The 48300-nt window shown below is 72.3% G+C and carries 33 protein-coding genes and 1 rRNA gene; 16 read left to right on the top strand and 18 right to left on the bottom strand.

The window, feature by feature from the left end; translation table 11 throughout:
• Positions 1-93 (top strand): 5S ribosomal RNA (rrf, locus tag ABZX40_RS23645); the annotation flags it as partial.
• A 99-nt stretch (positions 94-192) separates the two neighbouring features.
• Here rrf and ABZX40_RS23640 read toward each other — a convergent pair.
• From ABZX40_RS23640 to ABZX40_RS23620, 5 genes are read right to left on the bottom strand one after another with little or no spacing between them, the layout of a single operon-like run.
• Entirely contained in the window at positions 193-1488 is a 1296-nt protein-coding gene (locus tag ABZX40_RS23640) for a DUF58 domain-containing protein (protein ID WP_355751284.1), read from the bottom strand.
• Positions 1488-2477: a MoxR family ATPase gene (locus tag ABZX40_RS23635; protein ID WP_355751289.1), complete on the bottom strand. Its 990-nt coding sequence runs from the start codon at positions 2475-2477 to the stop codon at positions 1488-1490. Before ABZX40_RS23635 ends, ABZX40_RS23640 begins: the two co-directional genes overlap by 1 nt.
• Entirely contained in the window at positions 2477-3670 is a 1194-nt protein-coding gene (locus ABZX40_RS23630) for a DUF4350 domain-containing protein (protein ID WP_355751283.1), read from the bottom strand. Before ABZX40_RS23630 ends, ABZX40_RS23635 begins: the two co-directional genes overlap by 1 nt.
• The gene (locus tag ABZX40_RS23625) at positions 3667-4404 is read right to left on the bottom strand and encodes a DUF4129 domain-containing protein (protein ID WP_355751286.1); all 738 of its coding nucleotides are present in this window, start codon (positions 4402-4404) and stop codon (positions 3667-3669) included. Before ABZX40_RS23625 ends, ABZX40_RS23630 begins: the two co-directional genes overlap by 4 nt.
• A 28-nt stretch (positions 4405-4432) precedes the next feature.
• On the bottom strand, positions 4433-5962 hold the full coding sequence (locus ABZX40_RS23620; RefSeq protein WP_355751280.1) for a hypothetical protein: 1530 nt from the start codon (positions 5960-5962) through the stop codon (positions 4433-4435).
• Positions 5963-6102: 140 nt separating this feature from the next.
• Here ABZX40_RS23620 and mtnA point away from each other — a divergent pair, with 140 nt between their 5' ends.
• The 7 genes from mtnA (at position 6103) to ABZX40_RS23585 (ending at position 15490) form a co-directional block, all read left to right on the top strand.
• Positions 6103-7284, top strand: coding sequence for an S-methyl-5-thioribose-1-phosphate isomerase (mtnA, locus tag ABZX40_RS23615; RefSeq protein ID WP_355751277.1), 1182 nt, complete (start codon positions 6103-6105; stop codon positions 7282-7284).
• 300 nt (positions 7285-7584) lie between these two features.
• Positions 7585-8274: a two-component system response regulator MtrA gene (mtrA, locus tag ABZX40_RS23610; RefSeq protein WP_187283109.1), complete on the top strand. Its 690-nt coding sequence runs from the start codon at positions 7585-7587 to the stop codon at positions 8272-8274.
• Position 8275: 1 nt separating this feature from the next.
• Complete coding sequence (gene mtrB / locus ABZX40_RS23605; RefSeq protein ID WP_355751274.1) at positions 8276-10456, top strand: MtrAB system histidine kinase MtrB; 2181 nt, start codon at positions 8276-8278, stop codon at positions 10454-10456.
• A 187-nt stretch (positions 10457-10643) separates the two neighbouring features.
• Positions 10644-12443, top strand: a complete 1800-nt coding sequence (locus ABZX40_RS23600) for an LpqB family beta-propeller domain-containing protein (RefSeq protein WP_355751271.1) — start codon at positions 10644-10646, stop codon at positions 12441-12443.
• Between the two features lie 193 nt (positions 12444-12636).
• A complete protein-coding gene (locus tag ABZX40_RS23595; protein ID WP_356162651.1) occupies positions 12637-13524 on the top strand; it encodes a ComF family protein in 888 nt (295 codons plus the stop codon).
• Positions 13525-13790: 266 nt separating this feature from the next.
• A complete protein-coding gene (gene raiA / locus ABZX40_RS23590; protein WP_355738389.1) occupies positions 13791-14537 on the top strand; it encodes a ribosome-associated translation inhibitor RaiA in 747 nt (248 codons plus the stop codon).
• A 203-nt stretch (positions 14538-14740) separates the two neighbouring features.
• Positions 14741-15490, top strand: coding sequence for a response regulator transcription factor (locus ABZX40_RS23585; protein ID WP_355738392.1), 750 nt, complete (start codon positions 14741-14743; stop codon positions 15488-15490).
• Positions 15491-15531: 41 nt separating this feature from the next.
• Here ABZX40_RS23585 and ABZX40_RS23580 read toward each other — a convergent pair whose 3' ends face one another.
• A complete protein-coding gene (locus ABZX40_RS23580) occupies positions 15532-16704 on the bottom strand; it encodes a crosslink repair DNA glycosylase YcaQ family protein (protein ID WP_355738395.1) in 1173 nt (390 codons plus the stop codon).
• A 70-nt stretch (positions 16705-16774) separates the two neighbouring features.
• Entirely contained in the window at positions 16775-17347 is a 573-nt protein-coding gene (locus ABZX40_RS23575) for a GNAT family N-acetyltransferase (protein WP_355738397.1), read from the bottom strand.
• A gap of 341 nt (positions 17348-17688) precedes the next feature.
• Between ABZX40_RS23575 and secA the strand changes: the two genes are divergently transcribed.
• On the top strand, positions 17689-20499 hold the full coding sequence (gene secA / locus ABZX40_RS23570; RefSeq protein ID WP_355738400.1) for a preprotein translocase subunit SecA: 2811 nt from the start codon (positions 17689-17691) through the stop codon (positions 20497-20499).
• A 253-nt stretch (positions 20500-20752) separates the two neighbouring features.
• Here secA and ABZX40_RS23565 read toward each other — a convergent pair whose 3' ends face one another.
• Positions 20753-21370, bottom strand: a complete 618-nt coding sequence (locus ABZX40_RS23565) for an Rv3235 family protein (RefSeq protein ID WP_355738403.1) — start codon at positions 21368-21370, stop codon at positions 20753-20755.
• 337 nt (positions 21371-21707) lie between these two features.
• Between ABZX40_RS23565 and ABZX40_RS23560 the strand changes: the two genes are divergently transcribed.
• Together ABZX40_RS23560 and ABZX40_RS23555 are read left to right on the top strand one after the other, a co-directional pair.
• Entirely contained in the window at positions 21708-22247 is a 540-nt protein-coding gene (locus ABZX40_RS23560) for a hypothetical protein (protein WP_355738406.1), read from the top strand.
• 73 nt (positions 22248-22320) lie between these two features.
• The gene (locus ABZX40_RS23555) at positions 22321-22989 is read left to right on the top strand and encodes an HAD hydrolase-like protein (RefSeq protein ID WP_355738408.1); all 669 of its coding nucleotides are present in this window, start codon (positions 22321-22323) and stop codon (positions 22987-22989) included.
• 176 nt (positions 22990-23165) lie between these two features.
• On the opposite strand, the gene ABZX40_RS23550 is transcribed toward ABZX40_RS23555, so the two are convergent.
• Entirely contained in the window at positions 23166-23744 is a 579-nt protein-coding gene (locus tag ABZX40_RS23550) for a DJ-1/PfpI family protein (protein ID WP_355738411.1), read from the bottom strand.
• Positions 23745-24464: 720 nt separating this feature from the next.
• On the opposite strand from ABZX40_RS23550, the gene ABZX40_RS23545 reads away from it, so the two are divergent.
• Positions 24465-29390 (top strand): NAD-glutamate dehydrogenase, encoded by a 4926-nt coding sequence (locus tag ABZX40_RS23545; protein ID WP_355738414.1) that lies wholly within the window; start codon positions 24465-24467, stop codon positions 29388-29390.
• 157 nt (positions 29391-29547) lie between these two features.
• On the opposite strand, the gene ABZX40_RS23540 is transcribed toward ABZX40_RS23545, so the two are convergent.
• Both ABZX40_RS23540 and ABZX40_RS23535 read right to left on the bottom strand, forming a co-directional pair.
• The gene (locus ABZX40_RS23540) at positions 29548-30537 is read right to left on the bottom strand and encodes an ABC transporter ATP-binding protein (protein ID WP_355738831.1); all 990 of its coding nucleotides are present in this window, start codon (positions 30535-30537) and stop codon (positions 29548-29550) included.
• Between the two features lie 76 nt (positions 30538-30613).
• Positions 30614-31579 (bottom strand): ABC transporter permease, encoded by a 966-nt coding sequence (locus ABZX40_RS23535; RefSeq protein ID WP_355738417.1) that lies wholly within the window; start codon positions 31577-31579, stop codon positions 30614-30616.
• Positions 31580-31987: 408 nt separating this feature from the next.
• On the opposite strand from ABZX40_RS23535, the gene ABZX40_RS23530 reads away from it, so the two are divergent.
• The gene (locus ABZX40_RS23530; RefSeq protein WP_355738420.1) at positions 31988-32638 is read left to right on the top strand and encodes a TetR/AcrR family transcriptional regulator; all 651 of its coding nucleotides are present in this window, start codon (positions 31988-31990) and stop codon (positions 32636-32638) included.
• A 55-nt stretch (positions 32639-32693) separates the two neighbouring features.
• Here the strand turns inward: ABZX40_RS23530 and galE are convergent, their stop codons facing one another.
• Entirely contained in the window at positions 32694-33674 is a 981-nt protein-coding gene (galE, locus tag ABZX40_RS23525) for a UDP-glucose 4-epimerase GalE (RefSeq protein WP_355738422.1), read from the bottom strand.
• A 272-nt stretch (positions 33675-33946) separates the two neighbouring features.
• Positions 33947-34447 carry a MarR family transcriptional regulator gene (locus ABZX40_RS23520; protein WP_355738425.1) on the bottom strand — a complete coding sequence of 167 codons (501 nt, stop codon included), beginning with the start codon at positions 34445-34447 and terminating at the stop codon, positions 33947-33949.
• A 161-nt stretch (positions 34448-34608) separates the two neighbouring features.
• Between ABZX40_RS23520 and ABZX40_RS23515 the strand changes: the two genes are divergently transcribed.
• Positions 34609-35022: an organic hydroperoxide resistance protein gene (locus tag ABZX40_RS23515; RefSeq protein WP_355738428.1), complete on the top strand. Its 414-nt coding sequence runs from the start codon at positions 34609-34611 to the stop codon at positions 35020-35022.
• A 238-nt stretch (positions 35023-35260) separates the two neighbouring features.
• On the opposite strand, the gene ABZX40_RS23510 is transcribed toward ABZX40_RS23515, so the two are convergent.
• From ABZX40_RS23510 to ABZX40_RS23490, 5 genes are all read right to left on the bottom strand, one after another.
• Positions 35261-36814: a hypothetical protein gene (locus ABZX40_RS23510; RefSeq protein WP_355738431.1), complete on the bottom strand. Its 1554-nt coding sequence runs from the start codon at positions 36812-36814 to the stop codon at positions 35261-35263.
• A gap of 346 nt (positions 36815-37160) precedes the next feature.
• Positions 37161-39377 (bottom strand): bifunctional glycosyltransferase family 2 protein/CDP-glycerol:glycerophosphate glycerophosphotransferase, encoded by a 2217-nt coding sequence (locus tag ABZX40_RS23505; protein ID WP_355738434.1) that lies wholly within the window; start codon positions 39375-39377, stop codon positions 37161-37163.
• A 273-nt stretch (positions 39378-39650) separates the two neighbouring features.
• Positions 39651-40169: a carbohydrate ABC transporter permease gene (locus tag ABZX40_RS23500; RefSeq protein WP_355738834.1), complete on the bottom strand. Its 519-nt coding sequence runs from the start codon at positions 40167-40169 to the stop codon at positions 39651-39653.
• On the bottom strand, positions 40170-40331 hold the full coding sequence (locus ABZX40_RS23495) for a hypothetical protein (RefSeq protein WP_355738437.1): 162 nt from the start codon (positions 40329-40331) through the stop codon (positions 40170-40172). It lies immediately after the preceding gene.
• Between the two features lie 153 nt (positions 40332-40484).
• Positions 40485-44048, bottom strand: coding sequence for an FHA domain-containing protein (locus tag ABZX40_RS23490; protein ID WP_355738837.1), 3564 nt, complete (start codon positions 44046-44048; stop codon positions 40485-40487).
• Positions 44049-44838: 790 nt separating this feature from the next.
• Here ABZX40_RS23490 and ABZX40_RS23485 point away from each other — a divergent pair.
• Positions 44839-46572 (top strand): protein kinase, encoded by a 1734-nt coding sequence (locus tag ABZX40_RS23485; RefSeq protein ID WP_355738440.1) that lies wholly within the window; start codon positions 44839-44841, stop codon positions 46570-46572.
• A gap of 338 nt (positions 46573-46910) precedes the next feature.
• Positions 46911-48158, top strand: coding sequence for a serine/threonine-protein kinase (locus ABZX40_RS23480; RefSeq protein ID WP_355738443.1), 1248 nt, complete (start codon positions 46911-46913; stop codon positions 48156-48158).
• Positions 48159-48300: the final 142 nt, after the last annotated feature.

Genomic DNA, 48300 nt, shown 5'->3' with positions numbered 1-48300 from the left:
ACGCCCGGTTACATTCCGAACCCGGAAGCTAAGCCTTACAGCGCCGATGGTACTGCTGGGGGGACCCGGTGGGAGAGTAGGACGCCGCCGAACAAATTTTGAGGGGAAGCCCCGCATCTTCGGATGCGGGGCTTTCTTGCGTTTGGGATTGGTTGGTTGGATTGGGCCCGGTTTTGCCGGGCCCTTTTTCGTTTATAGGCGGCCTGCTGTTTTGAGGGCCAAGTAGGCGTCCGCCAGGGCCGGGGCCAGCTGGTCAGGTGTTGCGTCTACGACCGTGACGCCGTGGCGGCGTAGTTGTTCTGAGGTGCGGTGGCGTTCCGACTGGGCCTGGGCGGCTGCTGCGGCTTCGTAGAGGGCGTCGATGGTGCCGCGGGACTGGGCCATGCCGGCGATGTGGGGGTCGGCTACGGAGGCCACCAGGACCGTGTGGCGCTGGGTGAGTTGGGGGAGGACCGGGAGCAGACCCTCTTCGACGGGGGGCGCGTCGAGTGTCGTCAGAAGGACGATCAGGGAGCGGCGAGGGGCCGTGCGGAGGGCTGTGGCGGTGAGGCCGCGGGCGTCGGTTTCGACGAGTTCGGGTTCGAGGGTGGCCATGGCGTTGACCAGGGACGGGAGGAGGTCGCCGGCCGTGCGGCCCTGGATGAGGGAGCGGATTCGGCGGTCGTAGGCGAGGAGGTCCACCCGGTCGCCCGCGCGGGAGGCGAGGGCGGCCAGGAGCAGGGCGGCGTCCATGGAGGCGTCCAGGCGGGGGGCGTCTCCCACCCGGCCGGCGGAGGTGCGGCCGGTGTCGAGGACCAAGAGGATGTGGCGGTCGCGTTCGGGGCGCCAGGTGCGTACGGCGACCGTGGTCTGGCGGGCGGTGGCGCGCCAGTCGATGGATCGGGTGTCGTCGCCGGGGACGTATTCGCGCAAGCTGTCGAATTCGGTGCCCTCGCCTCGGGTGAGGACGCTGGTGCGGCCGTCGAGTTCGCGGAGGCGGGCCAGTTTTGAGGGGAGGTGCTTGCGGCTGGTGAACGGGGGGAGGACGCGGACCGTCCAGGGGACCTGGTGGGTGCCCTGGCGGGTCAGGAGGCCGAGGGGGCCATAGGAGCGGATGGTGACGCGGTCGGCTTGGTGGTCGCCTCGGCGGGTGGGGCGGAGGCGGATGGTGGTGCGGCGGCGTTCGCCCGGGGGGATGGTGAGGCGGTGGCGGGTGGGTTCCGCCGCGGTGCTCGGGGGCCAGGCGTCGCGGAGCTGGGCGCGCAGGGGGCGGCGGGACGGGTTGGTGACCGTCAGGGTGATGTCCGCGGGTTCGCCGAGGCGGGCGGCGGTGTCGCCGGTGCGGGACAGGCCCAGGCGGCGTACGGGGGCCGCGAGGGCGAAGTCGCAGGCGCAGGCGACGGCCAGGGGGGCGTTGACCGCGAGGAGCCCCGTCCAGCTGGGGTCCCAGAGGCCGACGGGGAGGGAGCCCAGGGCCGCCAGGAGCGCGGCGCGTCCGCTGAGGGCCATCAGCGGGGGACGGGGACGTGGGAGAGGATCGCGTTGATGACGGAGTCGGCCGTCACGCCCTCCATCTCGGCCTCCGCGCGGAGCTGGACGCGGTGGCGGAGGGTGGGCAGGGCGAGGGCCTTGACGTCGTCGGGGATGACGTAGTCGCGGCCGGTGAGCCAGGCCCACGCGCGCGAGGTGGCCAGCAGGGCGGTGGCGCCGCGCGGGGAGACGCCCAGGGTGAGGGACGGCGACTCGCGGGTGGCGCGGCAGATGTCGACGACGTAGGCCGTGATCTCGGGGGAGACGGTGGTCTTGGCGACGGCCGCGCGGGCCGCTTCCAGGGCGGCGGGGCCCGCTACGGGGCGGATGCCGGCGGCCTGGAGGTCGCGGGGGTTGAAGCCCTCGGCGTGGCGGGTGAGGACGTTGATCTCGTCCTGGCGGGAGGGGAGGGGGATGGTGAGCTTGAGGAGGAAACGGTCCAGCTGGGCTTCGGGGAGGGGGTAGGTGCCCTCGTACTCGACCGGGTTCTGGGTGGCGGCCACCAGGAACGGGTCGGGGAGGGGGCGGGGGGTGCCGTCGACCGTGACCTGGCGTTCCTCCATGGCTTCCAGGAGGGAGGACTGGGTCTTGGGGGGTGTGCGGTTGATCTCGTCGGCGAGGAGGAGGTGGGTGAAGACCGGGCCGGGCTGGAAGGAGAACTCGGCGGTGCGGGCGTCGTAGACCAGGGAGCCGGTGACGTCGCTGGGCATGAGGTCGGGGGTGAACTGGACGCGTTTGGTGTCGAGTTCGAGGGATGCGGCCAGCGCGCGGATCAGGAGGGTCTTGGCGACGCCGGGGACGCCTTCGAGCAGGACGTGGCCGCGGCACAGCAGGGCGACGACGAGGCCGGTCACGGCGGGATCCTGGCCGACCACGGCCTTGGCGATCTCGGCGCGCAGGGCTTCGAGAGAGGCGCGGGCGGAGCCCGGGTCCCCGCTCGGCCCGGCGTTGTCAGTGGTCGGGTCCATCATGGACGGCGTACCTCTCTTTCGAGGGCGTCGAGTTGGTCGGCGAGGGTGATCAGGGCCCGGTCGTCGGTGGGCGCGGGGCCGAAGAGGAGGGTGTGCAGGTCCTGGGTGCCGCTCCGGAGGCGGGCGGACAGGGCCGGGAGCAGGGCCTCGGGCGTGTCCGCCCGGGAGACGGGGAGTCCTACCAGGGGGGCGAGGCGGGTGCGGGTCGTGGAGCGGAGAGCGGCTGCCGCGCGGTCGCGGGCGTTCGCCTTGCGGTAGAGGCGGGCGCGGCCTTCGACGGTTTCGGAGGCGCGGATCGCGACGGGGAGTTTCTCCGGTACGAGAGGGCCGAGTCGGCGTGCCCGCCAGAGGGCGGCGAGGGCCGCGGCGATGAAGAGTTGCAGGGTGCCCCAGAGCCAGCCGGAGGGGATCAGGTCGAAGAAGCCGCGTTCGCCGTCCGTGGTGGCGGTGGTGTCGGAGAGGGAGGGGAGGTACCAGGTCAGATGGGGGCGGGAGCCGAGGAGTTGGAGAGCCAGCGAGGCGTTGCCCTGCTGGTCGAGGCGGTCGTTGAACAGGATGTCGGGCGCGCCGAGCAGAACGGTGTCGCCGCCTCCGGAGGGCTGGGGGAGGCGGACGAGGGTGGCCAGGCGCTCGCTGAGGTAGCACTCGTCGGCCTCGGGGTGGGTGGTCGAGTAGCGCAGGCCGCCGGTCTCGGCGGGGCCCGCGCGGTCGGCCTCGGGGAGGGCGCAGCCGGGGTCGAGCGTGGTGTCGAGGCTGATGGCGGGGTCGACGTAGATGCCGGGGGCGAGGCGCTCGACGGAGGAGATGCCGGCGGCGATCAGGACCGTGCGGCCACCGGAGGTGGCGGTGTCCTCGTGGAGGCGGGACTGCTGGGCGGGGGTGAGCAGGTCGGGGTCGGCGACCAGGAGGGTGGTGTCGGGGCCGGTGGCGGCGCCGGCCTCGTCGAGGGTGGTCACCACGCGCGTGGAGACGCCTCGTTCGGCGAGGAGTTCGGCGAGGGCGCGGCTGCCCTGTGCGTCGGTGGAGCGTGGATCGAGGCTGCCGTGCTCGGCGTCGGAGCGGACCAGCGCGATGGCGATGGCGCCCGCGACGAGGAGTACGAGGGCGAGGGCGATGCCCCGGCCGCGGGTCCACAGTTGGCGCGGGGTGGGCGAGGCCGAGGTGGCGGGGAGCGTGGCCTCGGTGGTCATCCGGCGGCTCCCTGGCGGGTGGTGCGGTCCGTGCTGCTGGTGGTGCCGGTGCTCGCACTGGCGCTGGTGAGGTGGGGTTTGGTGCGGTCGAGGTCGTGGTCGAGCGCCGCGATGCGCTCGTACGGTGCCCTGGTGGCCGTACGGCCGCCGTATGTGACGTCGTCGAAGTCGCGGGCGGCGGCGCGGAGTCGGTCGGCGTGGGCGGGCAGGGAGCGGCCCGCTTCGGCGGCGGCCTCGTCGGCGGTGCGGCCGGGGCGGATGTCCAGGAGGGCGCGTTCCTCCAGGGAACGGACGATGGCGCGCATGCGTTCCTGGACGGCCTGGTTCCAGTGGCCCTGGGCGGCGTGGGCCTCGGCGGCGGCGCGGTGGTCGGCGGCGCTGCGGGGGCGGTCGTCGAACAGGGCGGCGGTGGAGACGGGAGGCCGGCGGGGGGTGCCCAGGCGCCACCACAGGGCGGCCAGGAGGGCCACGACGACCAGGATGACGACGACGAGGCCGATGGTGCCGCCGGGGGTGGCGGCCGACGCCGAGTTGAACAGGTCGTCCAGCCACTCCCAGAACCTGTCCAGGGCGCGTTCGAACAGCCCGGGGTCGTCGTTGTGGTACATGCGCTTGGCGAGTTCGCGCTCGGCCGCCTCGCGCGCGGGCGCGCGCGGGACGGTGAGCGGTGGTTCGTCGGCGTCGCGCGGCAGCGTCGGCAGGGCCGAGAGTGCCGACTGCGTGGCCTGGGTCAGGGCAGATCCCCCCGCCGGACTCACCGCATCAGCTCCTGGGGGCGGTGCCGGTGTAGCCCTGGACACCGGCGGCGCGGGCCAGGTCGAGGTCGAGGGCCTCGCGGCGGATGCGCTGGTCGATGTAGAGGAGCACGGTCACGCCGGCCGTGATCGGGAAGGTGATCATGGAGCCGATCACCGAGCCGATGCCGCTGATGACGAGGAACGTCCAGCCCAGGCCGGTGCCGGACTCGACGAACGCGGTGAGGCTGTCGCCGTCGGCCATGGCACCGGCGAGGGCGAACGGGACCACAATGATCATGGCGATGACATTGGCGATGATCACGGCGAGAAGTTGAATACCGAAGATCCGCCACCAGGAGCCGTGTACGAGTTTCGCGGAGCGGCCCATGGCCTTGGTGATGCTCTGCTTCTCCAGCATCAGGGCGGGCGAGGCGAGGGAGAAGCGGACCCACACCCACACCGCGACCACGGCGGCACCGAGGAGCACCAGCAGGGACAGGGCGAAGGCCCCGCCGCCCCCGCCCGACGCGGCGACCAGGACGCTGGGCAGGGTTCCGACGGCGATGATGCCGAGGCCGATCAGCACCAGCAGGAAGATCAGGCCGAACAGCCGCAGCACCTGAGGGCGGGCGTCGCGCCACGCCTCCCCGGTGGTCACGGGCTTGCCGAGCACCGCGCGGCTGGTGACCGTGGTCAGCAGGGCGGTCGCGGCGACGGTGCCGATCAGGGAGATCACGAAGACGACGACGTTCGCGGCCATCGCCTCGCCCAGCGCGCGGGCGAGTTCGCCGACGCTGGCACTGGGGTCGTCGATGGCGGAGGTGTCCAGGAGGTCGTTCAGGAGAAAGCCCTGGAGCAGGACGATGACGATCTCGGTGAGGACCGCGACGGTCAGGGAGATGCCGAGGACCGTGCGCCAGTAGGTGCGCATGGTGGAGACCGCGCCGTCGAGGATCTCGCCGACGCCGAGCGGGCGCAGCGGGATGATGCCGGGCTTCGCGGCGGGCGGAGGGCCGCCCCAGGGGGTGCCCCAGGCGCCGTAGGGCTGGTAGCCGCCGTAGCCGGGGGCGTTGCCCCAGCCGGGGGCGGGGGGGCCTCCAAGGGCGCCGGGGGCGCCGGGGGCGGGTGGGGGAGTGCCGGGCGCGGTGGGGCCGGGCTGAGGGGTGCCGGGGGCGGTGGGGTCGGCGGGCGGGCCGCCTGTGGGGGGTCCCCAGGCGCCGGGAGTGCCCGGAGCACCGGGGGCTCCAGGGGCTCCAGGGGCTCCGGGGGGCGGGCCCCAGCCCTGGACGGTCGGGCCGGGGGGCGGTGGCGGGGCCTGGGTCGGCTGCTGCGCGCCTGCGGGCGCCGACCACTGCGCTGGGGGTGGCTGCTCCTTGGACCACTGCGGACCGGGGCTCTGCGGATCCGCGCCCGGCTGGGCGGCGGGCTGTCCGGGGCCGGGACGGTCGGAGGGCCCGGCCGAGCCGTCCGGGCCGGACGCGCCGGGTTCCCGCCCGTCGGACGGGCCGTCGGACGGGGCGGATCCGGGCGAAGCCCAGCCCGGAGTGTCGTTCATCGTCGCTCCTTCACAGTGCCCGGCCGCTCTCGCGGCGGCGGGTTGGCCAACATCGTGCCATGGGCCCCTTCCCGGGGGACCGGCCGCGGTAGGGGCTGCGCACCTTCAATTGTCCGCGCGGTACGGGGCAGACTGACCGCATGGCTGATCAGTACGCGCAATCCGGCGAGGACAACCGGCCCACCGACAACCGGTCCACCGACATCCCGGCGATCCGCTGGGACGAGCCACCCGAGGGGCCCGTCGTGGTCCTGCTGGACCAGACCAGGCTGCCCGCCGAGGAGGCCGAGCTGGTGTGCACGGACGCGCCCGCGCTGGTCGAGGCGATCCGCACGCTCGCCGTGCGCGGGGCACCGCTCCTCGGGATCGCCGGGGCGTACGGCGTCGCGCTCGCCGCCGCGCGCGGCTTCGACGTGGACGAGGCCGCCGCCGCGCTGGCCGGAGCCCGGCCCACCGCCGTGAACCTGTCCCTGGGCGTGCGGCGGGCCCTGGCCGCGCACCGGGACGCGCTCGCCGCCACCGGAGACCCCGGGCGGGCCGCCACGGCCACCCTGGACGCCGCCCGGCGACTGCACCGGGAGGACGCCGAGGCCAGCCGCCGCATGGCCGCGCACGGGCTCGCGCTGCTCGACGAGCTGCTCCCGGGCGGCGGGCACCGCATCCTCACCCACTGCAACACCGGGTCGCTGGTGTCGGGCGGCGAGGGCACGGCGTTCGCCGTCGCGCTCGCCGCGCACCGCGAGGGGCGGCTGCGGCGGCTGTGGGTGGACGAGACCCGGCCGCTGCTCCAGGGCGCCCGGCTCACCGCGTACGAGGCGGCCCGCAGCGGCATGGCGTACACGCTGCTCACGGACAACGCGGCGGGGTCGCTGTTCTCGGCCGGGGAGGTGGACGCGGTGCTGATAGGCGCCGACCGGATCGCGGCGGACGGCTCGGTGGCGAACAAGGTGGGGAGTTATCCGCTGGCCGTGCTCGCCCGGTACCACCATGTGCCGTTCCTGGTGGTGGCGCCGGTGACGACGGTCGACCCGGACACCGCGGACGGGGCGTCGATCGAGGTCGAGCAGCGGGCCGGGTTCGAGGTGACGGAGATCGCGGCACCGCAGGCGTCGGGGACCGGGGCGGGCGCCGGGGGCGGGGTGCCGCTGGCGCCGCTGGGCACGCAGGCGTACAACCCGGCGTTCGATGTCACACCGCCGGAGCTGATCACGGCGATCGTGACCGAGGAGGGGGTGGTGTCGCCGGTGACGGGGGAGGGGCTGGCGGAGCTGTGCGCGCGGGCCGGGGGCGGGGTGAGGGCGGGGTTGGGTGAGATCCGGTGAGAGGCCGGGTCGGGTGAGAGGCCGGGTTGGGGAGGTCGGGTGAGGGGCGGGGTCGGGGTCGGGTGAGGTGGAGGGCATGGCTTCGCGGTGGTGAATCGGGTGGGGGGTGTTTCTTCAGCGGGGTTTTCGGGGCGGAATCGGCCTGTTCCGGGGGTGAGGGCCGGGGGCGGTGGCCGGGTGCTGGGGTGGGGCTGACCTCGGGGAGCGCGGACAGGGGCAGACAGTGACGGTCGCGTACGGCTATGGTCACGAGGCAGTGACGTGTCTCACCTGCACCTTCGCCACCGTTATGAGAATGGGATGATGTCGTTTATGAAGGGACGAGTCCTTGTCGTCGACGACGACACCGCACTGGCCGAGATGCTCGGCATTGTGCTGCGTGGTGAAGGTTTTGAGCCGTCTTTCGTAGCCGACGGTGACAAGGCGCTGGCCGCGTTCCGGGAGGCCAAGCCCGATCTGGTGCTGCTCGATCTGATGCTGCCGGGGCGGGACGGTATCGAGGTGTGCCGTCTGATCAGGGCGGAGTCCGGGGTGCCGATCGTGATGCTGACGGCCAAGAGCGACACCGTGGATGTGGTGGTCGGCCTTGAGTCCGGGGCCGATGACTACATCGTCAAGCCGTTCAAGCCCAAGGAACTGGTGGCCCGGATCAGGGCGCGGCTGCGGCGGTCCGAGGAGCCCGCGCCGGAGCAGCTCGCCATCGGGGACCTGGTGATCGATGTCGCCGGGCACTCCGTGAAGCGGGACGGGCAGTCCATCGCGCTGACCCCGCTGGAGTTCGATCTGCTGGTCGCGCTGGCCCGCAAGCCCTGGCAGGTCTTCACCCGCGAGGTGCTCCTGGAGCAGGTCTGGGGCTACCGGCACGCCGCCGACACCCGGCTGGTCAATGTGCATGTGCAGCGACTGCGGTCCAAGGTCGAGAAGGACCCCGAGCGCCCCGAGATCGTGGTGACCGTCCGTGGTGTCGGCTACAAGGCCGGGCCGAGCTGACATGTCCGGGGACAGCGCCGCTTCGGCCCCCGGCAGTTCCGGGGCCCGCGCGGGGCGGCCTGTCGGCCGGAAGGCGCCGGGCTCCCGCTGGGGCCGCCTCCTGGCGGGCGGACTCCTCCAGGGCGGGGTCCAGGGCAGCCCCGTCCTGCGGCTGTTCATGCGCTGGGTGCGCCGGCCGCTGCTGCCCGTGATGCGGCTGTGGCGGCGCAACATCCAGCTCAAGGTCGTCGCCACCACCCTGCTGATGTCACTCGGCGTGGTCCTGCTGCTCGGATTCGTCGTCATCGGCCAGGTGCGCAACGGACTGCTCGAAGCCAAGGTGAAGGCGTCCCAGAGCCAGGCCACCGGCGGCTTCGCCGTCGCCAAACAGCGCGCCGACGAGGCCGCCGCCGCACCCGGCGACGACCCCGCCACCGTCGGCGGACGACCCGCGCCGAACGTCATCCCCTGGATGAGCGACCTCGTCTCCTCCCTGTCCAGCGGCGGACAGGGCGCCTTCGACGTCGTCACCCTGCCCGCAGGCGACGACACCGGCAACGGACGCGGCCCGCGCGCCTCCGGCGGCGTCGACCCCAACACGAGCGTCCCCGAGGACCTGCGCGCCCGCGTCAACGCCAGCACCGCCGCCGCACAGAGCTACAGCCGCATCATCTACAGCGGCGTCGACAAGGAAGCCCAGCCCGCCCTGGTCATCGGCAAGGAGGTCGACGACCCCAACGGCGACCCCTACCAGCTGTACTACCTCTTCCCCCTCACCCAGGAGGAGAAGTCCCTCAGCCTGGTCAAGAACACCCTCGCCACCGCCGGGCTCTTCGTGGTCGTCCTGCTCGGCGCCATCGCCTGGCTGGTCGTCCGCCAGGTCGTCACCCCCGTACGCATGGCCGCCGGGATCGCCGAACGGCTCTCCGCCGGACGCCTCCAGGAACGGATGAAGGTCACCGGCGAGGACGACATCGCCCGGCTGGGCGAAGCCTTCAACAAAATGGCGCAGAATCTTCAGCTCAAGATCCAGCAGCTGGAGGATCTGTCGCGGATGCAGCGCCGGTTCGTGTCCGATGTCTCGCACGAACTGCGCACCCCCCTGACCACCGTCCGGATGGCCGCCGACGTCATCCATGAGGCCCGCGTCGACTTCGACCCCATCACCGCGCGGTCCGCGGAACTCCTCGCCGACCAGCTCGACCGCTTCGAGTCACTGCTGGCCGACCTGCTGGAGATCAGCCGCTTCGACGCCGGAGCCGCCGCCCTGGAGGCCGACGCCATAGACCTGCGCGAGGTCGTGCGGCGCGTCGTCAGCGGGGCCGAACCCCTCGCCGAGCGCAAGGGCACCCACATACGCGTCATCGGCGACCAGCAGCCCGTGGTCGCCGAGGCCGACGCGCGGCGCCTGGAGCGGGTGCTGCGCAACCTGGTCGTCAACGCCGTCGAGCACGGCGAGGGCAAAGACGTCGTGGTCAAGCTCGCCTCCGCGGGCGGCGCGGTCGCCGTCGCCGTACGCGACTACGGCGTCGGCCTCAAGCCCGGCGAGGCCACCCGCGTCTTCAACCGCTTCTGGCGCGCCGACCCCGCCCGCGCGCGAACCACCGGCGGCACCGGCCTCGGCCTGTCCATCGCCCTGGAGGACGCCCGGCTGCACGGCGGCTGGCTCCAGGCGTGGGGGGAGCCCGGCGGCGGCTCCCAGTTCCGGCTGACGCTGCCCAGAACCGCGGACGAGCCCCTGCGCGGCTCCCCGATACCCCTGGAACCCAAGGACTCCCGCCGCAACCGCGGCCTCGGCGAGGCCGGGCTCCCGCGGGGCGGCGAGAAGACCGCCACGGTGCCGGTCCAGCCCACCGGCGAGATATCGCCCCTCACCCGCCCGATGGCGGCGCCCACCGCCGACCCGACGGCTCTGCCCGGGAGCGGGGCGCGTGTGGTGCCGCGGCCTGCCGTGCCGTCTGGGGGGCGGGTGCCGGGTGAGGGGGTGGGTGGCGGTTCCGGTTCTGGTTCCGGTTCCGTGTCTTCTGGGTCGGCTTCCGGTTCCGGTTCTACGTCCTCTGGGTCGGCCTCTGTGTCCGGTTCCGGTTCCGGTGCGGAGGGGGCGTGGGGTGGTCCCGCTGGGGAGCGGGCTCGGGAGCGTTCCGAGGGACGGGCGGCCAGCCAGGCGGAGCAGCGGCAAGGGGAGGCGACGCGTGGGCGGTGACCGTGAGGGAGAGCGGCGGTGGGTGAGCGGTGACGGTGAGGGAGAGCGGCGCGTGAGTGGTGGCCGTGACAACCCTGCGCGGGGTGAGGCGGCGCGGCGCGTGGACGCGGAGACTGGATCAGGGCGACGCGCGGGGGGCGTGCGGCGCGCGGTTCCGGGGCTCGTCCCGCGGCAGCGCGCCCCGCGCATGAGGCCCTCGCGTGCGCTGGCGTACGCCGCCGGGAGCGCCGTACTGCTCGCCGGATGTGCCTCCATGCCCGACCAGGGCGATCTGCGCGGCGTCGAGAACACCCCGCGCCAGGACACCCAGGTCCGGGTCTTCGCCGTGCCGCCGCGTGAGGACGCCGCGCCGCCGGACATCGTCCAGGGCTTCCTGGAGGCGCTGACCAGCGACGACCCGCACTACGAGACCGCCAAGCTGTATCTGACGCCCGACGCGGCCCGCGAATGGCGGCCCGAGGCGTCCACCACGGTCCTCGCCGATGGACCCGCCACCACCGCCGACCCCGCGGGCGGACGCGAGGACGCCAACGAACACTCGTTCACCCTGACCGGCCAACGCGTCGCGCGCGTCGACGACCAGCAGTCCTACGCGCCCGCCGACGGCGACTACGCCCGGCAGGTACACCTCACCAAGGACCGCGAGACCGGGCAGTGGCGCATCGACGGACCACCGCCGGGCGTCGTCATGGGCCAGTCCGACTTCCAGCGCAACTACACCTCCGCCGACAAGTACTACTTCGCCTCCGACACCGCCGCCGCGAGCGGCGCGAAGCCCGCCGCCGTCGCCGACCCCGTCTACATCCGGCGCCGGGTCGACCCCATGACCCAGATGGTGAACTCCCTGCTGGCCGGCCCCACCACCTGGCTCGACCAGGTCGTCCGCTCCAGCTTCCCGAGCGGCACGGCCCTGACGAAGGACGCCGCCCTGGCGCCCGACGACCAGAACAAGCTCACCGTCCCCCTCAACGACCGGGCCGCCGACGTCAGCATCACCAAGTGCCACGAGATGGCCGCGCAACTGCTGTTCACCCTGCGCGCCCTGACCCCCGGCATCGACCAGATCGAACTCCGGTCGGGCACCAGCCAGCTGTGCTCGCTCTCCGAGGAGGGCGCCGACGAGGTGGCCGCGCGCGGCTCCGCCGAACAGCCCGGCTACCTCTACTTCCTCGACGGCGACCACCGCCTCGTCCGCCTCCCCAGCAACAGCAAGACCACCACCGCCGAAGCAGTCCCCGGCACCCTCGGCGAAGGGGGTCGCGAACTGCGGTCCGTGGCCGTCTCGCGCGACGAGAACCAGGCGGCCGGCGTCGGTATCGACGGCAAGGGCCTCTTCCTCAGCTCCCTCGACGCCCAGGAACCGCCTCCCGAGCCCCTCGTCATCAGCCGGGGCAAGACCGAGACCGACCGGCTCACCGCGCCCAGCTGGGACATCCACGGCGACCTGTGGATCGCCGACCGCGACCCCAAGAACGCACGGCTCCTCCTCTTCCCGGACGGCGAGGGCGAGCCCGTCCAGGTCGCGACCCCGGGTCTGGACGGCCGTATCGAGTCCGTACGGGTCGCCGCCGACGGGGTGCGCATCGCGCTGGTTGTCGGGAACGACGAAGGCCAGTCGCTGCTCATCGGGCGGATCGAACGGGACTCCAAGCCCGGTGAGACACCGTCCGTGACCGTCCGTGAACTGCGCTCCGCGACACCTCAGTTGTCCGAGATCACCACCATGTCCTGGGCCGGTGACAGCCGCCTCGTGGTGGTCGGACGCGCGGAGGAGGGCGTCCAGCAGATCTCGTACGTCCAGGTCGACGGCTCCACCCCGGAGACCGCCGCCCCCGACGCCCTCACCGGCGTTCAGAACATCGCCGCCACCGAGGACGACCATCTTCCGCTGGTGGCGTACTCCGAGGACGGCATCGTTCGGATGGCCAGCGGGGCGCAGTGGCAAAAGGTGGTCACGGAGGGGTCGTCGCCGGTCTATCCCGGGTGAGGGGGTGTGCGGGCGGGGTGGGTTTGTGTGTGGGGGCGGTGGTTCTGGTTTTGGTTCGGGTTTTCGTTCTGGCGCTGGCTCTGGTGCTGTCGTGGACAGGGGGCAGGCTGTCTGAGCAGCGGGTTTTTAGTTATCCACAGGGGTTGTCCACAGGGGTGGCGTGAGGGGGTTCCCTCTTGGCACAGTGATCTCCATGCGGGGCTGGTGGCGGGACCTGACCGACCTGGTGCTGCCGGCCGAGTGCGGCGGCTGCGGGGTACCACGGGCGGTGCTGTGCGCCCGATGCCGTACGGCGCTCAGTGGGGGCGTGCCGCGCCGGGTGCGGCCGGTGCCGGAGCCGTCCGGGCTGCCGGCCGTGTTCGCGGCGGGACGGTACGCGGACGAGGTACGGGCCGCGCTGCTCGCGCACAAGGAGCGGGGCGCGCTGGGACTGGCGGGGCCGTTGGGGGCGGCGCTGGCGGGGGCGGTGCGGGGGGTGGTGGGAGTGGCGGGGGTGGGTGAGGGGGGTGGGGGTGGGGAGGGGGAGGGGGAGGGGGAGGGGGCCCCAGAACCCCGGTACCCCGCCCCCCGCTACTCCCCCTCTCACCCCCACCCTCACCCCCTCCTCCTAATCCCCCTCCCCTCCTCCCGCCCCACCACCCGCGCCCGCGGTCACGATCCCGCCCGGCGGATCGCGTTCGCGGCGGCCGGGGAGCTGCGGCGGGGCGGGGTGGCGGCGCGGGTGGTGTCGGTGCTGCGGCAGCGGCGGGCGGTGGCGGATCAGGCGGGGCTGGGTCCGGCTGAGCGGTGGGCGAATCTGGCGGGGGCTCTGACGGTGGCGCGGGGGGCGGACGGACTGCTGCTGGATGGCCGGATTGTGCTGGTGGATGACGTGATGACGACGGGTGCGTCGCTGGCGGAGGCGGCTCGGGCGGTGCGTGCCGCGCTGGGCGCAAGGGCCGTTCGGGGTGAAACAGGGGGCATGGCGGCGGGTGTGGGCGGGAAGCGGAATGGGCAGGGAAGGCCGGTAAGGAAAGGAGTCGGAGAGGTGATCTCCGCGGCCGTGGTCGCGGCGCCGCCCGATTCTTTCGAAATGAAGTAGGAACTGTCCGCGAAGTCGCATCGTTGCAGGTAGTGAGAGGGTCAATTCTCTGGAACGGGGGTACGCGGCAGTAGAGGGTGACGACATCCGTCCGGGCGAGATATGTTCGGTTGTGAGAGAAAGCCGCTGGCCGTACCTCGCGAATCCGAATGCCGTGCTGCGGGTTTTCTGCAATGACCCGGGGCCGGCGGGCTGGAGATCCCGCCCATGGGGGAGGAGGAGGTGGACGTCACCGAGTCCGAGGTTCCGGGGCCTCCCGGGACCTGGTGCACAAGGGAGATGCTCCGCCACCGAAGCGGGGCGATCCGGGAACGGAGTTCTGCGTGGACATCGTCGTCAAGGGCCGCAAGACCGAGGTGCCCGAGCGGTTCCGCAAGCACGTGGCCGAGAAGCTGAAGCTGGAGAAGATCCAGAAGCTCGACGGCAAGGTGATCAGCCTCGACGTCGAGGTGTCCAAGGAGCCCAACCCCCGACAGGCCGACCGCAGTGACCGGGTGGAGATCACGCTCCGCTCCCGCGGTCCGGTGATCCGGGCGGAGGCCGCGGCCAGCGACCCGTACGCCGCGCTGGACCTCGCGGCGGAGAAGCTGGATGCCCGGCTGCGCAGGGAGCACGACAAGCGCCACACGCGCCGGGGTGTCCGCAGGCTGACGGCGGCGGAGGTTCCCGACCATGTTCCGGGAGCCGCGACGCTCAATGGCAATGACCGCACCTTCGAGGCCGACGAGCCCGAGGTGCCCACGAAGAAGTTCGGCTCGCTCGAAGTGCAGGGCGACGGCCCCCTCGTGGTCCGCGAGAAGACCCACGTCGCTTCCCCGATGACCCTTGACCAGGCTCTCTACGAGATGGAGCTGGTCGGGCACGACTTCTATCTGTTCGTCGACTCCGAGACCAAGGAGCCCAGCGTCGTCTACCGGCGCCACGCCTACGACTACGGCGTGATCCATCTGCGTACGGACACCATGGTCACCCAGGCGCCGTCGCCCGACGCGGGCGGCTCGCTGGGTGGTTGACCTTCGCGGACGGCAGTGATGCCGGTGCCCCTGGTGAGCGCGTGCGCCCCCAGGGGCACCGGTGCGACCGGTTCGCGCCCCGCTCCGTGACCGCGGTGTCGTCCGGGCATGAAATCATGGCCGCAACGGCACAACAGGTGGGCCGTTGCTCTGGGTTGGCGATGGCACAGGATCACAGGCCACAGCCTTCAGGGGGAGGAACGATGGCGGACAGCTTCGGACCGATGCATGCGGCGGGTGCCGCCCATGAGGGCGTCGCGGACGAGGACCCGGACCCGGGCGCGTCCCGCAAGGAGCCGATCCGTGTCCTGGTCGTCGACGATCACGCCCTGTTCCGGCGCGGGCTGGAGATCGTGCTCGCCGCCGAGGAGGACATCCAGGTCGTCGGTGAGGCCGGGGACGGCGCCGAGGCGGTCGACAAGGCGGCCGATCTGCTGCCCGACATCGTGCTGATGGATGTCCGGATGCCCAAGCGCGGCGGTATCGAGGCGTGCACCTCCATCAAGGAGGTGGCCCCCAGCGCCAAGATCATCATGCTGACGATAAGCGACGAGGAAGCCGATCTCTACGACGCGATCAAGGCCGGCGCGACCGGCTATCTGCTCAAGGAGATCTCCACCGACGAGGTGGCCACGGCGATCCGGGCGGTGGCCGACGGCCAGTCCCAGATCAGCCCGTCGATGGCGTCCAAGCTGCTCACGGAGTTCAAGTCGATGATCCAGCGCACCGACGAGCGCCGGCTGGTGCCCGCGCCGCGGTTGACCGACCGCGAGCTGGAGGTGCTGAAGCTGGTCGCCACGGGGATGAACAACCGGGACATCGCCAAGGAGCTGTTCATCTCCGAGAACACCGTGAAGAACCATGTGCGCAACATCCTGGAGAAGCTCCAGCTGCACTCCCGGATGGAAGCGGTGGTGTACGCGATGCGGGAGAAGATCCTTGAGATCCGCTGACGCGGGCGGCGGCCGGGGCCGCCGTCGGGCGGTCGGGGTGGTCAGGCCAGGAGCCGCGCCAGCTCCGCGGTGAGGGCGTCGCGCAGCTCCGGCGCGTCGACGCGTTCGACGCGTACGTCGGTGCAGTTCACCCAGCTCGCCGCCTCGACCAGGGCCTGGGCGACGCCGGGGACGGCCTTGGGGCCGTCGAGGGTGGTCTGTCTGGCGACCAGGGTGCTGCCCTCGCGGGCGGGGTCGACCCGGCCGATGAGCGCGCCGCCGGACAGCACGGGCATCGCGAAGTAGCCGTGGATCCGCTTCGGCTTGGGGACATATGCCTCCAGGCGGTGGGTGAAGCCGAAGATCCGCTCGGTGCGCGCCCGCTCCCAGACCAGGGAGTCGAACGGCGACAGCAGCGTCGTACGGTGTCGGCCGCGCGGGGTGGTCTCCAGGGCCGCGGGGTCGGCCCAGGCGGGTTTGGCCCAGCCGGCGACGGTGACCGGGACCAGGCCGGAGTCGGCGATCACCGCGTCCACCTGCTCGCCCTTGAGGCGGTGGTAGTCGGCGAGGTCCGCGCGGGTGCCGACGCCCAGGGCCTCGCCGGCCAGCCGGACCAGTCGGCGCAGGCACTCGGTGTCGTCCAGGTCGTCGTGCAGCAGATGCTGGGGGACGGCGCGCTCGGCGAGGTCGTACACGCGCTTCCAGCCGCGGCGCTCGACGCAGACCACCTCGCCGTACATCAGGGCGCGCTCCACGGCGACCTTGGCGCCGGACCAGTCCCACCACTCGCTGGTGCGTTTGGCGCCGCCCAGCTCGGTCGCGGTGAGGGGGCCCTCGGCGCGGAGCTGTTTGATGACCTGGTCGTAGGTGCCGTCCGGGAGGTCGTGGCCCCAGTGCGGGCGGTTGCGGTAGGCGCGGCGGCGGAACGCGAAGTGCGGCCATTCCTCGATGGGCAGGATGCAGGCCGCGTGGGACCAGTACTCGAAGGCGTGGGTGTCGGTCCAGTACGCCTGGTCCACCGTCTTGCGGCCGACCGCGCCCAGGCGCGCGTACGGCACGAGTTCGTGGGAGCGGGCGAGGACCGAGATGGTGTCGAGCTGGACCGCGCCGAGGTGACGCAGGACGCCGCGGACGCCGGCCCGGCGGTCGGGGGAGCCGAGGAAGCCCTGTGCGCGCAGGACGATTCGGCGGGCCTCTGCGGCGGACAGCTCTGCGAGGGGGCGCGGGGTCGTCATGTCCCGCACGATAGACGGTGGCTCTGACAGTCCGGGCTGACCTGCGGCTTTGTGCGAGATGCGGGCGGGGTCAGGGGCGGGGGGCCGGGAGGTAGGGGGCGGTCGAGGGGAGGCCCAGGTCGCTGGGGAGCAGGGAGCCGATCCAGCAGTCGCGGCGGACGCCGTTGTTGTTCATGCCGGAGCGCAGGACGCCCTCGACGGTGAAACCGGCCTTCTCGGCGACCGCGCGCGAGGCGTGGTTGCCGACCTCGGCGCGCCACTCGACGCGGTCCACGCGCGCGTGGACGAACGCCCAGCGGACGGCGGCCAGGGCGGCCTCGGTGGTGTAGCCCCGGCCTCGGTGGTCCTTGACGGCCCAGAAGCCGATCTCGCCGACGCCGAGGGAGTGCATGGTGATGCCGAGCATGCCGGTCAGGTCGCCGTCGGGGAGGAAGACGCCGAAGGTGAACATCGAGCCGGCCGCCCAGCCCTCGGGCGACGTCTGCGAGACGAAGCTCTCGGCGTGTTCGGGGAGGTAGGGCGTGGGGATCGTGGTCCAGCGCTGGATCTCGGGGTCCTGGCAGGCGGCGTACACCGCGGCCGTGTCGGCCGGGTCGGCCGCGCGCAGCCGCAGCCGGTCGGTGCTGAGGGTGACGGGTTCCATTGGCAGATTCTGCGGGGGTCGCGGAAGGGGCGCCATCTCTTTGCCGTGTGTGATCGTGTGATCACGATTCGCGAAATTGTCCGCCCGGATGCGGCACCATCCGTGAACCCCGGCCGTTGTGCCTTGTGAACGGGTGGATCGCCGGCCGATCGGGAGTACCGCCGGGCCGGTTCGTGGCGGTGTTCGCGCCCGGTGTCAGCTGCGGATGTGAAGACGGCGGTCGCTGTCGGTTCTGCGGGCCTCCCGGTGCGGGTGGGTCCTCGCATACGATGGCCGTTGCTCCGTCACGTCCAATGGAAACCGACCCTCCCCAGGCCCGACCGGCAAGGAGATCAACCCCCGTGTCCGTCCTCTCGAAGATCATGCGTGCAGGCGAAGGCAAGATCCTGCGCAAGCTGCACCGCATCGCGGACCAGGTCAACTCCATCGAAGAGGACTTCGTCGACCTCTCCGACGCCGAGCTGCGGGCCCTCACCGATGAGTACAAGCAGCGCTACATCGACGGTGAGACCCTGGACGACCTGCTGCCCGAGGCGTTCGCCACCGTCCGGGAGGCCGCCAAGCGCGTCCTCGGCCAGCGGCACTACGACGTGCAGATCATGGGTGGCGCCGCCCTGCACCTCGGCTATGTCGCCGAGATGAAGACCGGCGAGGGCAAGACCCTGGTCGGCACGCTGCCGACGTATCTGAACGCGCTGTCGGGTGACGGTGTGCACCTGATCACGGTTAATGACTATCTGGCCGAGCGTGACTCCGAGATGATGGGCCGCGTCCACAAGTTCCTCGGCCTGGACGTGGGCTGCATCCTCGCCAACATGACCCCGGCCCAGCGCCGTGAGCAGTACAACTGCGACATCACCTATGGCACGAACAACGAGTTCGGTTTCGACTACCTGCGCGACAACATGGCCTGGTCGAAGGATGAACTCGTCCAGCGCGGCCACAACTTCGCGGTGGTCGACGAGGTCGACTCCATCCTCATCGACGAGGCCCGTACGCCGCTGATCATCTCCGGCCCCGCCGACCAGGCCACCAAGTGGTACGGCGACTTCGCCAAGCTGGTGCGCCGCCTCAAGCGCGGTGACGCGGGCCAGCCGCTGAAGGGCATCGAGGAGACCGGCGACTACGACGTCGACGAGAAGAAGCGCACGGTCGCGATCCATGAGTCCGGCGTCAGCAAGGTCGAGGACTGGCTGGGCATCGACAACCTCTACGAGTCGGTGAACACCCCGCTGGTGGGTTATCTGAACAACGCCATCAAGGCGAAGGAACTGTTCAAGAAGGACAAGGACTACGTCGTCATCGACGGCGAGGTCATGATCGTCGACGAGCACACCGGCCGTATCCTGGCCGGCCGCCGCTACAACGAGGGCATGCACCAGGCGATCGAGGCGAAGGAGGAGGTGCCGATCAAGGACGAGAACCAGACGCTCGCCACGATCACCCTCCAGAACTTCTTCCGCCTCTACAGCAAGCTCTCCGGCATGACCGGTACGGCGATGACCGAGGCCGCCGAGTTCCACCAGATCTACAAGCTCGGCGTGGTGCCCATCCCGACCAACCGGCCGATGGTCCGCAAGGACCAGTCGGACCTGATCTACCGCACCGAGGTCGCCAAGTTCGACGCGGTGGTCGACGACATCGCCGAGAAGCACGAGAAGGGCCAGCCGATCCTGGTCGGCACCACCTCGGTCGAGAAGTCCGAGTACCTCTCGCAGCAGCTGTCCAAGCGCGGTATCCAGCACGAGGTGCTCAACGCCAAGCAGCACGACCGGGAGGCGCAGATCGTCGCCCAGGCGGGCCGCAGGGGCGCGGTGACCGTGGCCACCAACATGGCCGGCCGTGGTACGGACATCAAGCTGGGCGGCAACCCGGACGACCTCGCCGAGGCCGACCTGCGTCAGCGCGGTCTGGACCCCGAGGAGCACATCGAGGAGTGGGCGGCGGCCCTGCCGGACGCCCTGGAGCGTGCCGAGGCCGCCGTGCAGACCGAGTTCGACGAGGTCAAGGACCTGGGCGGCCTCTATGTGCTGGGCACCGAGCGGCATGAGTCGCGCCGGATCGACAACCAGCTGCGCGGCCGTTCCGGCCGTCAGGGCGACCCTGGCGAGTCCCGCTTCTACCTCTCCCTCGGTGACGATCTGATGCGGCTGTTCAAGGCGCAGATGGTCGAGCGCGTGATGTCCATGGCGAATGTGCCGGACGATGTGCCGATCGAGAACAAGATGGTCACCCGCGCCATCGCGTCCGCCCAGTCGCAGGTCGAGCAGCAGAACTTCGAGACCCGTAAGAACGTCCTGAAGTACGACGAGGTCCTCAACCGGCAGCGTGAGGTCATCTACGGCGAGCGCCGCCGCGTCCTGGAGGGCGAGGATCTCCAGGAGCAGGTCAAGCACTTCATGGACGACACCATCGACGCCTATGTCGGGGCCGAGACCGCCGAGGGCTTCGCCGAGGACTGGGACCTGGACCGGCTGTGGGGCGCCTTCAAGCAGCTCTACCCGGTGAAGGTCACCGTCGACGAGCTGGAGGAGGAGGCCGGGGACCGGGCCGGGCTGACCGCCGAGTTCATCGCCGACTCCATCAAGGACGACATCACCGCGCAGTACGAGGCGCGGGAGGAGCAGCTCGGCTCCGAGATCATGCGTGAGCTGGAGCGCCGGGTGGTGCTCAGCGTGCTGGACCGCAAGTGGCGTGAGCACCTCTACGAGATGGACTACCTCCAGGAGGGCATCGGTCTGCGCGCGATGGCGCAGAAGGACCCGCTGGTGGAGTACCAGCGCGAGGGCTTCGACATGTTCACCGCCATGATGGAGGGCATCAAGGAGGAGTCCGTCGGCTATCTGTTCAACCTGGAGGTCCAGGTCGAGCAGCAGGTCGAGGAGGTCCCCGTCGAGGACGCCAAGCCGAGCCTGGACAAGCAGGACGCGGTGCCCGCGCAGGCGGGCGCGCGCCCCGAGATCCGCGCCAAGGGGCTGGACGCCCCGCAGCGGCGGAACCTGCACTTCTCCGCGCCGACCGTGGACGGCGAGGGCGGCACCATCGAGGGCGACTTCACCGACGACGACGAGCCGGTGCGCTCCGAGGCCGACGGTCTGACCCGCGCGGAGCGGCGCAAGCAGGCGCGGGGCGGGCGGCGCCGCAAGAAGTGACGGCTGAGTGTGGCTGAGTACGCCTGAGTGCGGCTGAGTACGGCTGCGTGACGGTTCGGGCGCGTACAGCGCCGTAGCCGGTGGAGGGCCGGTCTCCTCGGGGAGACCGGCCCTTCGGCGTGCCCGGGGGCAGGGGGTTCGGTGGGGTTGGGTTTGGGACTGGAGCCGGGGCTGGGTGTGGGTTGGGGTTGGGGTTGGGGTTGGGCGTGAGTGTGGGGTGGGGCTGGGTGTGGGTGTGGGCCGGGTCTTGGGGCTAGGTGTGGGTGTGGGGCTGGTCCGGTCGGTGCTGGGCTCCCAGGTCCACGGCTGTGCAGCGCCAGCGGCGGTCGTCGCCCTGTTCCAGGCGGAAGGCCATCGCGTGCAGCCGGTCACCGGCGCCGATCCGGGCGAAGACCTCGAAGGCGCCGGGACGGGCCTCGTACCAGCCGATCTCGCGGAGGACGGGGCGGATGCCCTGCGGGGTGCGCAGAGGGCCGCGTTCGGCCAGCCAGGCCAGTTCGTCGTAGGCGCGGCCGGAGGTGAGGCCGAGCATGTAGTGAACGGGGCGGCGACCGCTCAGGACGGCGAGGAGGCGCTCGGCAATGGGTTCGGTGGCGAGGCCGGGGTGGGGGCGGGGAGGGACGGAGGGCGTGGGGGTGGGCGGTGGGTTCGTGGTGGCGGTGGTGGCAATGCCGGTGGCAACGGTGGTGGTGGCGGCCGGGTCCGGGCCCGTGCCCGGTCGCCTTACGCCGGGGAAGCGGGGTGGGGCGCTGCCGGGGCGGCGGGAGTCCCGGCGGCCCGGCGGGCGGGTGCGTGCGGGGTACTGGCCCTCCCGTCGGCTCGGTGCCGGTGTTCCTGCCGGGCGCGGGCGTCGGGCCTCTGCCCTGGTCATGACCTTGTTCATGGTGATCCCCGTTCGGCCGGCCCGGTTCGTACCGGGCGGTAACTTCCTGTTGGGGATCTTGTACGGAGGGGGTACGGGGCGGCAAGTGGGGGCCGGAGCGGGAGTACGCCCGCACCGGATTCACCTATCCGGGTGATCGTGGCCGCGTCCTGCCTGGTGAGGTGGGGGTGGGTGGTGAATTTCGGGGCGCCGCGCTGACGTCAGCGAGCCGCTGGGCAGGGACTCGAAAGGGGACCCCCGGACGTATCCTGAAGGGCGTTCCGGTGGCTTTCCCCGGCCCTCGCCGGGGTGCTGTGAGCCCTCCCGACCACGAAAGCGGCCCGCCATGCGTGTCTACGTCCCCCTGACCCTCTCCGGTCTCGCCGAGGCGTACAAGACGGGTGAGCTGGGGACCGGGTCCCTCGTCGCCTACGCGGTGACGCCCGGTCTGCGCGAGTGGTACGTCTCCGACGACATCGAGGAACTGGAGTACGCGGCGCTGAACCGGGCGGCGCTGGCCTCGCTGCGGTTGATCGCGGCCGATCCGGACGCCGTCCGGCGGCGGGTGGTGGTCGCGGTGGACGTGCCGGACGGGACGGCGGTCGCGGACCCCGACCGGGGGCTGGATCCGGCGGTGCTGGGCGAGGTACGGATCGCGGGAGCGGGAGCGGGAGCGGGAGCGGGAACGGTGGCGCTGGGCAAGGCGGCGGCCGTGCATGTCGACGCCGGGGACGCGGTGGCGGACGTGGCGGCGGCGGTGGAGGCGCTGGCGGCGGCGGACGCCGGGGACGACGACGCGCAGTTCGTGGTGGACGGGGCTGAGGACCATGAACTGCTGTGGTTCGCGACGCAGGAGATTCCTCAGCTGGTGGGGTCGGGGGAGTAGCCCGATGGCTGCTGAAGGTGCCGTTGACCTGGGGTTCTCCTGATTGTCAGTGGCGGGCGGTACTTTTTCTGGCATGGGGATGCAGACAGGGGCACACATCGTCTGGGACTGGAACGGCACGCTGTTCCACGACAATGACGCGATCATCGGGGCGACGAACGCGGCCTTCGCCGAGCTGGGCCTGGACCCGATCACGATGGAGCAGTACCGGGCGCTGTACTGCGTGCCGGTGCCGAAGTTCTACGAGCGGCTGCTCGGGCGGCTGCCGACCGAGGCCGAGTGGTCGGTCATGGACGACACCTTCCACCGCCACTACACCGAGCACCGGGTCGCCTGCGGACTGACCGAGGGTGTGGGGGATCTGCTGGTGGGATGGGCCTCCGAGGGGCGCAGCCAGTCGATCCTGAGCATGTACGGGCACACCGAACTGGTGCCGCTGGTGCGCGGCTTCGGGATCGAGGGGCACTTCATAAGAGTGGACGGACGGACCGGGCCGTCCGGGGGCAGCAAGGCGGAGCACATGGTGCGGCATCTCGCCGCGCTCGGCGGTGTGGAGCCGGGGCGCACGGTGGTGATCGGGGACGCCGCCGACGACGCGGTGGCGGCACAGCACGTGGGAGCGCGGGCCGTGCTCTACACCGGGGGGTCGCACAGCCGGGCCAGCCTGGAGGAGACGGGCGCGCCGGTGGTGGACACGCTGGCGGAGGCGGTCGCGGAGGCCGGGCGGATCGCGGTGGTGTAGGTCCAGGGGCAGGGGCAGGGTGGCGGAGGGCTGGGTGGTGGGAGAAGGCGGGGGCGGCGGCCGGTGATGGCCGGTGGCCCGCGGCCGGAGCCCGAACCCGGGCCCGAGCCCGTGGCTCACGGTCCGTGTCGGGCGCCGGTCCCGGCCGGTGGTCGGCGCCCGTTCCGGTCGTCGGGTCAGCCCGTCGGCGCCGCCGCCCGCAGCACCTTCAGGAACTCGCGCATCCAGGCCGGGTGGTCCGGCCAGGCGCGGGAGGAGACGAGCGTGCCGTCGACGACCGCCTCGGTGTCCTGGAAGGTGGCGCCGGCCGACTGCATGTCGATCTCCAGCGCCGGATAGGCGGTCACCCGGCGTCCGCGCAGCCCCTCGATCGCGGCGGTCAGCAGAGGGCCGTGGCAGATCTGGGCGACGGGCTTGTCGGCGTCGAAGAACGACTTGAGGATCTTGCGCAGCTCGGGATCGTTGCGCAGATACTCCGGGGCACGCCCGCCGGGGATGACGACGGCGGCGTACTGACCGGGGTCCACCTCGGAGAAGGCCAGATCGGCGGGCCAGGTGTAGCCGGGCTTCTCGGTGTAGGTGTCGAAGCCGGGTTCGAAGTCATGGACGACGAACTGGAGCTTCTTGCGGGTCGGGGCGGCGATATGGACCTCGTAGCCCTCTTCGAGGAGACGCTGGTAGGGGTAGAGGACTTCGAGCGACTCGGCGGCGTCGCCGGTGAGGATGAGGATCTTGGGAGGGGACACGGGGGACATAAGGGCTCCTCTGGGGTTGGTCCTGCGGTCCTGCCGAGAACGTGCCGTGTGCCGGGGGCCTTGCCAAGGGGACGCGCCGATTTCCGGGCAGGGGCGGCGGTGGTGAGGGCGAGGGCCGCGGCGGAGACGGCGGTGAGGGTGCGGGCAGCGCCGGAGACGACCCCCGTCGCCTCGTCGACCCAACCCTCCTACGCCCATCAAGCCAAGATCCACCCCGCGTCCCGATCACCCCATCTACGCCAGTTGCCGTAGTGCGGCCACGCTCACCCGCAGCCGGTACTCCACATCTGTGCAGAACGTCAAAGTTCTGGGTGTGCTTTTGTACACATACAGCTCATGACGGGGGGCCGGCGAGGAGCGATAGCCTGGGTGGCGTGATCAGCGCGATAGTTCGCGGGGGCCCTCGTGCCTCCGCTCTGCGCCCGAGCCGCACGGACGACATCCGTGGCCGGGCGGCGGTCGCTGGTCCTCCCGGGCGCACCGGAGCGCCCCGTGCCGAGCGGGACCGAACCCGCGGCACAGCACGGAGTGCGGCGCGGGCGAGAGCAGCGTCACACCCCTCAGACGCATCGGGAATGGCTGATATCCCCGCGTCCCTCTCCCCTCTCGGCATAGCGTCGGAGCAGACCGGACACCCCGCGTCTCGGCGTGACGCCGCAAGGGAAGAGACCGTTTTTCCTTCTACGTCACGCAACGGCGCGCGACAGGAGCCAGAGGACAATGCAGACCAAGCTGGACGAAGCCAAGGCCGAGCTGCTCGATCGGGCCGCCCGGGTAGCTGAGAACAGCCCGGTCGGGGGGCACCTACCGACTGGGACGACGGACAAAGGCACCCCTGACCGGGACTCCGTGCTCGCGTTCCTCCAGCGCTACTACTTGCACACCGCACCGGAGGATCTCGCCGACCGCGACCCGGTCGACATCTTCGGCGCCGCCTACTCACACTGCCGACTGGCCGAAAACCGTCCGCAGGGTACGGCCAGTGTGCGGGTCCACACCCCGACCGTCGAGGAGAACGGGTGGACGTGCAGCCACTCGGTCGTCGAGGTCGTCACCGACGACATGCCCTTCCTCGTCGACTCGGTCACCAATGAGCTGACCCGGCAGGGCCGCGGCATCCATGTCGTGATCCACCCGCAGATCGTGGTGCGGCGCGATGTCACCGGCAAGCTGATCGAGGTGCTGACCGGCCCGCCCGCCGGTGATCTCCCCCATGACGCGCACATCGAGTCGTGGATCCATGTGGAGACCGACCGGGAGACCGACCGCGCCGACCTCAAGCAGATCACCACGGATCTGCTGCGGGTGCTCTCCGATGTCCGCGAGGCCGTCGAGGACTGGGGCAAGATGCGCGACGCCGCCGTGCGGCTCGCCGAGGGGCTGCCCGCCGAGCCCGCCCCCGCCGACCTCAGCACGGACGAGACCGAGGAGGCCCGCGAGCTGCTGCGCTGGCTCGCCGCCGACCACTTCACCTTCCTCGGCTACCGCGAGTATCAGCTGCGCGAGGACGACTCGCTGGCCGCCGTCCCCGGCACCGGCCTCGGCATCCTGCGCGCCGACCCGCACCACGCCGCCGACGAGGCGCACCCGGTCAGCCCGTCCTTCGAGCGGCTGCCCGCCGACGCCCGCGCCAAGGCCCGGGAGCACCGGCTGCTCGTGCTCACCAAGGCCAACAGCCGGGCCACCGTCCACCGGCCGTCCTACCTCGACTACATCGGCGTCAAGAAGTTCGACCGGGACGGCAATGTCGTCGGCGAGCGCCGGTTCCTCGGGCTGTTCTCGTCCGCCGCGTACACCGAGTCCGTGCGCCGGGTGCCGGTCATCCGGCGCAAGGTCGAGGAGGTCCTCAAGCGCGCCGGGTTCTCGCCCAACAGCCACGACGGGCGCGATCTGCTCCAGATCATGGAGACCTACCCGCGCGACGAGCTGTTCCAGACCCCGGTGGACGAGCTCCAGTCCATCGTGACGTCCGTGCTCTACCTCCAGGAGCGCCGCCGGCTGCGGCTCTACCTGCGCCAGGACGAGTACGGGCGCTACTACTCGGCCCTCGTCTACCTCCCGCGCGACCGCTACACCACCGGCGTCCGGCTGCGGATCATCGACATCCTCAAGGAGGAGCTCAACGGCACCAGCGTCGACTTCACCGCCTGGAACACCGAGTCGATCCTGTCCCGGCTGCACTTCGTGGTCCGGGTTCCGCAGGGCACCGAGCTGCCGGAGCTGTCCTACAGCGACCGCGAGCGGATCGAGGTCCGGCTGGTGGAGGCCGCCCGCTCCTGGGCGGACAGCTTCACCGAGGCGCTGAACGCCGAGGTCGGCGAGGAGCGCGCCGCCGAGCTGCTGCGCAAGTACGGCAACTCCATCCCCGAGGGCTACAAGGCCGACCACACCCCGCGCGCGGCGGTCGCCGACCTGGTGAACGTCGAGCGGCTCACCGAGGACCGCAACTTCGCGCTCAGCCTGTACGAGCCGGTGGGCGCCGCCCCCGAGGAGCGCCGCTTCAAGATCTACCGCAAGGGCGACGCGATCTCGCTGTCCGCGGTGCTGCCCGTGCTCAACCGCCTCGGTGTCGAGGTCGTCGACGAACGGCCCTACGAGCTGCGCTGCTCCGACCGCTCCGTCGCCTGGATCTACGACTTCGGGCTGCGGCTGCCCAAGCGCAAGAGCGGTGACTTCCTCGGTGACGACGCCCGCGAGCGGATCCAGGAGGCGTTCTCCGCGACCTGGACCGGCAAGGCCGAGAACGACGGCTTCAACGCGCTGGTGCTGAGCGCCGGGCTGAGCTGGCGTCAGGCGATGGTGCTGCGGGCGTACGCCAAGTATCTGCGGCAGGCCGGGTCGACCTTCAGCCAGGACTACATGGAGGACACCCTCCGCAACAATGTCCACACCACCCGGCTGCTCGTCTCCCTGTTCGAGGCGCGGATGTCGCCGGACCGCCAGCGCGCCGGGCACGAGATCGTGGACGCCCTGCTGGAGGAGCTGGACGCGGCGCTCGACCAGGTCGCCAGCCTGGACGAGGACCGCATCCTGCGGGCCTTCCTCACCGTCATCAAGGCCACCCTGCGCACCAACTTCTTCCAGGAGGCCATCGGCGGCCTCCCGCACGACTACGTCTCCATGAAGCTCGACCCGCAGGCCATCCCCGATCTGCCCGAGCCCCGCCCGGCGTACGAGATCTGGGTGTACTCGCCGCGCGTCGAGGGCGTGCATCTGCGGTTCGGCAAGGTCGCGCGCGGCGGGCTGCGCTGGTCGGACCGGCGCGAGGACTTCCGTACCGAGATCCTCGGCCTGGTCAAGGCGCAGATGGTGAAGAACACGGTCATCGTGCCGGTCGGCGCCAAGGGCGGCTTCGTCGCCAAGCAGCTGCCCGACCCGTCCGTGGACCGGGACGCCTGGCTGGCCGAGGGCGTCGCCAGCTACAAGACCTTCATCTCGGCGCTCCTCGACATCACCGACAACATGGTCGCCGGCGAGGTCGTCCCGCCCGCCGACGTCGTCCGGCACGACGAGGACGACACCTACCTGGTGGTCGCCGCCGACAAGGGCACCGCCACCTTCTCCGACATCGCCAACGAGGTCGCCGGAAGCTACAACTTCTGGCTCGGGGACGCCTTCGCCTCCGGCGGCAGCGCCGGCTACGACCACAAGGGCATGGGCATCACCGCCCGCGGCGCCTGGGAGTCCGTCAAGCGGCACTTCCGCGAGCTGGACCTCGACACCCAGAGCGAGGACTTCACCGTCGTCGGCATCGGCGACATGTCCGGTGACGTGTTCGGCAACGGCATGCTGCTCAGCGAGCACATCCGCCTGGTCGCCGCCTTCGACCACCGGCACATCTTCATCGACCCGCGCCCCGACGCCGAGACCTCCTACGCCGAGCGCCGCCGCCTGTTCGAGCTGCCGCGCTCCAGCTGGGCGGACTACAACACCGAGCTGCTCTCGCCCGGCGGCGGCATCTTCCCCCGCTCCGCCAAGGCCATCCCGATCAACGCGCACATCCGCGAGGCCCTCGGCATCGAGGAGAAGATCGTCAAGGTCACCCCGGCCGATCTGATGCGCGCCATCCTCCAGGCCCCGGTCGACCTGCTGTGGAACGGCGGCATCGGTACGTACGTCAAGGCATCCACCGAGTCCAACGCGGACGCCGGCGACAAGGCCAACGACGCCATCCGGGTCGACGGCGAGCAACTGCGGGTCAAGGTGGTCGGCGAGGGCGGCAACCTGGGCCTGACCCAGCTCGGCCGGATCGAGTTCGCCCGCAGCGGCGGCAAGATCAACACCGATGCCATCGACAACAGCGCGGGCGTGGACACCTCCGACCACGAGGTGAACATCAAGATCCTGCTCAACGGCCTGGTCACCGACGGCGACATGACCGTCAAGCAGCGCAACAAGCTGCTCGCCCAGATGACCGACGAGGTCGGCCGACTGGTGCTGCGCAACAACTACGCGCAGAACACCGCCATCGCCAACGCCCTCGCCCAGTCCAAGGACATGCTCAACGCCCAGCAGCGGTTCATCCGCCATCTGGTGCGCGAGGGCCATCTCGACCGGGCGCTGGAGTTCCTGCCGACCGACCGCCAGATCCGAGAGCGCCTCACCGCCGGACAGGGTCTGACCAGCCCGGAGACCGCCGTACTGCTGGCGTACACCAAGATCACGGTCGCCGAGGAGCTGCTGCACACCTCGCTGCCCGACGACCCGTATCTGACCGGTCTGCTCTACACCTACTTCCCGTCCGCGCTGCGCGAGAAGTTCCCCGAGCACATCGACAGCCACCCGCTGCGCCGCGAGATCACCACGACCGTGCTGGTCAACGACACGGTCAACACCGGCGGTACGACCTATCTGCACCGGCTGCGCGAGGAGACCGGCGCCTCCCTGGAGGAGATCGTGCGGGCGCAGACCGCCGCGCGCGCCATCTTCCGCTCGGCCCCGGTGTGGGACGCGGTGGAGGAACTCGACAACAAGGTCGCCGCCGATGTCCAGACCCGTATCCGGCTGCACTCGCGCCGCCTCGTCGAGCGCGGCACCCGCTGGCTGCTCAACAACCGGCCGCAGCCGCTGGAGCTGGCCGAGACGGTCGAGTTCTTCGCCGAGCGGGTCGAGCAGGTCTGGCAGCAGCTGCCCAAGCTGATGCGCGGCGCGGACCTGGAGTGGTGGCAGCAGATCTACGACGAGCTGACCGGCGCCGGCGTCCCCGGCGAACTCGCCACCCGGGTCGCCGGGTTCTCCTCCGCGTTCCCGGCGCTGGACATCGTGTCCGTCGCCGACCGCATGGGCAAGGACCCGCTGGCCGTCGCCGAGGTGTACTACGACCTCGCCGACCGGCTCCGCATCACCAGCCTCATGGACCGGATCATCGAACTGCCCCGCGCGGACCGCTGGCAGTCCATGGCCCGCGCCGCGATCCGCGAGGACCTCTACGCGGCGCACGCGGCCGTCACCGCGGATGTTCTCGCGGTCGGCAACGGCTCCTCGACGCCGGAGCAGCGGTTCGAGCTCTGGGAGCAGAAGAATCTGGCGATCCTGGGGCGGGCGCGGACGACGCTGGAGGAGATCCAGTCGTCCGACACGTTCGACCTGGCGAATCTGTCGGTGGCGATGCGCACGATGCGGACGCTGTTGCGGACGCATTCGTAGGGGGTGCGTGTAGGTACGGCTGTGATGGCGCCCCGGGCCGGGTGGTGGCTCGGGGCGTTGTCGTGTGCGGGGGTGGGGGTGGGGGTGGGGCGGGTGTGGGGCGTGTGGGTATGCGGGGGGGTGTTAGGGGTGGGGGTGTGTGGGTGTGTGGCTCGGGTCAGGAGGGCTGGGGGATCTTGGGGGCCGTGGGGTCCTTGGGGTCCCTGCGGTCGTTAGGGGCCGTGGGGTCTTTGGGGCTGGCGGCGGCTTCAGATGGCGTGGGCTCGGCCTTCGCTGCGGGGGTCGGGGTCGGGGTCGGGGTCGGGGTCGGGGCCTGGGCCTGGGCCAGGGTCGGGTCCGGGGTCGTTTGAGGCTTCGGCTTTGGTTTTGGCTTCGCGGGTGGTGTCTTGTCGCCGGTGAATGCCTCGTACTCCTTCAACACCTCGGCCGTCGGGCCGTCCAGGCGTAGTTCGCCGCGCTCCAGCCACAGCACGCGTTCGCAGGTGTCGCGGATGGACCGGTTGTTGTGGCTGACCAGGAACACCGTGCCGGCGTGCTTGCGCAGTTCGCGGATCCGGGCCTCGGAGCGCTTCTGGAAGGAGCGGTCGCCGGTCGCGAGGGCCTCGTCGATGAGCAGGACGTCGTGGTCCTTGGCGGCGGCGATGGAGAACCGCAGCCGGGCGGCCATACCGGAGGAGTACGTCCGCATCGGCAGGGTGATGAAGTCGCCCTTCTCGTTGATTCCGGAGAAGTCGACGATCTCCTCGTAGCGTTCCTTGATCTGTTCGCGGGACATGCCCATGGCGAGGCCGCCGAGGTGGACATTGCGCTCGCCGGTGAGATCGTTCATCAGGGCGGCGGAGACGCCGAGCAGGGAGGGCTGGCCGTTGGTGTAGATACGGCCGCTCTCGACGGGGAGCAGTCCGGCGACCGCCTTGAGCAGCGTGGACTTGCCGGAACCGTTCGTTCCGATCAGGCCGATGGCCTCGCCCCGGTGGGCGACGAAGGAGACCCCGCGCACCGCGTGCACGGTCCGTACGCCGGACGCCTTCTCGGTCTTCTTGCGGCGCAGTATCCGGTTGAGGGCGGCGGTCGCCGAACCGCGGCCCGCGCCGGTGCCGTTGACCCGGTAGACGATGTCGACGGTGTCGGCGACGACGGTGGGGATGCCGGGAGTGCCGGGGGCGCCGGGGGTGGTGGTGTCGGTGTCGGCGCTTGTGGGGGTGTTGGTGTGTTCAGCGTGTTCAGCCACGGCCGTAGGTCTCCTCAGCCTTCCAGAAGTAGATGAAGCCGCCGACTCCGGCGAGCAGCGCCCAGCCCGTCGCGATGGCCCAGACATGCGGGGGCAACTGGCTCGCGTGGAAGCTGTCGATGAGGGCGAAGCGCATCAGATCGATATAGATGGCGGCGGGGTTGGCCTGGAGCGCGGTGCCGATCCAGGACGGCAGGCCGCCGTGCGCGGAGACCAGATGATCGATGCTCCACATCACCCCGGACACATACATCCAGGTACGGAGCACGAACGGCATCAGCTGGGCGATGTCCGGGGTCCTGGCCCCGACCCGGGCCATGATCATCGAGATCCCGGCGTTGAAGGTGAACTGGAGCACCAGCGCCGGGATCGCCAGCACCCAGGACATGGCCGGCGGCACCCCGAAGGCCAGCAGGATCACCACCAGCGCGGCCATCGAGAACAGCAACTGCTGAAGCTGCTGGAGACAGAACGAGATCGGCAGCGCCGCCCGCGGGAAGTGCAGTGCGCGGACGAGGCCGAGGTTGCCGGAGATCGCCCGGGTGCCCGCGAGGATCGAACTCTGTGTGAACGTCCAGATGAACACGCCGGTGACCAGGAAGGGGATGTAGTCCGGCACACCCTTCTTGGTCTGGAGCAGCACGCCGAAGACGAAGTAGTACACCGCGGCGTTGAGCAGCGGTGTCATGACCTGCCAGACCTGGCCGAGCTTCGCCTGGCTGTACTGCGCGGTGAGCTTGGCCGTGGAGAAGGCCCCGATGAAGTGACGCCGGGCCCACAGTCCGCGGAGGTACTCGGGGAGGGTCGGGCGGGCGCCGCTGACGGTGAGGCCATGGCGTACGGCGAGCGCCGCGAGGTCGCCTTCGGTGGCGGCGCGGTCGGCTTCTGCGGGGGTGGCACTGACGGCGGCGGTGGCGGCCGGTGTCGCCGGGGGCGGTGTGTCGAGTACCTGGCTCACATCCGCTGCTTTCGCTCGGAGGGGGAGGGGTGCGGGGTGGGGAAGGCCGGGGCGGGGCGGGGGTGGGGGAGGGGAGTGGGCTGAGGGGGGAGGGTGTGGTGTGGGGTGGGCGACGGCTCCGGTCCCGGACGCCTATGCGGACGTGTACGTGGACGTGTGCGTGGACGTCCGTGTGCGTCTGGCTGCGCGTCCCTGCTGTTCGTTCGTGAGCTTTGATTTGTGCGCTTGGTTCGTGAGCTTTGTTTCTGAGCTTTGTTCGTGAGGTTCCTCGACGCGCTCTTCTTGACGTCTTACGCGTCTCTTCACGCCCTCTTACGTCGGGACGGGACCGTATCGTCGTAACGCGAGCGTAGGCCCAATCGACGACGGAACGCAACCGTATCGTCGTGACGGCCTATGCTGGTCGGCATGAGCAGCGACGCCGACGGACCGCCCTCCGGGCCCCCTGCGCGGCCCCCCGCCCGCCCGCGCCGACGGGCCCCGGCGGGGGCGGCGGTGCTGCGTGAGGATGTGACGGAGGCGATCAGGGCCGCGGTGTTCGCGGAGCTCGCCGCCGTCGGCTACGCGCGGATGTCCATCGAGGGCATCGCGCGGCGGGCGGGGGTCGGCAAGATGGCGGTGTACCGGCGCTGGCGGTCCAAACTGCACCTGGTGCTGGACATCGTCTCCGCGCTCGCCGTGCAGGGCCTGCCCGCGCCGGACACCGGCTCCCTGGAAGGCGATCTTCGCCTGCTGTACGAGGTCATGTCCCGTGCGCTGCGCCATCCGATCGCGTCCCAGATCATTCCCGACCTCCAGGCGGAGGCCGCGCGCAATCCCGAGATCGCGGAGGCGATGCAGAAGGCGCTGCGGGACGGCCAGGAGGGCGTGGCCAGCACGATCGTCGCGGCGGCGGCGGAGCGGGGGGAGGTGCGGGCCGGATGCGACAAGGAGGTCGCGCTCGATCTGATCTCCGGGCCGCTGTACTGGCGGTCGGTGGTGATCCGGAGCGATCGGCTGCCGAAGGACTATCTGGGGGCGCTGGCTCGGGCCACGGCGGGGGCGCTCAAGGCGTTGTAGCGGGTGCGCACCGGGTGAGCGTTTGATCGATTGATCGTTCCGACCATGCGCCTGATCAGTTCCGGGCCGCCGACGGGAAGCGGCGCAGCCATCCGTCCCAGGCCGAGGCGATCATGTCGTGGACGTCGTGCTTGGCCTTCCAGCCGAGTTCGCCGGTGATGCGGTCGGCGGAGGCGACCACGCGGGCCGGGTCGCCGGGGCGGCGCGGGGTGACCGTGGGGGCGCGGTGGTGTCCGGTGATCGCATTGATGCGGTCGATCATCTCGCGGACCGAAACGCCCTCGCCGCGACCGATGTTGAGCGTGAGATCGCGTCCGGGGGAGGCGGTCAGCGCGCGGGCGGCGACCACATGCGCGTCGGCCAGGTCGACCACATGGATGTAGTCCCGCACACAGGTACCGTCGGGAGTCGGGTAGTCGTCGCCGAAGATCCGCGGGGGAGCGTCCTCGGTGAGCTTCTCGAAGACCATGGGGATGAGGTTGAAGACGCCGATGTCGGCGAGTTCGGGGCGGGCCGCGCCTGCCACGTTGAAGTAGCGCAGGGACGCGGTCGCCAGGCCCGTCGCCCGGCCGGTCGCCCGGACCAGCCACTCGCCCGCGAGCTTGGTCTCGCCGTACGGGGACAGCGGCGCGCAGGGCGTCTCCTCGGTGACTAGATCGACGTCCGGCATCCCGTAGACGGCCGCCGAGGAGGAGAACACGAAGGAGGTGATCCCGGCCGCGGTGACCGCCTCCAGCAGAACGCGCAGCCCCTCGACGTTCTCCCGGTAGTAGTGCAGCGGCATGTCGACCGACTCGCCGACCTGCTTCTTCGCTGCCAGATGGATCACACCGGTGATCCCGTGCCCCGCGAGCACCTTGCTCAGCCGCACCCCGTCCACGACCGTACCGACCTCCAGCGGGACCCCGTCCGGTACGCGCTCGGCGATCCCGGTGGACAGGTCGTCGTACACCACCGCGCGCTCGCCCGCCGCGGTCAGCGCGCGCACCACGTGCGCCCCGATGTAGCCGGCGCCTCCGGTGATCAGCCAGGTCATCTGCCGCCAGTCCCCTCGTCGGTCGGTCCCGTCCACAGTCAAGCAGGCTGCGGACCGCAGCGCGCCGGGGGCGTGGCGTGAAGGCGACGGGCGGGGGACGGAACGGGACGGGACGGGGGTCGGGTGGGGATTGGGGACAGCGGGCGGGGGGTGCGGGGCGGAGGGGTGACTGGGCGAGGTGGCGGGGCGGAGGCGCAGGGTGTGCGATGGCGGACGCCGAAGGGCGTGGTCCGTGATCCGTGGTTCGCGGTCGGTGGTTCGTGGTCCGGGGGTCAGTCCGTCAGTGCCGCGTCCAGGCGGGACGTCAAGTCGTCGATCCTCGCTTTGAGGTCGCGGATCTCGTCGATGTCGCAGCCGGTGGCCGTGGCGATCCGGCGGGGGACGTCCAGCGCGCGTTCGCGCAGGGCGCGGCCCTCGTCGGTCAGTCGGATCTCGACCGAGCGCTCGTCCTGGGTGCTGCGCTCGCGGCGGACCAGACCTGCCGCCTCCAGCCGCTTGAGCAGGGGCGAGAGTGTGCCGGAGTCGAGGCGCAGATGTTCGCCGAGCTGTTTGACGGGGAGTTCGCCGTGCTCCCAGAGGACCAGCAGCACCAGGTACTGGGGGTAGGTCAGTCCGAGATCCTTGAGGATCACGCGGTAGAGGCCGTTGAACGCGCGCGAGGCGGCGTGCAGGGAGAAGCAGATCTGGCGGTCCAGGAGCAGCAGGTCCTGGTCCGGGCTGTGGGCGGGGGGCGCGGTGGCCGGTGGCGTGGCGGGGGTGCGAGTCGGAGTCATGCACCCAGCATACCTCTCGCCCGTCACTTAGTTGCGAGCAATTGAATTGCATGCTTCACTTGTTCCTGTCGGGGGCCGGAAACGGTCGCCGAACGCCGAAGCGACACCGCATTCGCACTTCGCACAGACACCGTGCGGACTCCGAGAGGGATGGTTCACCCATGGACGCGCTCTACACCGCCGTAGCCACCGCCACCCACGGCCGCGAGGGCCGCGCCGTCAGCTCCGACGGCAAGGTCGACGTCAAGCTGGCCCCGCCCGTCGAGCTGGGCGGCAGCGGCGAGGGCACCAACCCCGAGCAGCTGTTCGCCGCTGGCTACGCCGCCTGTTTCGGCAGCGCGCTCGGTGTGGTGGGCCGCCAGGCCAAGGTCGATGTCAGTGAGGCCGCCGTCACCGCGGAGGTCGGCATCGGCAAGCAGGGCGAGGGCTTCGCGCTCAAGGTGACCCTGCGCATCGAACTCCCCGACTCCGTGGACGAGGCCACCGGCCGCAAGCTCGTCGAGACCGCCCACCAGGTCTGCCCCTACTCCAACGCCACCCGCGGCAACATCCCGGTCGAGCTGGTCATCGAGTAACCGATCGGGGTGCGGTTCGCCTGCTGAACGAACACCCGATCACGGAACGAACAGCCGATCAGGAGGGGAACAGGAGGGAAGGGCGAGGGAGCGATTGATCGTTCCGCGCGGGTCTGTACGGATCGAACGGACCCGCGCGGAACGATCAAACGCCGTGATCGAAACCCACCCGCCCATCACTCCACCTCGCTCCACTGCACTGCGCTGCACTCCACCTCGCCACCACCCCGCCCTCCCCTCACCCCACCCGCGCCAGCACCTCCCCCGTCCGTTCGCTCCACGTCACCACCACCGCGCCCGTCGGCAGTGTTCGTCGGCGGGTGAGCAGGATCCAGCGGACGTGATATCGCCGGACGACGGCGGCGCGCTCGGCGGCGGTGGAGCCGGGGGAGAGGTACGTACGGACAGCCGCCAGCCGATCGTTCCGCGCGGACTCGTCCAGGGCGGGGTCGGGAACGACCGGGGCGACCGTGTTCACCCCGTACCCGGCCAGCCCGTGCACGGTGTCCCGGCCCTCGGCGAGCACCACGTCACCCCGCTCGATGTGCTGCGCCGCCCACGCGTACGACATTCCGCTTGCTGAACGATCGGAACCGGTCCGATCGAACGATCCCGGCAGTACCGCCGCGCCCTGCACACCGAGCAGCCCCGCGCACGCCCCGCCCGCCGCCACCGCTCCCAGCCCGCGCCGCCAGGCCGGCCAGGGGCGTGGCGCGGCCAGTTCCACCGCGAGCGCGCACTGCGGTGGCACCAGGGCCAGCGCGAGCAGCGCCCCATCGACCGAACCGGCGCCCAGCAGCCCGTACGCCACCACCGTGAGCCCCGGTAGCGCCATCAGCAGCAGTGGGTCGCGCCAGGAGCCGCGCCGGGCCCGGAGCCACAGGGCCGGGATCCCCGCGAGCAGCGCGGCCCAGCAGGCACCGCCCAGGGACCCCGTCGAGGGCGACAGGACAGAACGATCACCGGTCGCGTGAGCGAACCCGGCGGTGAACACGTCGTAGTACGGCCAGGTCCACAGCACCGCCGCCATGGTGGCCGCGGCCCAGCCCCAGCGCGGGAGGGCACGGAGGCGACCGCACCCGATCAGAGCGACCGCCCCCGCCCCCGCACCGACGCCCACCAGCGGGTCGATTAGCGCGATCAGCCCGTACAGGACGCCCAGGGCCGCGTACCCGAGAGGGCTCGGCAGACCGCTGGGGCCGACGAAGCGCACCCTGCCCGTGTCCCGCGCGCGGGTGCCGGTCAGCGCCCACGCCCACAGCGTCAGTCCGAGCGCGCACACCGAGGGGTCCCCCAGACCGGCGGTGAGCGGCAGCAGGGCGAGCGACACGCCGGTCGGCCCCGCCTCGGTGCCCCATAGCAGTGTCAGCGCGGCGAGCGCCAGGACCGGTGCCCAGGGGCGGGGCGTCAGCATCCGGACGAAGCGGCCGACGCCGGTCAGCAGCACCGCCAGATTGACCGGCCCGGCCAGCCGTACCGCCTCCCAGCCGCCCAGGCCGGTCACCCGCGCGAGGGCGCCCTGCACGACGGTGTACGGGGTGTGGGCGGGGCTGCCGTCGCCCGGCAGCGCGGCCACGGGATGGCGTGGGTGTGTGAGATCCGCCGCGAGGCGTTCGACGACTGCCGCGTCCAGCCCGGCGTCACAGCACAGCGGGACCCGCCAGTACGCCAGCGACACCACCAGCCAGCACAGCAGCCCGAAGACCAGGTACGGCGTCGGGCGCCAGGGACGTCCCCCACGCAGGGCGCTAGAGCCCCCTACGGAACGCTCGGCCAGGACGGGGGCGTTCACCGGGCGGCCGGGGGGATCGGGAGCGACGGAGGCTGGGGCACTGGCCGTACCTTCCCGCCGGACCCGATCCCCTGACCTCCTGTCACCGCAACGGACGAACCCGTTTGCCGGGACCGCCGCCCGCGCGCGTACCGGTGTCCGGGCCGCCCGGCGGGTCCGCGCGGCGCCGCCCGGGGCGACCGGCGGGCCGCCAGGTGGACGGCCGGCTCGGCGTGGGCCGCGAGGTGCTCATGCACGCTCCCAGGGCGCGGCGGGCAGGACGGGGGGCGTCGGGGTGCTCATACGGTGCTCCCGGAGGGCAAGGCATGGATGACGACAGGGGCGAGGGCGAGGCCGTCCGCCGGTCTCAGGGGCGGTCGTCGCTCGCCGGGTCCGCGCGGGTGCCCGCGGGCCGGTCCACGGTGGCCTGCGGGGGCCGGGTCAGCGAGGCCGCCGCGGGCACAGGATGCCGCTCCTGCGTCGGCACCACCACCGGCCACCCCGCCGTCTCGCCCGTCTGCCCCAGCACCAGGTGGCGGACGACCCGTTCGGCGGCACGTCCGTCGTCATGGGGGCAGAAACGTTCACGGAACGCCGCCCGCACCTGGGCCGAGCGGGAGCCGCACCAGTGACCGGACGCGAAGATGTCGATCAGTTCGTCCTCGTCGCGTGCGAGGGCGCCCGGCGGGAAGGCGCGCAGATCGACATAGGTGCCCCGGGCCGCTTCGTAGGCGGCCCGGTCGTCCATGTGCAGCACGATCGGTCGGTCGAGCCCGGCGTAGTCGAACATCAGGGGCGCGTAGTCGGTGATCAGTGCGTCGGAGGCCAGACACAGGGAGCGGATGTCCGGATGATCACCGACATCGATCAACCGATCGGGGAGCCGGTCGCCGAGGCCGGTGTGCGCGGTACGGGCCAGGAGCACGAAGCGCGGGCCGAGACGGCGCAGGACGCGTTCCAGGTCGAGGAGGGCGGACTGGGTGCGGCGGTAGTCGCGGTGGGCAGGCACGTACAGCAGGGCCACCGTGCCCGCGGGGACGCCGAGCGACTCGCGCAGCCGCGTCACGTCCGCCGGGGTCGCCCGCTGGAAGACGTCGTTGCCGGGGCACCCGTACTCCAGGGTCCGGTAGCGGCCGGGGAAGACTCGCTCGAAGGTGAGCGTGGCATGGCGGTTCCCGGACAGGACGTAGTCCCACTGGTCGACCGCGCGGAGCAGTCGGCCGAAGTCGGTGCCGCGCGCCGCCGCCGGGCGGTCCAGCAGGTCCAGGCCCAGATGCCCGAGCGGGGTTCCCTGGCCGGTCTGCACCACGATCTGGGCTGATCGTTTGATGAAACAGTGGTCGAGATCGGTATCGGTGATCAGATACTTCGAGCGGGCCAGCGCGCTCCAGTAGGCGGCCGTGTCCGGGGCGAGCCGGCGCGGGCCCGGCGGCACGGTGTGCTGATGCTCCGGGCGGGCGATCCAGGCGGTGCGCAGGTGCGGGGCCAGCGCGCGGAACGCCGCCTCCAGCACCCCTGGACCGCTGCCGTGGCCCGCCCGAGCCGTGAACACCGCCCGGTCCTCGCGCAGCGGCAGCCGCCGCTGGAGGCCGTAGTGCAGCCGCAGGGCACCGGTGCGCAGGGCGCGGGACAGCCGGGCGGTGAGGTGTGCGGTGCGGCGGGCGCCGGTGGTGATCAGGCGCAGCGCGCGCAGGGTGCGGTGCATCCCGAGACGCAGCGGGGTGTGCCGTACGGCGTGGCGGACGCCGGGGGCGCGGTGGCGGCGGCAGCAGTCACGGGCGCGGCGCAGGAAGGCGGCGTGGGCGCGGCGCGGCAGCCGGGCGGACCGCGCCGCGAGGTGATCGAGCATGCGGCGGTACAGCACCGGGTGCCAGGTGGCGGCGAGTCCGGGGCGCTGTTCGAGCAGGGCGAAGACGCGATCGTATTGATCGAAGATGTTCGTTCCGCCGGGCGATGCCGTGTGGTGAGGCCGTCGTTCGTGGACGCAGACCTGATCGAGAGTGGCGAGTTGCTCGGCGGCGAGCAGCGTGCCGTACGACCAGACGTACGGCTGATCGGCGGGGAGGTGCGCGGCGCGCTCGTCGAGGAACTCGCGGCGGTACGCCCGGCTCCAGGCCGGGGTGGCGAGCAGCCCGGGGCGGTCGGTGGGGGCGAACGGCGCCGGGCCGTGCTCGGCCAGCTCCGGCGGGCCCGGCTCCGGCACCGGGGTGCCCGTCCTGTCCAGGCGGACGCGCCCGTGGACCAGGAGGTCCGGCTCACCGGTCTCCTTGAGCCGGTCGGCGATCGTGCGCAGCGCGTGCGGGGTGAGGGTGTCGGTGCCGTCGAGGAAGAGCAGATAGTCACCGGTCGCCCGCTCCAGCGCGGCGGCACGCGCGCGACCGGTGTGCTCGGGCAGCCGTACGGTCCTCACGCGCGGGTCGCGGGCCGCGAAGTCGTCGAGGATCGCGCCGCAGGCGTCCGGCGAACCGTCGTCGACCCCGATCACCTCGATATCGCTGTACGACTGGGAGAGCACCGACTCCAGGCACTCGTGCAGATACGCCTGAACCTGGTACGCGGGGACGATGACAGTGAACCTGGGCAAGGGGGCATCCAAGGGTCGTCACGGGCGTTCTGCCCGGCAACGGCCCCTGGAGCGCGGGGGTTACGCGGTGTACGGCAATCGGGGGACAAGGGCGCGCCGCTGTCGGTGCGCCCCAACGTCCCTCCGGAAAAGGCCACTTCACCGCAGCCGCTCCACCCCCGCTGCCCCACTCCGGTCACTTCATCCCGGCCGCCCCGCTCCGGTCACTTCATCCCGGCCACGTCACCGCGGCCACTTCGGCCCGGCCACGTCGCCTCGGTCTCGTCACCTGGGTCACTTCACCGCCCCCGCCATCACCCCCGACGCGAACTGCCGCTGGAACGCGAGGAACACCGCCAGGGGGATCGCCATCGAGATGAACGCGCCCGGTGCCAGTACATCGATGTTGTTGCCGAACTGCCGTACCCGGGTCTGGAGCGCGACCGTGATCGGCTGGCTGTCCGCGTCCGTGAAGACCAGCGCGACGAGCATGTCGTTCCACACCCACAGGAACCGGAAGATCCCCAGGCCGGCGATCGTCGGCCCGCCGAGCGGCATCACGACCGTGGCGAACAGCCGGAGTTCACCCGCCCCGTCCAGCCGCGCCGCCTCCTGCAGTTCCTTGGGGATCTCGGCGAAGAAGTTCCGCAGGAGGAACACCGCGAAGGGCAGTCCGAGACCGACATGGAAAACGATCACGCCCATGATCGAACCGAACAGACCGATCGCGCCGAACAGACCGATCCCACCGAACAGTTCCGCGTCCTGCGAGGAGCGCAGTGAGGACAGCAACAGCCCGAACGTCGGTACCAGTCAGAACAGTCCGACAACGATCAGGAACACCCGGGCCGCGCCCCCGCTCAGCCGCCCCACGATCCGCGACCCCGACGACGGCCGGTCCCGCCCCGACGGCTCGGCCGACCCGGCGGCCCCGGCCGGTTCCACGGGGGGCGTCTTGCTCGTCCGAACGTTCATCGCCGGCCCTCCCGCCGCAGCCGCCGGATGTTGAACCACATCATCGGGATCACCAGAAGCAGCAGGAACACCGCGATCGGGCCTGGCGATGCCCGGCGGGCGGGGGAACGGACAAGGGCGGAAGGCACACGGGCACGGGCCGTCCGCCGGGGGCTACAGCAGCGACGGCACCTCCGGCGCCGACACCTCCCGCGCCGCCCGCTCCAACGCGCTGGCCAGCAAGGCCAGATCGGTGGGCCCGTTGCCCAGCTCCCGGACCGGGCGCCGGGTCGGCGGGTCGCCCGCGCGCTCCCACTCCACCGGCACGACCGTCGGCCGCAGCGTCGCCGTCCGCGGGATGCGGCCCGTCACCCGGCCGCCCTGGAACGCCGTACCGCGGCTGTCGCCGCCCAGCAGCCGTCCCCGGCCCGGCGCGGGCTCCTCCGGGCCCTCCAGCGGCGCCTCCAGCTCCACCCGCAGCGCCGCCCGCCGCACCGGCTCCGTCTCCGCCGTACGGCCCCCCGGATGCGCCGCCGACACCAGGTGCACGCCCAGCCGCTCGCCCTCGCGCGCGACCGCCTCCAGCGCCCGCATCACCGACCCCGCCGCCGGACGGCCCGGCGACCCGAGGGCGGGGGAGACCAGCGCGTCCAGATCGTCCACCACGACCACCAGCCGGGGCAGCGGCGGCGGCGCCTCCGCCCGTCGGCGCGCCGCCGCGGGCCGCAGCCGCAGGGTCGAGCTGGGCGGGGTGTCTATGTCCCCGGACGCGGATGCGGATGCCGACGCCGAAGAGGATGCCGAAGAGGATGCCGACGCGGACGACGACATGGGCCCCCCGCCCCGGCCCCCCGGCCCCGTGTCGCCCCGGTCCGCCCCCTGGGGCATCCGTTGCGGCACGATACGGCCCGGCATCCCCTGCCCCGCGTATCCGGTGTGCCCCGCCTGGGCCGCCTGTCCCGCGTGCCAGCCCGTGAAGTCCGTACGGCCCACCAGCTCCGCCCGCCGCTTCAGCTCCGCCGACAGGGACTGGGCGAACTCCCGCATCCGCACCGGGTCGTTGACCGTCAGATGGGTCGTCACATGGGGCAGCTCGGTACAGACCCGCAGCCCGTCCGCCGGGCCCCCGCCCGTCCCCACGCCGTCCCGCCCGTCTATCAGGATCATGCCCAGCCGGTCGGGGCGCTCGGCCGCCGCGAGCGAGGCCACCACCGCCCGCAGCAGCTCCGTACGGCCGCTGCCGGACGGCCCCTCGATCAGCAGATGCGGGCCCTCGGCCACCAGGTCCACGCCGACCGGCCCGCGCGCGCCCGCGCCCAGGACCGCCCAGGCCCGCCCACCGACCGCCTGCCGGTCGTCCGCCGCGTCCGCCCAACGGGCCATCAGCGACGCCGGGGTGGCCCGCGCCAGCCCCAACTCGTCCAGCAGCCGGGCCGCCTGCGGCAACGGGGCCGACACCCGCGCGTGCCGCTCGCCGCCCGAGCCCTCCGGACGCAGCGGCGCCAGCGCCCGCGCGAACCGCTCCGCCCAGGCCGGGGACACCGCGTCCACAGCGGCGGACGTCCCCTGCCCCAGCGGCCCGCGCCCCGGCCCTTCCGACGCCACCCGCAGCAGCCGCAGCGCCGTTGCCACATCCCCGCCCAGCAGCGCCACCGCCCCGCACTCCCGGAACACCGGGACCGCCGCGCACGCCGCCTCGAACATCTCCGCCGCAGGCGCCGACCCGGTGGCCGCCGCCGTCTCCGCCAGGCACAGCACATGGATCCCGGCCCGGGGGCCCTCCGCGCACAGCCGCGCCAGCGCGTCCCGCAGCCCGGAACCGCCCGGATCGCCGTCCACCACGACCACCGTGTACGGGCCCGGGACAGCCGCCCCGCCCGCGTCGCCGCCCGCCTCGCCGTCCGCGTTGGCCGCCGCCCAGGAGGGCCGGTGCGCCCCGCTGCCCCCGCGCGCGGGGAGGTCGTAGCGGACCGTGCCGTCGGCGAGTCGTTCCTCCATGCCCCGCAGCAGCTCGTCCACGCGGGCCGCCGCCTGTTCGCGGTCGTAGGCGAGGAGCAGTCGGCAGTCCTGGCCGTGGCGTGGGCGGACCTGGGGGAGCCAGCCGAGCCAGGACCACTCGGCGGTCCGCTCCCGCACCGGCCGCGCACGGTCCGCGCTGATCAGGACGATCTCCAGCCCGTCCGGCGAGTGCAGCGCGGCGAGCTGGGCCAGCACCGCGCGGGCCAGCCCCGCCAGCCGGGGGCGCGGCCCGGCCAGGCCCAGCGCGCCCGCCTCCCGCAGATCGGCGGTCACCGGTACGGCGGGCAGCAGCCCGGAGCCGTCCGGCGCCGGACGGTCGGCCGTGCCCAGCCGGACCGTCAGCGCCTCCGGGTGGCCCGGCGAGCGCTCCCACAGCCGGGGACCGGGGCCCAGCGCGGTCAGCAGCAGCGCGGCCGGATCCGGCCAGGTGTCCGGCAGCGGGACGGCGCTCGGGCCGTCCGCCGCCGCGGCCTCGGGAACCGTCTCGCGCGCGTAGGGGGCCTCGTCGTCGTAGGGCGTGCCCCCGCCCGGCTCCGGTTCGCCCCGGCCTCCGGCCAGCCGCCGGGCCCACGCGGAGAGGCCCCGCTTACGGGGGCCGGGGGCGGGGGCGTCGGTGCCGCGCAGCGGGGTGTCCTTGCGCGCGGAGGGTCCGGCGCCGCCCGGCGCGGTGCCCTGGGGGCCGGTTCCGAGCCCGGCGCCGTGTGTGTCGCCCTCGCGCGCACGGGGGCCGGGAACACCGCCGGGGTCCCGCCGACGCGCCCCGCCGGGCCCACCCGGCCCTCCGGCCCCGTAACCCCCGTCGTGCCTGGCACCGAACCCGCCCGAGTGGGCATGACCTGAAGATTCCCCGGGACCCCCGGGGCCCCCGGCGAACCCACCCGGCCGACTCTCCACCCTCGGCGCCCCGCCCTGCCCCGGCACGATCGGCGGCTCCACGGGCGCGTGCTCCTGGGCGCCCGGCGCGTCCCAGCCGGCCGTGGCATGCGTCACCCGGGCCTCGCCCGCACCCGGCACCGAAGGAACCCCCGGAGGGACGCCGGTCGACGCGGGCGCGGGCGGCGCCACCCGCACATACCCCTCCCCGTCCGGCTCCGTACGCATCCGCGCCCCCAGCCCCCCGGGCGGCGCGATCCGCAGCGCCGACTCGCCGATCCGCAGCAGCGCGCCCGGCGCGAACCGCACCGCGCGGGGGCCCACCCGGCGGCCGTCCAGGGCCGTGCCGTTCGTGGAACCGAGGTCGGCGACCGTGGCGCGGCCGTCGGCGGTCAGGGTGACCGCGCAGTGCAGCCGGGAGACGTCCGGGTCGTCCAGGGGGACATCGGCGTCGGCGGAGCGGCCGACGGTGACCTGCCCGCCGTGCAGCAGATGGACCCCGCCCGCGTCCGGGCCCGCGATGACGTCCAGCCGGGCCGGGGCGTCGTCCAGCTCGGGATGGGGCTCGGGGTCGGCCGGGGCGCCCACCGACAGCACCGCGCCGTCGACCAGCGGGGGTTCGCCCAGGGTGCAGCGCTGGGCGTCCAGCCGCTCCGCGCCCGTGAAGAGCACCACCGGACCGCGATCGGCGCCCGCCTCTCCCGCGACCGCCGCCGCCAGGGCCGAGGCCACCGCGGCCAGGGCCGTCCCCGCCGGGGCCGTGACCAGTACGTCGCAGCGCGCGGTGCGGCCACGGGTCTCGGAGGGCGGGCCGAGCGGGTCTACGACGGTCAGCCGGATCTGCATCGGCGCCAGCGGTCCCTTCTGCGCGGGCACCCGCGCGCCGGGAACGGGCCGAACCGCGGTCCCCCACCGCGGACTTCCCCCCACCGCACGAGCGCGTCGGCCAGTACTGACAGGCATCCTCGCACCTGCCACCGACAACGCGCCCGCCGCCCACCGTCAAGTGATCTTGATTGGTCGGCTCTGCCCGCAAAAGTGCCTGTCCGGTACCGGGTGTCGGTCCGTTTGAGATCGATTCCTGGTCGGTTTCTGCTCGATTCCTGCTCGACTCCCGGTCGATCCCCGATCGAATCACCCTCCGCCCGCCCCTCCGCGCGACGCCCGCCCCACTTCCACCTGCTCCTCCGCCCGACGCCCGCCTCACCTCAACCCGACCCCCGCTCGACACCCACCTCACCTCTGGCTGCCCCCGCCCCCGCCCCGCCTCGCCGCCCCCGCTCCACTTGAGATCGGTCACGCCCTCGCCCGGCAACCAACCGCCCTGACCGGAGCGTCTTTCCCTCGAACACCGGTGTGGGGCGTCCCACGGCCCCGCCCACCGGGCACGGCCACGACGGAAGCGACGACCACAGCAACGACCACAGCGACGGCCAACGCGATGACCAGGGCCATGACCAGGGCGACAACCAACGCAATGACAGCGACGACCAACGCGACGACCGCCACGACAGCCCGGCCACCGGCGGGGCGGCACTACAGTGGGGCGGAACACCCGTAGCACACTCCGCGCGGTGTACGGACCAGGCAGGCAAGCGGCGAGCAGGTGGCCGGCAAGCAACAGGGAGCGCATGACGTGCGGCCGGTAGGCAGCAAGTACCTCCTGGAGGAGCCGCTCGGACGCGGCGCCACAGGCACCGTCTGGCGCGCCCGCCAGCGTGAGACCGCCGGCGCCGAGGCGGCCGTGCCCGGTCAGCCCGGCGAGACCGTCGCCATCAAGGTCCTCAAGGAGGAGCTGGCCGGCGACCCGGACGTGGTGATGCGCTTCCTCAGAGAGCGTTCCGTCCTGCTGCGGCTCACCCACCCGAACATCGTGCGGGTGCGTGACCTGGTGGTCGAGGGCGAGCTGCTGGCCCTGGTCATGGACCTGGTCGACGGCCCCGACCTGCACCGCTACCTGCGCGAGAACGGCCCCCTGACGCCGGTGGCCGCGTCCCTGATGACCGCCCAGGTCGCCGACGCCCTCGCCGCCAGCCACACCGACGGTGTCGTCCACCGCGATCTCAAGCCGGCGAACGTGCTGCTGAAGCAGTACCAGGGCCAGATGCACCCGATGCTGACCGACTTCGGCATCGCCCGGCTGGCCGACTCGCCCGGTCTGACCCGCACCCACGAATTCGTGGGCACGCCCGCGTATGTGGCCCCCGAGTCCGCCGAGGGCCGCCCGCAGACCTCCGCCGTCGACATCTACGGCGCCGGGATCCTGCTCTACGAGCTGGTCACCGGCCGTCCGCCGTTCTCCGGCGGCACCGCGCTCGAAGTGCTGCACCAGCATCTGAGCGCCGAGCCGCGCCGCCCGTCCACCGTCCCCGAACCGCTGTGGACGGTCATAGAGCGCTGCCTGCGCAAGAACCCCGACGACCGGCCCAGCGCCGAGAACCTCGCGCGCGGGCTGCGGGTCGTCGCCGACGGCATCGGGGTGCACGCGAACTCCGCGCAGATCTCCGCCGCCGAGGGTGTCGCCGCGCTGCTCGCCCCGGACCCGTCCCCGGCGACCGTGCCCCCCACGCCCGGGGCCGCCGACCCGACCCAGGTGCTCCCGCACGGAGCGCCGGGCGCGTACGACCCGCACGCCGCGACCAGCGTGCTCCCGCACACCGGGGGCCCCTCGGGCGCCGCCGACCCCACCGCCGTCCTGCCCAGCACCGGCGGGCCCGGCCGGGGCGGGGCCGATCCGACGTCCGTGCTGCCCCCGGTGCCGCCGAACCAGCCCGGACAGCCGCCGCAGGGCGACGACCCGCACCCCTGGCAGAACCAGCTGCGGGCCGCCCGCGACCGCAACGAGCAGACCCAGGTCCAGTACCTGGACCCCAGCCAGGACCCGCTGCGCCGCCGCCCCCAGCGGCAGCCGGCCCCCCAGCAGCCGCCGCAGCCGCCCCAGCGCCCGCAGCCCCGGCAGCAGCAGGCCCCGCCCCCCGGGTACGGCCAGCCGCAGCAGCCGCCCCCGTACCAGCCGCAGTACCAGCCCCAGCAGTACGCGCCCCAGCAGCCGCAACCGCCCCAGCAACCCCAGCAGCCGCAGCGGTACGCCCCGCCGCCCCCGCCGCAGCAGACCCGCCCCCAGCGTGAGCCCCGCGAGCCGCGCGAGCCGCGGCGCAGCTCCAACCCGATGCGGATCCCCGGGCTCGGCTGCCTCAAGGGCTGTCTTTTCACGGTCGTCATCCTCTTCGTGGCCGGCTGGCTGATCTGGGAGCTGAGCCCGCTCCAGGACTGGATCGGCACCGGCAAGGGCTACTGGGAGCAGCTCAGCGATCTGGTCGGCACGGTCACCGGCTGGATCGGCGACCTGGGCGGAGGCGGCTCGGCCTGAACACCGGGTCTGAAATAACGGCCCCGGAGAGCGGGCCTGAACAACGGGCCTGAACACCTGAACAGCGGACCCGGAGAGCGTGCCCGGCGAGCACCGCCGCACCCGCTCCGGGCCGCTGCCGCACACCCGCCGGACCGTCGCCGTAACCCCCGCCGTACCCCCACCCGACCGCCGCCGCAACACCCACCGGATCATCGCCGTACCCCCACCCGACCGCCGCCGTACGCACCCCAGTCGGTCGCTATGTCGACATCCGGTGGGTGATTTCCGCCTCCGCGGTGAAGGTTGGCCACTCGGACGCGTAGTTTTGGCGACAACACGCGTCTGTAGGAGCAGTCTTGGCACGGAAGATCGGCAGCCGGTACACCGCGAACCAGATCCTGGGGCGGGGCAGCGCCGGCACGGTGTGGCTGGGCGAGGGACCCGAGGGGCCCGTCGCCATCAAGATGCTGCGCGAGGATCTCGCCTCCGACCAGGAGTTGGTCTCCCGCTTCGTCCAGGAGCGCACCGCCCTGCTCGGCCTGGAGCATCCGAACGTGGTCTCGGTACGGGACCTGGTGGTCGACGGCAACGACCTCGCGCTCGTCATGGACCTGGTCCGTGGCACCGATCTGCGCACCCGTCTGGAGCGGGAGCGCCGGCTCGCGCCCGAGGCGGCGGTCACGATCGTCGCGGACGTGGCGGAGGGCCTCGCGGCGGCGCACGCGGCCGGGGTCGTCCACCGGGACGTCAAGCCTGAGAACGTGCTGCTGGACATGCAGGGCCCGCTCGGCCCCGGCGGCTCGCACCGCGCGCTGCTGACCGACTTCGGCGTCGCCAAGCTGATCGACACCGCGCGGCGCACCCGCGCCACGAAGATCATCGGCACGCCGGACTATCTCGCCCCCGAGATCGTCGAGGGCCTGCCCCCGCGCGCGGCCGTCGACATCTACGCACTGGCGACCGTCCTGTACGAGCTGCTGGCGGGCTTCACCCCGTTCGGGGGCGGGCACCCGGGGGCGGTGCTGCGCCGGCATGTCACGGAGACGGTCGTTCCCCTGCCGGGGATCCCCGAGGAGCTGTGGCAGCTGGTCATCCAGTGCCTGGCCAAGGCCCCGGCGTCCCGGCTGCGCGCCTCGGAGCTGGCGGTACGGCTGCGGGAGCAGCTGCCCTCGCTGGCCGGGCTGCCGCCGCTGGACGTCGACGAGCCCGACACGGACGCCGAGGCGGAGGGCGCGGCGCCAAGGGAGCGGGACGCCGGGGGCACCGGCGCGGAGCCGGTCGCGCGGGAGCGGCGCGGGGCGGTGCCGCTGGTGCGCGGCGCCCAGCCGGACTCCAGCCGGGACACGCATACGTCGATGAGGGTGCCGGCGCCGGACGAGCTGGCCGGGGGCGCGCACGGGACGGCGCGGGTGCCGAGGGCGCCAGGGGCGCCGCGTCCGGGGTCCGCGCGCAACCGGGCCGCCACGCGGCGGCGCCGGGTCGCGCTGGGCGCGGGGGCGGTGGTGCTGGCGGCGGCGGTGGGGGTCGGTACGTGGCTGGCGTCGGACGGAGGTGACGCGTCCCCGGGCGGCGGTACGGAACACTCGGCGCCGCCGACCCCCTGACCGGCCCGCTCCTCGGACGCCGGGGGAGCTGAGAGACTCACCGGCCCTGCGGTGACGCGTCCCCGGGCGGCGGCACGGAACACTCGGCTCCGCCGACCCCCTGACCGGCCCGCTCCTCGGACGCCGGGGGGGCTGAGAGACC

This window comes from Streptomyces sp. NPDC004610, assembly GCF_040609715.1.
Classification (GTDB): Bacteria; Actinomycetota; Actinomycetes; order Streptomycetales; family Streptomycetaceae; genus Streptomyces.
Note: the sequence above shows the minus strand (reverse complement) of the source record. Positions and strands in the feature narration are given on the sequence as shown.

What these genes read in the sequence shown, in the direction of transcription:
- ABZX40_RS23640 (WP_355751284.1), bottom strand. Translation starts at nt 1,488, where the DNA reads ATGGCCCTCAGCGGACGCGCCGCGCTCCTGGCGGCCCTGGGCTCCCTC.
- ABZX40_RS23635 (WP_355751289.1), bottom strand. Translation starts at nt 2,477, where the DNA reads ATGGACCCGACCACTGACAACGCCGGGCCGAGCGGGGACCCGGGCTCC.
- ABZX40_RS23630 (WP_355751283.1), bottom strand. Translation starts at nt 3,670, where the DNA reads ATGACCACCGAGGCCACGCTCCCCGCCACCTCGGCCTCGCCCACCCCG.
- ABZX40_RS23620 (WP_355751280.1), bottom strand. Translation starts at nt 5,962, where the DNA reads ATGAACGACACTCCGGGCTGGGCTTCGCCCGGATCCGCCCCGTCCGAC.
- mtnA (WP_355751277.1), top strand. Translation starts at nt 6,103, where the DNA reads ATGGCTGATCAGTACGCGCAATCCGGCGAGGACAACCGGCCCACCGAC.
- mtrA (WP_187283109.1), top strand. Translation starts at nt 7,585, where the DNA reads ATGATGTCGTTTATGAAGGGACGAGTCCTTGTCGTCGACGACGACACC.
- mtrB (WP_355751274.1), top strand. Translation starts at nt 8,276, where the DNA reads ATGTCCGGGGACAGCGCCGCTTCGGCCCCCGGCAGTTCCGGGGCCCGC.
- ABZX40_RS23600 (WP_355751271.1), top strand. Translation starts at nt 10,644, where the DNA reads ATGAGGCCCTCGCGTGCGCTGGCGTACGCCGCCGGGAGCGCCGTACTG.
- ABZX40_RS23595 (WP_356162651.1), top strand. Translation starts at nt 12,637, where the DNA reads ATGCGGGGCTGGTGGCGGGACCTGACCGACCTGGTGCTGCCGGCCGAG.
- ABZX40_RS23585 (WP_355738392.1), top strand. Translation starts at nt 14,741, where the DNA reads ATGGCGGACAGCTTCGGACCGATGCATGCGGCGGGTGCCGCCCATGAG.
- ABZX40_RS23580 (WP_355738395.1), bottom strand. Translation starts at nt 16,704, where the DNA reads ATGACGACCCCGCGCCCCCTCGCAGAGCTGTCCGCCGCAGAGGCCCGC.
- ABZX40_RS23575 (WP_355738397.1), bottom strand. Translation starts at nt 17,347, where the DNA reads ATGGAACCCGTCACCCTCAGCACCGACCGGCTGCGGCTGCGCGCGGCC.
- ABZX40_RS23565 (WP_355738403.1), bottom strand. Translation starts at nt 21,370, where the DNA reads ATGACCAGGGCAGAGGCCCGACGCCCGCGCCCGGCAGGAACACCGGCA.
- ABZX40_RS23560 (WP_355738406.1), top strand. Translation starts at nt 21,708, where the DNA reads ATGCGTGTCTACGTCCCCCTGACCCTCTCCGGTCTCGCCGAGGCGTAC.
- ABZX40_RS23555 (WP_355738408.1), top strand. Translation starts at nt 22,321, where the DNA reads ATGGGGATGCAGACAGGGGCACACATCGTCTGGGACTGGAACGGCACG.
- ABZX40_RS23550 (WP_355738411.1), bottom strand. Translation starts at nt 23,744, where the DNA reads ATGTCCCCCGTGTCCCCTCCCAAGATCCTCATCCTCACCGGCGACGCC.
- ABZX40_RS23545 (WP_355738414.1), top strand. Translation starts at nt 24,465, where the DNA reads ATGCAGACCAAGCTGGACGAAGCCAAGGCCGAGCTGCTCGATCGGGCC.
- ABZX40_RS23530 (WP_355738420.1), top strand. Translation starts at nt 31,988, where the DNA reads ATGAGCAGCGACGCCGACGGACCGCCCTCCGGGCCCCCTGCGCGGCCC.
- galE (WP_355738422.1), bottom strand. Translation starts at nt 33,674, where the DNA reads ATGACCTGGCTGATCACCGGAGGCGCCGGCTACATCGGGGCGCACGTG.
- ABZX40_RS23520 (WP_355738425.1), bottom strand. Translation starts at nt 34,447, where the DNA reads ATGACTCCGACTCGCACCCCCGCCACGCCACCGGCCACCGCGCCCCCC.
- ABZX40_RS23515 (WP_355738428.1), top strand. Translation starts at nt 34,609, where the DNA reads ATGGACGCGCTCTACACCGCCGTAGCCACCGCCACCCACGGCCGCGAG.
- ABZX40_RS23495 (WP_355738437.1), bottom strand. Translation starts at nt 40,331, where the DNA reads ATGAACGTTCGGACGAGCAAGACGCCCCCCGTGGAACCGGCCGGGGCC.
- ABZX40_RS23490 (WP_355738837.1), bottom strand. Translation starts at nt 44,048, where the DNA reads ATGCAGATCCGGCTGACCGTCGTAGACCCGCTCGGCCCGCCCTCCGAG.